The sequence below is a fragment of the Pseudomonas koreensis genome (assembly GCF_036668835.1).
Taxonomy (GTDB): Bacteria; Pseudomonadota; Gammaproteobacteria; order Pseudomonadales; family Pseudomonadaceae; genus Aquipseudomonas; species Aquipseudomonas koreensis_I.
On the sequence record NZ_JAZEVW010000006.1, the window covers coordinates 173,015 to 230,685 of the forward strand.

Here is a 57,671-nt window from a genome sequence, read left to right on the forward strand (position 1 = left end):
TGAGCGCTCCAGGCGACGTCACCATTCTGGTCGGTGAGCTCCAATGGTGTGCCTAAATGGTCACACTGATACCAAGCCAACGCATCAAAAGGCAGCGCTTTCGGAACGTGATTCCATAGCGGATCATCATCAAGACTGTCGCCGTCAGCGTATTGAGGCTGACTTAATACATCAATCGTGGAATGCCTGAGCGCTTGAGCCACCGGTACAAAGGTTCCAGGCTCATAGACGTAATGGACAGTCCGACCGGTGCCGCCATCCTCAGGGGCAGGACTGCTTTCCCAAGAAAGGTTGTCTCCGTCCCATCCGTACAAGGTCAGGCCACAGCCAAGCAAGCGCTGAATGCGCGCCTGCTCATTCTTATTCCAGTGAGAACCCGCCTCTGGACGATTCGTATAGTGAGCCGTTGAGTGCTTATACAGCCGGCGCCCTAACGCATCGTAGCCATACTTGACCGAGAGACGGTCATCCTCAAAGTGCACCAACCTGTCAAACAGGTCCCATTGCATACGACTGCGTTGGCCATTGTGCCAACGCAACGTTTGATTCCCACGATCGTCGTACTCGTAATGAGTTCCGACGTATTCCCGTAATAGGTTGTCTACCAACCGGCTACGTGATGGGGCCAGATCCAAAGGCCGGCGTACTTCTGCCACCTTCTCGTCCAGAACGTTACTCGCAGGATCGAAAGCGAAGCTTTCGACACCGAGGCGGCTCGCTGCGCCGATCAATCGCCCGACCGGATCATAACGGTACGTCAGCAGTCCGCGACGAGTATCGTTGAGCTCGGTCAACTGACCGACCGCATCGTATTTATACTCGCGCTTCAGCAAAGTGGCGTTGTCATCACTTCGCCCGAGCAACTGCTCTTGCAGCCGCCCTGCCGGGTCCCACTTTTGCGTCTGCCGGAGACGATTTCCTTGATGACGAGCCACCTCGCGATGCAGATCATCTCGTTCGTAGCCGACCAGCTCGTGATCATCCAGCTTCAATGCGAGTAAATGCCCACTGCCGTAGGTCAACCAACTCACCCGATGGCCATCAGGACGAGTCGTGGCGACACACTCATTGAGGGCATCGTACTCATGCCTCCAAATTGCAACGATCGGCTTTTCCAAATCCTGATAATGCTGATGCTCTCTGATCAGATTACCGGCCGAGTCATAGAACCACAGCAACCGGCTTTGATCGTTTCCGGCCAAAACCATGTTGCCATTACCGTCATAGGCAAAGGATTCACTTTGAGTCGTGTTACCCAAGCTCGCGTGGCGTTCGATCAACCGCCCCATTGGGTCAAAGGACATCGAAATGATGCGCTCACCAGTGATGGCTCTCGCTAAGCGCCCACTCTCAGAGTCGTATTGATAGCGGGTAGCAAGACCATCAAAACCTTTTTCTTCAATCAGCCTTCCGACGGGATCGTAGTGAAACTGGGTGCGCTGCTCGTTTTCGTTTTCGAGTGCGACCAGACGACCCAGCCGATCCCAACGGTATCGGATCGTTTGCTCGCAAGCATCTACCCGCTCGGCAACCAAGCCCGCCGCGTTATAGCTCCACGTGGTGCATCGATCTAAGCCGTCTACATGAGCGAGCAGTCGCCCTTCGGCATCACGTTTGAATCGTTCTTCGGTTTTATCTGGATGCGTTATTAAGGCGATATGTCCGCCTTTGTATTGGTACTCGGTATTTTGACCCGCGGCATCGGTAAAACAGATCATTTGACCGCGATCGTCGTATTCCCACTCGCTGGTCTTGCCTGAGCAATCGGTATATTTCAGAAGCTGGCCAGCAGCGTTGTACTCAAGCTCTTTTTCATTGCCGATTGCATCCTTGATAGCAATCAGCTGACCTGCTTTGTCGTACGCGTACTCCGTCTTGTTCCCAAGCGGATCGACGGACTCCACCAGATTGCCGGCATCATCGTAAGCACGCAGCCATTGACCGCCCTCTGCATCACTTACCTTGATCAATTGGTTGAGATCATCGTAAGCGTAGTGAGCGACACTACCGTCCGGACTGATGTGCTCGAGCAGATTACCGCGCGCGTCGTAGCTGTAACGATCGCTGGTGCCATCTGTATGGACGTGACGAATCACATTCTTCGCATCATCACGAAAGAACCACTCGGAGCGTTCGTCGGCATACCGAATCCGGTAGGTATATCCCTTGATGTCGTAGTAATGCCAAGTCTCGTTGCCATGGGCATCGGTGACATAAGTCAGACGGATGTTTTCGTCCCACTCAAGACGCGTATCGAAACTGCCGTCGTCAGCCCACTCGCGTACGGCTCTCGCATGCGACGTATGGCCATCCCATTCCAGATTCAAACCACGGCCGGTACGATCGGTGTAGCGCGTCAGGAGGTGATGCTGATATTGATAACTCCAGGCGGCACCGTTTTCATCCTGTGCCTGGATCAAGTCGCCATGGATGTCGTATTGGTAATGACACAATTGCCGTACAGGTGCACCGTCACGGATCTCCCAAAGACCGGTCAACCGTCCTTGATCGTCTATCAGCGTTCCGACGTGCAAGTGGACCTGCGTGATATCCCCTTGATAGGTGATCAGGTCAGATAGTACGAGGGCATCCCCGTGCCGATGCTCATAGTGCAGCATAAGCCCCGCACCACTGCGCATTTTGACGTCCGTCAGCCAATAGGTACGACCACGACGGACATAGGTTTCTTTGCGCTCAAAACCGAAACAAACGAGCAGTTGATCCTCACCGGAGCGAACCAGCGTAAGATTTTCAACGGCGTCATAGTGGAATAGGCCTACCTTCGGCAGAGGGAAATCAATGCTGCGACCGTCAGCGCCAAAAAAAACCAGACCATCGCCCTTGCAGTCGAATCGTGTGGTGAACTCAGTCACCCACCGAGCACCTAATTCACCCTTGTCAAAAGCATCAAACCGGGAGCTATAGGTGCGCACCCATTCAATCGGAAATGGGCCTGGAAGGTTGAAATCGGTATGGCTTAGGGACTCAGATCCCAACGCGAAGCTGATACTGTTGCAAGTACCCGCACATGCACCATTTTTCTGGCCATTGGCGTTGGCATTCGCAGGAGCCTGACGGCTGCTGGCTTCGAGTCGCCCCTCACCCGCCTTGTTCTGCGCCTTACTGGTGGCATTGGGTTTAACGCTAGCACTCTGTCCATGGCCTCGACGCTTACGCCAGGTTACTACTGCACCGCTGAGCATTTGCAGCAGCCAACCGATCGAGTGACGCGTCCCCGGATCACCCAACTTGCTTAATTGGGTTTTGATCTCCGGACCCATCGCTCTCAAGGTACCGGTGTGTGTCATCACCAGTTTTTTCGCTTGGTCGGGCAGAAGGTTCTTGGCGGCGCTGTTGGCAACGCCTTTGCCGACAGCTTTGTAAGCACTGAAGGCGGCGCCGAAGATATTGCTGATGGCTGCCTTGGGATCACTCAGCAATTGATTGCCGGCAGCAGTAATTTTCTGACCCGCTGCGCGCGCATCGCCTTTTGCGTCGAGCTTGCCGTTAACGACGGCTTCAAGCCCTTTAGCAATTTCGTTTACCGCACTTGCCCCCAGGTTCCCGGCATCGGCAAGAATGCCGGACAGCTTGCCCTGCGCCTGTTTTACAAAGTCATCGATCGTGCCGACGATTGTTGCGTTCAAGTGCCCGACCAGCACCTCAATCATTGAGTCGCCCAACAGCATCTTGGCGCTGTTACGCAGTTCCTGACGCACCAAAAACAGGGTAGGACGCAAACTCATGCGCGCCGCGGCCATTGTCGGAGGTGCAGGCAAAACGCCGATCAGGTTAATTCCCAGGCTCACCCAATCGAGCAATTCCCGCTGCTTGCTTTTGGAAAGCGTGACGATGTCACCAAGCGCGTCAACCAGCGCCATGATGTTGCCAACCACTGGCAGCGACCCGGCGACACCTTTGATTCGATCCAGCGTGACCACGTCGCCGCTGATGGATCGCAACCAGGCATCAAACCGAGCAGCACCACGACCTACGTCCTGTACATCCAGCGTATTGAGCGGAACGACCGCTACCTGCGGCTCGCGCTTTTTAACAACGGCGGCTTCAGTCATGAGAACACCTCCCCATTCAACAGGTCAGGTGTCTTAAGCGATGGTTTGGGCAAGGACGGAGCCGGAAGGCTAGGCAGCTTGCCCGCCTTGCTTGCTGCGCCAAGGATGCTCGATGCGCTCGGTGTCGCTGCACTTACAAGCTTCGGCAAGCCAGCCACACCGCCCTGCACGGCGCCTTTGACCTGTTGCGCTGTTTGCATCGCACCTTGTGCCGTTTGAACAGCGCTCATCCCTGTTTGAGCCATATCCTTGCCCTTTTCCAACACATCCCAACTTTTGCTCGGCAGCACTTGAGCAACCATTGCTTGCACCTGGCTTGGAGCTTCGTCCGCCCCCGGCGGATTCAATGGCCACTCCGGTTTGCCGATATAGCTGCCTTCGCTCCAGGTATCGGCCGGATCCTTGCCGAACAGCACGCGCGCCGGTCCCGGTGCAGCACCAGAAACGCTGGCAAAGCCCTTACCGTCAAGTTTGCCCTTGATGCTTTTGCCCAACGCATCGATGACTTCGTAATCACCTTCCTTGATGCCTTGGCGTCCGGCGTACTGGTTGAACAACTCAAGATTGCCCTTGCCAGGTTTCGGCGGTTCCGGGAATACCCCGGCGAGACTTTTCGCCCCGGTGTATGCGAAGTTCGCCGCGTGCGCGGTGTACGGACCGCTGGTGGCGTGGGTGATGCCGCCGGCGTTGTAGGTCGTCGCGCTGCCGCCGCCCTGAATCACCAGTTCGGTTTTCGCGGTGATGGTGATGCGGTCGGCATTGGCGGTGATATTGAGCTTGGCCAGCAGGTTGATGCTGTCCTTGAGCGCGCGCACGTCGATGTCGCCGGACGCTGCAACCAGGCGCCACCCCATGCTCTGCACGAACAGACGCATGCCGCGGCTGGCACTGGCCAGCAGGCGTTTGCCGATCGACAGACTGGTGTGCCCGGTACTGCTCAATGCCAGGTGTTCGCCGGTAGCGATGTGGCTGGAACGCGGCGTGGTCAAGGCGATGCCGGCCGGACTGGCGAGCACCAGATGCGGCTCGGTGAATTCGGGAAATTCGTTCGCCGTGAGGTTCGCCGGTCCTGAACCGAGCACGCCTTGATGTTGGGCATGCAGCGCCTTGGCCACATCGTCCTGATCGCCGGCCTCTTGTGCCTGGAGCTCTTTGGCCTGCACGGCGAAGCCATCCTGTTGGTCGCTGGCCGTGGCAAGACGTTCGGCAGTCTCCGGAAGATCCTTGTGATGCTTGGATTCGTTCGGACGAGGCTCAGTGGTGATCAGCAGACCAGCACCGGCACGCACAGCACCATGACGGTCGGTGCGCAGCTCAAAACCTTCACCGCGCGGCTGTCCACCGCTAGGGCGAGGATGGGTCAGATACCCGAGGTTGATCGCACTCGCACCGTGGTCACTGCGCAGCGCGATACTGATCTCGCTGGTGGTGTCGTCGATGCGCAATTCGTTGGCACGACTGCCCTTGTATTCCTTGCTCTTGACCGTAGCAAGCGTCTTGAAATCAGGCAGTTTGTAAGGCGGCAGATTGGCACCGTGGTATAAGCAACCGGTGATCAGCGGCTGGTCCGGATCACCTTCGAGAAAGGTGATCAACACTTCCATACCGACCCGCGGAATATTGATCGAGCCGAACGTTTCCGCTGCCCAACTGGACGCTACGCGCATCCAGCAACTGGTCATGTCGTCATGCTGACCTTCACGGTCCCAGAAAAACTGCACCTTCACTCGGCCGTACTGGTCGCAGTAGATCTCTTCGCCTTCCGGGCCGCACACCACAGCGCTTTGCGTGCCGAGCACTTTGGGTTTCGGATGATCAAGCGGCGGACGGTAAGGAACATCCCATGGGGTAGCCGTGAAGCGGTTGCGATAGCCTTGATGAAAGTCATCTTTGTTATCGGTGGTGTCGCTGGTCACCGACTCTTCCAGCACCTGCGGTTGTTTGCCTTCGTGGAAAATTTCGGTGAGCAGCCACAGGTCATTCCACGTCGGGTTGGCGTGGTCGGTCAGGGCGAGAAAATGACCACTGACCAGTATCGGTTGATTGCTGCTGCCATCGGCCAGACGATAGTCGCTGCGATGGCGCTCCAATGCGCGATTGGCCAAGTGCTTGCCACGATCGCGGTCGACAAAGCGGCCGGGATAATCGTAATCCTCAAGGTCAGGCTGAGCGGAACTCTTGGCGTCGCTTTCCAGTTCGATCTTCGGTTTGACGAAGTCGTAATCGCGGCGCGTGGTGCGACTGGTGCGAGTCGCTAACCTCAGGCCAAAACGCTTGACCACTGGTTTGTCGGCGACCAACCCGGAGTCTTGCTGATAGGCCACCGGCGCCAGCTTGGGGAAAACAGTTTGGTCGTCGCCGAAGGTCAGCTGATGACCGCTGGAGGTGTGCTGGAAGTGGTAGTGAATCCCCTCCTCTTCACACAGGCGCTGAATGAAGTGCAAGTCGGACTCATCGTACTGCACGCAATAAATGCGTTCGGGATAGATCGCACTGAGCTGGAAATGGTAATCGCTGGCCAGGATGCCGTGCTCTTCCAGCACCTTGCTGATGATCTGTTGCACCGTCTTCTGCTGGAAGATGCGCTGATTGACCCGATGCGCCAGATAGGCGAGTTGCGGACGCAGAGAGATCGTGTAGCGTGTCAGTCGCTTGCCCGCTTCGCCTTGCGCAATGCTGTAGACCAGCCCGTGGATGCCGGTGCCGGTCGGCGATAGCTGGAGAAACGCGAGTTTGTGCAGCACGCTCTCGAGGTTGATGGAGGCCTTTTCGCTGACCAGCTCCAGTTCAAATTCAAAGGGTGTGTTGAGTGCCTCACGACCGGTGAAGGACAGCACTTGGAAATCGCTGTCGATGCCATCGATGGTCAGATTGAAATGAGGCTGATTGGCCGGTGAGAACATCCCTTGTTCCTCGCGCAATGCTGCGTCGTGTATCAGTCAACAAAACTGATGCACGCCAGAATTCTTTAGGTCAAACACCCTGACCAGCGATGCTGATCGGGGTGAATACAACATCAGTCGTCGTTAAACGACTGGAGCACGCCAGTCATCGGAACCCGAAGTACCGGACACTTCGTGGGTCCAGGTGATTTTGCGGTAGGTGAACTGCACTTCTTCCAGGTGGGTGAAGTGCGCGTTGCCTGGATCCTGGCAGTTGTGCATTTTGTTGTTGATGGCGACGATGATCGCGTCTTCCAGTTTGGTGGTGTAGTAGTGCTCTTGGGTGCCTTGCGCCGAAGTGCGGTACCACTGGATAACGATTTCGCTCATGCGCTCGCCGGAAGTCAGTGCTGCTTGCAGCAGTGGCGAAGCCTTGTCGTAGACCTTGGTGATCACAACTGGCTTGTGAACGCGCTGACCGGTTGGCTGACCGGATTGCGGGTCACGCGGGATGATCACGTCGTGGGTGAAAGCCTGAACCATGACCTGGTCTTCGTGGCCTTCCTGGTAGGTGTTGCCTACGGAGTCAGCGGTGAATGCGCCTGCAGTGATCAGGCCTTGTTTTTCGCCGGTAACCGACATGTACGCTGGTGTTGCCATGGGGACGCTCTCCTTGCTCAAACGACACAACTGACAGGCACCATTGCCCGCCAGCGTGGCGATGAGCCATCAAGAAATGTGCCATGTATCAGGCCGCCCTTATGAATTAACGACTTGCGCGAATTTTTCCAACTTCTGGAACACAGCACTAAAGGTTTTGAAGAAAAAGTGCGCAACTTTTTGCGCAGTACTGTGCAAAAAGTTGCGCACTTGGCTACAGCCCTTATGAAACCAAGCCTGCAGGCCGATTACATGCCGTAATATTATGGCCAACTGCGCAACTTCTTGCGCACTTCGGATATTTTATCGAACTGTTCGCGAACAAAAGCAAACTTGTCAAACAAGGCTGAAAGCCGACGCGAATATACCAATGACGTGTACGAATACAGTTGCGTGGAGCGAGAGCGGACGGCACGCAAGTTTTTCAACCAAATCCGCGCCACTCAGCCTGGCGGACTGATACCGAGACCGCTCATCACCCGATTAATCTCACCAACCACCCGCCTCGTCGCCTCCTCGATCGTTCCCTCATTCCGGCATAAAAACCAACCCTGTTCAGCAACCGCTCGCTCAAACGCCAGAGTACAAGCGACATGTTCCTCCAGCCCTCGAAGCACAGTACTGCTCAAACCGCGCCGTCGTGCAGCCGCCCTCGCCCAGGAAATCTCTGCCGCTGTGACCACGCCGACATGCAGGTCTGGCACCTGGACGCCGCGATCGAGATTCAACTGCAAGATTTCGGCGAACGGGACTGTGCGGCGAAACGCGGCCTCGGACGGGTACCAGCGATCGATCAGGATGATGCTGTCGGTGGGTTGTTTCGTCAGCACGTGCCGGGAAATCCAGCGGCGGCTGTCAGCCAGACGCTGGCAAACTTGCAGCTCCAAATCCCGGTCAGGCTGGCGGGCGAGCCGGTTCACCAAGTGCATGGTCTCGCCCCGGAACGGATCGCTTTTCTTCTCGCACAGCCGGATGACTTTCTGGTTGTCGGCCCTCAGGACTTCGGTGATGGCCTCCAACAGCGAGGTTTTGCCGACGCCTTTGGGGCCATCCAGCGCGACAAACAGCGGACGATTCATTTTCACGGGCTTCAACGGGGATGAGTGAACACTCTAACGGATTTTCAGGTTGAACCTCTGTCGGGCAGGCGTACTCCGAAACCTGAATACAGGAGAAACCTATGACTCAGACAGCTTTGGTCGTGGGCGCCAGCGGTATCGTCGGCAGCGCCATCACGCAGTTACTCATCGACAACCAGTGGCAGGTCGCCGCGCTGTCGCGCCACCCCTCGCAAGCTCAAGGCGTGATCCCGGTCGCGGCTGATCTTCAAGATCCGGCTTCGCTGGAACGTGCACTCGCGGGGTTGAAACCCACTCACGTGTTCATCACCACATGGTCACGGCAAGCCACGGAAGCCGAGAACATTCGCGTCAATGCCGCCATGGTACGCAACGTCCTCGCCGCCATTCGACCCGCCAAGAGCGTTGAGCACGTAGCGCTGGTTACCGGCCTCAAACACTATCTCGGCCCCTTCGAAGCGTATGGAAAAGGCAGCCTGCCGCAAACACCGTTTCGCGAAGAGCAGGGTCGTCTGGACGTCGAGAATTTCTATTACGCCCAGGAAGACGAACTGTTCGCCGCCGCCGAAAAGGACGGTTTTACCTGGAGCGTTCACCGCCCGCATACCGTCACCGGAGTTGCCGTTGGCAACGCGATGAACATGGCAACCACCCTCGCCGTCTATGCCTCGATTTGCAAACACACTAATCGCCCCTTTGTATTTCCCGGCTCACGTGTGCAGTGGGACAGCCTCACCGACATGACGGACGCCCGGCAGTTGGCGAAACAACAACTATGGGCGGCTACCACGCCGGCGGCGGCCAACCAGGCATTCAATGTCACGAATGGCGATGTGTTTCGCTGGAAATGGATGTGGAGCCGAATTGCCGACTACTTCGACGTGCCTGCAGCCGACTATCCCGCTTCCCTCTCACCGCTTGAGAAGCAGATGGCCGACGACCAAACCGTGTGGACGCAAATAGTTGCCGAACACGGTTTGAAGGAATCTGACATTGGTCGACTGATATCGCCATGGCACACCGATGCAGACCTTGGTCGGCCCATCGAAGTGGTCACGGACATGTCGAAAAGCCGTGCAATGGGTTTCACTGCCTATCAGGCGAGCGATCAGGCATTTTTCGATGTGTTCGATAAACTGCGCGAGATGCGCTTGATCCCTTAGGTCGTTCCACAGCGGATATGAAACGGCACGGCGCCTGACTCCAGGCGCCATCCTGCTAACCGTCCACGCGAGCCCAGAACTCTTCCGCTGACGGGCTGATGGGTGCCGTCGGACGCGTCAGGTGGATTTCCAGAGGGATATCCCAGCTTTCGTCCAGCGCCCGAACCAGACGTCCGTCAGTCATCTCCTGTTCGGTCAGACTCTTGGGTAACCAGGCGACCCCCTTGCTCTCCAACGCCATCGACATGAGAACCGCAGCCAGATGGCTGCTGAAAAGCGGCTTGAGATGAAGATAATCTTCTTTGCCGTGGAGTCGATGAGCAACGATTCGGCCAAGGCCCGACTCGTGGGTGTAAGCCAGATAAGGCAGTGTTTCAGGAGAGGTGCCGAAATGGGCAGAGGGGCTCGCCAGTGGCACCAGCACATCCTCGCCGATCTTCTTTCCAATGAACTGATCCGGGGCGAGCAGCGGCGGTACATCCGGGTGGCGATGACACAGGAGAAATTGCACCTGGCCTTGAATCAGCATCTGCTCGCACACCGCCATGCTGTCTGAATGCAGACGTACCGCTTCTATCGGTGCGCCATTTTCGGCACTTCTCAACCAGCGCGGGAAGAAGGTGAAAGACAAGGAATGAGTGGCTGCAAATTGCAGTGTTTTTGCAGCCATGCCAGCCACTTCCTGTGCCTCGGAGCGCATCCGGTACAAACGCCTGGCCGCCTCTTGGGCGCTAGGCAAAATCTGCCTTCCAGCCTCGGTCAACGTCGCTCCCTGCGGGGTGCGGACGAACAGTTCGACGCCCATCCAAGTCTCCAGCGAACGGACTCTGCGACTGAAGGCAGGCTGCGTCACATGGCGCGCTTCAGCGGCACGAACAAAGCTGCCGTATTCCGCGAGCGCTGAAAAATCCTCAAGCCAAACGAGTTCCAAGGGCAATGCCTCCTGTGCATAGGGCGCGGCATTAATAGCATTGGGCGGGTGTCATCGCAAAGCATAACGTGGGGCCACAAACAACAAGAGGAACCCGTTATGCGTATCGTCGACATCCGTGAAAAAACCGTTTCCATTGCCTCCCCGATTGCCAACGCGTATATCGATTTTTCCAAAATGACCTGCTCGGTCGTCGCGGTTATCACGGATGTGATTCGCGATGGAAAACCGGTCATCGGCTACGGTTTCAACTCCAACGGTCGTTATGGTCAAGGCGCTCTGATGCGTGATCGTTTTCTGGCGCGCATCACCGAAGCTGATCCAGAAACGCTCATCGACCATGAGAACAACAACCTCGATCCGTTTGCCATCTGGAAAGCCCTGATGACCAACGAAAAGCCTGGCGGTCACGGCGAGCGCTCGGTCGCGGTGGGCACCATCGACATGGCGGTATGGGATGCCGTCGCCAAGATCGAAGGCAAACCGCTCTACCGTCTGCTGGCTGATCGTTACCGTAACGGCGTGGCGGATGACAAGGTCTGGGTCTACGCAGCAGGCGGCTATTACTACCCAGGCAAGGACCAGAGCAAACTCAAAGCGGAAATGCAGAGCTACCTGGATCGCGGCTACGACGTTGTCAAAATGAAAATCGGTGCGGTGCCACTGGACGAAGATATCCGTCGCATCGAAGCGGTACTTGAAGTCGTTGGCGACGGTCGTCGCCTGGCAGTCGATGCCAACGGCCGTTTCGATCTGCAGACCGGTATCGCTTACGCCGAAGCCATCAAGAAGTACAACCTGTTCTGGTACGAGGAAGTCGGCGACCCGCTCGACTACGCACTGCAGGCCGAGCTTGCCAATCACTACGAACTGCCTATGGCCACCGGGGAAAACCTGTTTTCCCACCAGGACGCTCGTAACTTGCTGCGTCACGGCGGCATGCGCCCCGATCGCGACTTCCTCCAGTTCGACTGCGCGCTGTCCTATGGGCTCGTGGAGTACATGCGCACCCTGAAAGTGATGGAAGAAATGGGCTGGTCGTCGCGCCGCGTGGTTCCGCACGGTGGCCACCAGATGTCCCTGAACATCGCCGCCGGCCTGCACCTGGGCGGCAACGAATCGTACCCCGACGTGTTCCAGCCTTTCGGCGGCTTCGCCGACGGCATCAAGGTGGAGAACGGTTATGTCGGTCTGCCGGATATTCCAGGGGTGGGCTTCGAAGCCAAATCCGCGTTGTACGCCGTCATGCGCGAGCTAGGCGAAGGCTGATCCCGATCGATCTGCGGTTTCTTTAAAAAAGGGCCGCAGACTCAGGCGTCTGCCGCAGACGCCAAACCACACGCCCATCACAACAATAAAATGAGGTGCTTCCGTGGAAATGTCCAAGTCCCGCTGGTACGGCCAGCTGTATGTGCAAGTGCTGATCGGCATCGTGATCGGTGCCGCGATCGGTTACTTCGTACCCGATATCGGCGCCAAGCTCCAACCCTTTGCCGATGGCTTCATCAAGCTGATCAAGATGCTGTTGGCGCCGATCATTTTCGGTACGGTCGTGGTCGGTATCGCAAAGATGGGCAGTATCAAAGAGGTCGGGCGGATTGGCGTGAAAGCGCTGATCTATTTCGAGATTCTTTCAACCATCGCCCTTGTCGTCGGCCTGATCGTGGTCAACATCGTCAAGCCTGGCGTCGGGATGAATATCAACGTCAGCGCGCTGGATGCAAATGCGGTCAGCAAGTACAGCCAGGCCGCCACTGAGCAAGGCGGCACCGTTGAGTTCTTTCTCAATATCATCCCTCACACCTTCCTCGGCGCGTTCTCTAATGGCGTCATGCTGCAGGTCATTCTGCTCTCGGTATTGATGGGTGTGGCTCTGGTCCAAATGGGCGAAACCAGCAAACCCTTGATCAATACCATCGATCTGTTCCTGCAGGGTCTGTTCAGGATCGTGGCGATGGTCATGCGCCTGGCGCCACTGGGTGCTGGTGCTGGCATGGCGTTCACGATTGGCAAATACGGAATTGGCACGCTGCTGTCGCTCGGTCAGTTGTTGGTCGCCCTCTACATCACAACCTTGATTTTTATCGTCGTGGTGCTGGGTACGGTGGCCAGATGGTCGGGTATGCCGCTGATGCAGTTTCTGCGCTACTTCAAGGATGAAATTCTCATCACGCTTGGCACCTGCTCAACCGAAGCCGTGTTGCCACGCATGATGGTGAAGCTGGAAAAACTTGGCTGTAAAAAATCGGTCGTCGGCATGGTGCTGCCGACGGGCTACACCTTCAACGCAGACGGCACCTGCATCTATCTCACGATGGCCGCCATCTTCATTGCCCAGGCGACCAATACGCCACTGACCTTTATGGATCAAATGATCTTGCTGGGCGTGTTCCTGCTGACCTCAAAGGGCTCGGCCGGGGTGGCTGGCGCAGGCTTTGTAACGCTGGCCGCAACGCTCACAACCATTCACTCCATACCTCTGGTGGGCCTGGTCTTGCTGCTGGGCATCGACCGATTCCTCAACGAAGCGCGGGCCGTGACCAACCTGATCGGCAACGGCATCGGCACCATCGCTATTGCCAAGTGGGACAACTCGTTTGATGTCGAGGCGTGCGAGCGTGAAATCGCCGCCATGAAACACGAGAAAGCGGCCAGGAAGGCATTGCTGGCGCAGAAATAATCTGCAAAGGGATCCGGTCATCTCGCCTTCAACGGCTATGACCGGTAGCGCCTTCCAGGTCTCGTTCAACTCGAATGAGACCTCGCACATCACTGGTGAGCATTCGATGGAGCCAAAAATGATTGAGCGATCACATCATCAACTACGCAAGGCGTTTGGTGATTTACTCAGAGGAAATGACTGCAAGTTTGCTGCTTCAGTATTCGACCCTATCTCGGTTCGTATGGCTTGCGATCTTGGCTTTGAGGTGGCCATTCAAGGTGGGTCCGTTGCCTCGCTTCAGGTATTGGGGGCACCGGACATCGCGCTGCTCACGCTGGATGAGTATGTCGAGCAGGTTTCCCGAGTCGGCCGGGCCAGCCAGATCCCGATCATCGCGGATGCCGACCATGGATACGGAAACGCGCTGAACGTCATGCGCACCGTGACCGAGCTGCAGAAAGCCGGCGTTGCTGCGCTGACGCTGGAGGACACTCACCTGCCGGCGAGGTACGACGAGCAATCGCCTGTGCTTATCGAGCTGGAAGAAGCCGCGAGCAAGATTTACGCCGCTCGGTTTGCCCGATCAGATGATGCCCTCAGCATCATCGCCCGAACCCATGTGGCCGTTACCACGCTGGAAGATTCCATTGCACGCACCACGGCGTATGAAAAGGCTGGGGCCGACGCGATTTGCCTCGTTGGGGTCAAAGACTTCGATCATCTGGACGCACTCACCGCACATCTGAGTGTGCCGATCATGTTGATCAACTATGCAAATCCGGCGCTGAGCGATGTTGAGCGACTGAATGCTGGCAATGTGCGGATTGTGGTCAATGGGCATGCCCCGTATCTGGCCGCCATCGAAGCGACGTACGCAGCGTTGCGTGAACAAAGCGGCGCAGAGGGAAACGAGCGTTCGCTTCCTGAGCTGCTTGCCAGATACACACTCTCGGACCATTACCGGGAGTGGGCGAAAACCTATTTGAAGTCAGGTCGCGATTCGAATGGAGTTTGAAGCCGGTGAACTAAAGCGTCATGGGGCGAGGCTGGAGGCATTGTTGTCGCAGACGGACCGCCCCTCACCCTAGCCCTCTCCCCCAGGAGAGGGAACCGATTCGGGGAGGATTAGAGGGTTGCGCCGACCTGAGTGTGGCTCGTTGAATCCAGAATCGCTGAGCTCACAAAAGCCATAATCACTATGGTCTTGCAGGTCGATGTACCCCTAAAGACACCTCGGTCGGCCCCCTCTCCCTCTGGGAGAGGGCTGGGGTGAGGGCAGCCACTCGCACCATTGCCAATAAGGTTGATACAGCAAGTAGAACCCCAGCCAGCACGAGGGGTCTGCTGTTGTATGCCCTCTCTGGAATACATCGAATGTCCGCGCAACATAGCCTGGTAATACTCGCTCGGGGCGGTTACGCCGCTCGTGGCGTGCTTTATTTGATCATCGGTATCTTCGCACTGCTGGCGGCACAGGACTCGACCAAACCCAAGGACAGCCACAAAAGCCTGGAGGCGCTGCTCAGCCAACCCTTCGGCTATTTCCTGGTTGGGCTTGTAGTGGCCGGCCTGCTCGCCTTTGCAGCTTGGCGCGTCCTGCAAGCGACGCGTGATGTCGATCATCATGGCAAGGACCTCAAGGGCCTGGTCATTCGCGCGGGTCTGTTGGCCGGCGGTATGGTCAACGGCGCTTTAGCGATCTTTGCGTTGGGTTTGCTCGTAAGCGGCATTAGAAGCTCGGGCAATTCCGGTGGGCAGACCAAAGACTGGCTGGCGCATTTGTTGTCCTGGGATCACTCGAATCTTTTGGTGTACCTGATCGCACTTGTTCCGCTGGGCGTAGGTATTGCGCACATCATCAAGGGCTGGAAGGCGACGTTCGAGAAATACTTTGAGGCTGACGAGGATGTCATGCGGTATGTCCGCCCAGTCTCCAGGTTCGGCCTGATCGCCCGTGGGGTGGTTTTTATCGAGATTGCGGTGCTGCTGGCTGTCAGCGGTTCCACTTATCAAGCGATGGATCCACCGGGTATGAAAGAGGCTCTGGACGCGCTGCAGAATCTTCCAGCGGGCTGGTTGATCTTGATCGTGATGGCGTTGGGGCTGATCGCTTTCTCGGTTTACAGCTTTTCTGAAGCTTTCTGGCGAAAGATCAATATGGATGTGCCCGGGGTACCGAGATCGTAGCGCTAACACTACGTCTGCTATCAACGCCCTACTTTCACCCCGCCGATTGATGACCAGATTGACGGTACCCGCGATAAAGCAGGCACCGCTTCCTGGCAAAGAAAAAGGCTTAAACGCCCACTTACCAGTTGTAACTCACTTTGGCGGTAATCTCGCGACCCGGATTGTAGAAGTTCGCTGTGCCGGAACCGACCACGTGCTGCTCATCCAGCAAGTTGCTGACATTCACCGCCAGGTCAGTACCCTTGGCGATCTTGTAGTTGAAGGCGGCGTCGAACAGCGTGGTGCCGTCGCTTTTGCCGGAGTTGGCGGCATCGAAGTAATAAGCGCCGACATAGCGCGCACCCAAGCCGACGCTGACATCCGTGCCGGGCAGGTCGTAATAACTCCAGAGCGAAGCGGAGTGCTTGGGTGCCGTGGCGAACTCGTTGCCCTTCAGCGAGCTGCCGTCGTACAACGAACCGCGCAGTACTTCCGACTCCATATAGGAATAACCACCGATCAGGCTGAGGTTCTGCGTCACCTGCGCCTTGGCCTCCAGGTCGAGACCGCGTGCCCGCGACTCGCCCACCGTTTGTTGTTCAATGATGCCGCTCGGCAGCACCACGGCGATGGTGACGTTTTCCTGGGTCAGGTCATAAACGGCGGCGGAAAACAGTGCGTCCATCCCCATCGGCGCATACTTCACACCCACTTCGTACTGCCGGCCCGTCTGCGGTGTTACCCCAACTTGCGGCGGCGAGACGGATTCCACCATGCTCACATAAGTGGACACTTCGTCGTTGACGATATAAGTCAAGGCACCGCGGTAAGAGGTTTCGGAGAAGGTGTCTTTCTCAGTCGATTGCAAGCCTTTGCTGGTCAGGTCCATCGAATCGTTGCGCACACCCCCGGTGACGATGAAACGCTCGTAGAACGACAGGTTCTGCTGAAGGAATACGGCTTTGGTGGTCGCGTCTCGCTTGTTCACGGCATACGGCGCGATTGAACGTGAAACGCCAGTAAACACGGGATTGGCAATATCAATCGGGGTCGTCAGGTCGTAGACCGAGCTTTCCTTGGTGGTCGAATCCAGATACTCCACGCCCACCAGGCTGCTGCTGTCGATGTTCTCGAAGCGGGCATCGTATTGCAGCATCAGATTGCCGTTGAACTGATCGGCCTCAGTGTCTGTGCCAAACAGATAGCGGTCGACGGTCGTACCGACACGTGCGGCGCTGTCGCTTAAGTAAACGTAGCCAAAATCATCGGTCAACTTGCTGTAACGCAGGTTGCTGCGCAGTACGAAGCCATTATCGAAGTCATGGGTAATGTTACCGCTGAGGCTGGTGCGCTCGACATCGTGGAAGTTGTAGCTCGGCTCGCCGTAAAATTTGCTGCGGTCGTACTCCTTGTCCAGCGGATAACCGCCACTGTTGGGCGAACTTTCGGTTTTCAGGTAGTCCAGAATCATCGTCGCCGACGTGTAATCCGTCGGAGCCCAGGTCAGGCCACCCATAAACAACTGGTTGTCGTCCTGTGAGTGATCATACTCGCGGTCGCTGTTCTGGCCTTTGGCAGTAAAGCGGCCGGCCAGGGTTTTCTCGTCGTTCAACGCATCCCCCACATCGATGCCGGTCTCGACATGGTCAAACGAGCCGTAGGTCACATAGCCCTGACCAAACTTCTCGAAGCGCGGCTGTTTGGTCACGAAGTTCACCGAACCGCCGGGGTCTGCGGGGCCAAACAGCGTGGAGTTGGCACCGCGCAGAATCTCGATGCGCTCATAGGCGAATGGATCTTCGCGCACGCCGCGCATCGAACTCAGGGTCAAGCCGTCACGGTAGGTGGTGGCCTGGAAGCCGCGAATCTGGAAATAGTCGTTGCGGTCATCCGTACCATAGAAGTCACTGACCACACCCGGCGTGTATTGCAGCGCCTCTTCGGTGGTGCTGACACTGCGTTGCTGCATTTCCTTGTTGGTCACCACCGACACCGACGCCGGTGTATTGAGAATGCTGGTGGCCACCTTGCCGCCCACCCAGAGTTCCTTGGCGACCACCGAGTTGGTGTCGTCGTCGGCACTGACCCGGACCTTGGCGTTGATGATGAGAGGCGCAAGGCGGTAGTCCTCGACGTCTGTTGCGTCGAGCTCCAGCGGGCCGGCGGGCTTTGCCTGAGGGACCAATTGGTAAGCATTCGGCCCTTGCTGTTCGGTTTGCAATCCGCTGCCCTGCAGCAACGAGGCCAGCGCTGCCGACGTATCGAGCGTGCCATTCACGCCAGCCGTGGTGCGGTTCGCGACACTCGACGCATCGAATGAAAGACTGATGCCCGCCTCGCGCGCAAAGCGATCAAGCGCCGGCGCCAGTGGGCCCGCAGCGATGTTCCACGGTTTGACTTGATTGCTCTGGTCAGCGCTCGACGTTTGCGCCAGCGATGGCAATGCGTAGCTGCTGACGATCAAACCCAAAATCGCCGCGTGCAAGGCGCGATTCAATGGATGGCGCTGTGAAACCGGGGACGAACTCATTTTCTCGCTCCAAGAAAGGACATCGACAGACTGGCCTGTATTCCGGCCTTCCAAAGAGGTCGAACGAGAATGAGAAACCACCTCATTATTTTTCACGCAGTATGAAATTCTGCTGAATTCAGCTGGCAGCGGTCAGGGTCACCCAATAACGGGTTCGATAATCGACGTGCAAATGCAGTGATTGCGCGATCAACGCCAGGACCTGATCGTTGTCGGCAAGCTGGAAGGTGCCGGAAACGCGACGATCCGCGACCTCTTCGGCGCAGCGCAACACCCCGGGGCGATAACGCGACAACTCCGCGATGAAATCACCGAGGCGCATGTTGCGCGCACTGATCACCCCGTCACCCCAGCTCCAGGGATCAAGGCCCTTGTCGCTGAACGTTCGCAAGCCACTGGATGTGAACAGCAACTGATCGCCCGCCTGCACGCTGCGGCTTGCCGGCGTTTGACGGGCGCCGGGGAACAGCGTGACGGACCCTTCCTGCGCCGCGACCAGCGTGCCATCGTCACGCTCGCGCACCAGAAAACGCGAACTGTGGGCTTGCATGAGGCCGTCGCGTGATTGCACCCAGAAAGGCCGCACCTGATGCGAATGCGCGTCCGCGCCGACATTTACAATGATTTCACCCCGTCGCAGGATGATCAGGCGTCGCTGGGCGTCGAACTCGCTGTCGACGGCGCTATCGCTATTGAGCTGGACAAGGCTGCCATCATCGAGCTGGAAGCGGCGTCGCTCGCCGGTGCTGCTGCGTTGCTGCGCAAACATGGCGGGGACCGGCGTGTAGTCCCGGCCGAGCCAGGCTGCCGTGCCAACAGTCGCCAAAATGCCCAGTAACTTCAGGCTTTCGCGCCGGCGCATTCCCTGACGGCTGCCATCCAGGGTTTGTCGGGCCAGTTGCGCGGGCACGCCTGCGAAGTCATCGCCAAGGGTTTCCACACGCTGCCACGCCAACCCATGCTCCGGGCGCTGCTGCAGCCAGTGCTCAAAACTGCGCTGTGTCTGTTCATCGGCTTGATTGAAGCGAACGCGCACCAGCCATTGGATCGCCTGCTCGACAATGGCCGGATCGAGCGCCTGCGGCTCAGGCCTCGACATAACGCAAGCGATAGCAATGTTGCAGGGCCGTGGCCAGGTCGCGCTCCACCGTCGCGCGGGAAACACCGAGCTTTTCGGCTATTTGCGCGCAGGTCAGGCCGTCGAGCCGGGCAAACAAGAACGCCTGGCGAACCCGTGGTTTAAGCGTACCGAGCATGCGGTCTATACGCTCGAGCGCATCCAGAATCACCAGCCGGCTCTCTTCCGAGGGCACCTCGTGGGGAGGCAGCAACATCACGCTTTCGAGGTAGGCACGCTCGAGTTCGCGACGACGATACTGATCAATCATCAGTCCGCGAGCGATACTGCTCAGATAAGCGCGCGGTTCGCGCAACGGGCTGGATTGACGGGATTTGAGCAGACGCACGAACGTGTCCTGCGCCAGATCGGCAGCGTTATCGCGACATCCAGTGCGCCGGATCAGCCAGCCCTGTAACCACGAATGGTGGGTGCGATAGAGCAGCCCTAGATCAGCAGTGCCTAGTGTTTCGTCGCTGCGCATCGGAATCCCGGCGAATACATGATTGATAATGAATCGCATTCTACTCACGGGATGGGGCCTTAGGCAAATACCCCTTCCCGCCTAAAACCTCCTTGAGCGCTGACGGCGCTCGTCGTGCCGATTGACGCGCCGTCAGCAGAATAAATCTCAGACGATGCTATCGATCACCCCGCCGTCGACGCGCAGGGCTGCGCCCGTGGTGGCGGACGCCTGTTCGGAGCTGACATAGATGATCATGTTGGCGACTTCCTCAACGCTGGCGGCACGCTGGATGATCGAGGAACTGCGGTGGGCGTTGACGAAGTCAGCGGCCACCTGCTCCAGGCTCTCGCCGCTGCTTTCGACGGTGGCGCTGAGCATTTGCGCCACGCCTTCAGACAGGGTCGGCCCGGGCAGCACGGCATTCACCGTCACCCCGGTGCCCGCCAGACGCTTGGCGAGGCCGCGCGACACGGCGAGTTGCGCGGTTTTACTGAAGCCGTAATGGATCATGTCAGCCGGAATATTCACCGCCGACTCCGACGAGATAAACACGATCCGCCCCCACTTACGCTCCACCATGCCCTGCGCATAGGCGCGTGACAGGCGCACGCCGGACATGACGTTGACGTCGAAAAAGCGTTGCCACTCGCTGTCCGGTATCTCGAAGAAATCCTGCGGATTGAACACGCCCAGATTGTTGATGACGACGTCGAAGGCACTGTGCTCCGCGATCAGTTTGTCGACCCCAGCCTCGCTACCCAGATCACCGGCAAAACCGATGGCCTTGCCGACCAGTCCGCCCAGCCGTTGCAAAGCGCCGTCGACGCTGTCCTGGCTGCGACCGTTGATCACCACCTGCGCCCCCGCTTGCAAAAAGCCCTTGGCCGTCGCAAAACCGATACCGCTGGTGGAACCCGAAACCAAAACCTTACGTCCGGTGAAATCAATGTTCATGATGACCTCGCAATGGGGTGAATGGCTGGATATTGCAGTGTTTGTAGCGCCTCGATAGTCCGGTTGGATTAGAGATGACTTTTGGGGTTTGTCGAATTATCGTCGGTGCGTCGCTCCTGAAGATTAATAGCTGATGGACACAGGGATTAAGCGCACAACTGGTGTGTCGAAAATGCCGAGCGTCTTAGCGACGCATTTGATTTCGATTATTGGGGTTGGATGTCGAAAAATAAATCAGACCCCATCTCGCTAAAGTCAGGATGCGCCGCCCTTGACCAGGCTGGAGACTTTGACACGAACGGACAGCCCCTCACCCTAGCCCCCTCCCCCAGGAGAGGGAACCGATTCGGGGATATTCGAGAGTTACAGCGGCCTGAACGTAACGCTTTGAACCCAGAATCGCTGAAACTCACAAAAGCCATAATCGCTGAGGTCTTCCAGGTCGATGTATCACGAAAGACACCTCGGTCGGCCCCCTCTCCCAGGAGAGGGGGCCGATTCGGGGCTATTCGAGAGTGACGGCGACCTGAACGTAACGCTTCGAATCCAGAATCGCCGAAACTCATCAAAGCCATAATCGCTGAGGTCTTCCAGGTCGATGTATCACGAAAGACACCTCGGTCGGCCCCCTCTCCCTCCGGGAGAGGGCTGGGGTGAGGGTCGCGCTTGCTCACGTCCCCCAAGTCATCCCCCAGCCAACCCCAGCACTTACATCACTCCGGAAACTGCAAATTATCCAAAGCCCGATTCACCGCCAGTTCCCCGAGCATAATCAACTGCGAAATCCCCAACAACGCCCGACGCTGCGACGCCGGCAACAGACTGGCGACGTTCTGGGCAGTCGGTCGCGCCCGACGCAGTCGATCAAAATCCTCTGCTCATTCACGGTTTGGGGGGGCGGGGAAAATTCAGACGCCTTGAAGGTCGATGATTCAGCTCTTGTAGAGTAACGCCTCAACTACAACGCCAAACGCTGAGGAATGTTCACGGCGATTAGGGTAGTAGAGATGGTAACCGGCAAAGGGTTGGCACCAATCTTCCAACACCCGCACAAGGCTACCGTCGGCAAGCTCCTTCGCCACCATGTCCTCTGGCAGGAAAGCCAAGCCACATCCCGCCACGGCCGCACGCAGAATAGGCACGCTGCTGTTGAATGTCCATTGGCCTTCGACGCGGGCCTTGAGTTCGTGGCCATCCTTTTCGAAATCCCATTGCATCAGGCTGCCGTGAGTCGGCAGGCGCAGGTTGATGCAGTTATGCGCCGCCAGATCTCCCGGTTCCATCGGGTAAGGCCGATGCTGGAAATACTGCGGTGAGCCGACAACGGCGATGCGTAATGATGGCCCGATCGGCACGGCGATCATGTCCTTGGCCACCTGATCACCTAGTCGAACACCAGCGTCATAGCGCTGCGCGACGATGTCGGCGAGGGCGTAATCGACGGTGATTTCGACCTTGATGTCCGGGTAGTCGGGCAGCACCTTCAGCAGCTTCGGCCAGAGAATATTGTTCGCCGCATGCTCGGACGCCTGAATCCGCACATTGCCGGCAGGGGTGTCGCGAAACTCGCTGACTGCAGCCAGTTCCAGTTCAATTTCTTCAAAGCGCGGCGCCATCGCTTGATACAGGCGTTGGCCCGCCTCCGTTGGTGAAACACTGCGCGTAGTCCGCGTTAGCAAGCGCACGCCCAGCCGGGTTTCCAGTGCCCGCAGAGTGTGGCTCAGCGCTGACTGCGAAACGCCCAGTTGCGCGGCAGCACGGGTAAAACTGCCTTCGCGGGTGATGACCACGAACGCTTGCAGGTCGTTGAGATTGGGGCGGGACATTGATGAGAACCTCTCATGAGGAGCGCGTGATTATTCCATGAAAGCAGGTCGCGCACGGATGCGCGACCCTTGGCGCGCTGATCACAAGGTGCGTGCGTAAAAATCCGTCAGTTTGCCGATCGCCGCATCGACATAACGCGGCACCCAGTAGGTTTCAATGTGGGTGGCGCCATCGAGGATGAACACTTCCTTGTCGGTGGTGCCGGTGGCTTTGGGGAACGCATCCTGAGTCATGTACAGGCTGTCGGCCTTGCTGCCGGCGATCATTAGCAACGGTTGATTGATCAACTCGATATGGTCGGTGGCGTCGAAACGCATCAGGTCAATAAGGCTGCTGGTGGTGTATTTGAAGGTCGAGTTCGGGTGCGCGTGGGTTTTCCAGTAGTACTCATAACCTTGGCGGTACAGTTCGAAAGGCAGTTTGGCAATCTGCTCATCGGTGAGGTTGGCATCCCCCGAATACAGCACCGCGCCCCCCGCTGCTTCTTGCGCGCGGGCTGCTGATGCCTGTTGCAGACGTTGCTGGATGCTATCCATTTGCGAGTCGTTGTAGCCGTTGCGGCGTACTCGACCCGAGTTGAACATGCTCACCGTCGCCAGGGATTTGAAACGTTTGTCAGTTTGAACCGCCGCCAACGAATAACCACCGCCACCGCAAATGCCGAGCAGGCCCAGACGCTTGTCATCCACGCCAGCGAACTGGCTGATGAAATCGGCCATGCCGTGAATGTCTTCGATGCGATACGCCGGTTTATCGATGCTGCGCGGCTGACCACCGCTGGCGCCCTGATAGGCCGCATCGGCCGTGATGGTGATGTAGCCCTGTTCGGCGAGGCGCTGGGCATACAGACCGGCGACTTGCTCTTTCACACCGCCGTTGGGATGCGCGACGACCACGGTCGGGTAGGTCTTTTTCGCGTCATAGTTGGCCGGGGTGTAGACGTTGGCAGCAATGTTTAGGCCGTTGAGCTTGTAGCTCACCGGATGGATGTTGACCTTGCCCGGTTCGTTTTTGCTGATGGCGCCGTCGTAAACGAGGGTGAACGGGTTCTTCTTGTAGTCGGCGGCCAAGGCTTCGCCTGCCGAGAGGCCGACCAATGCCGACATGAACGTGGCTTTGAGGGTGTTCTTCACGTGAAGCTCCTGAGCAAAAAAAGGGCGGCAGTTGCAAAAGTATTTGGGTCAGTCCAGCTGTTTTTCTTTGAGGAATTGCGCGACCAGGTCAGCGATCTGCACGTTGTTCAAATCCGACATAGGGAAATGTGTATTGCCGTGAATGCCGATCTCCGGCAGGTGTATCAGTCGCACATCACCGCCATGGCGATTGACCGCGTCACGCCAGAGCCGGGCCATTTTCAGGCGTGCGCGCCAACTGTCCTGAGCGGGCAGATCGACTGCCTGTTCCGGGATGTTGTCGCCGTACAGGATCAGAATCGGAATGCGCGTCAGAGCCATGAATCGCTCCATCGGCACCGCTGCGCCTTGCACCGTGTCGAACGCGCTGGGGATCGGCGCCGGCACTTCACCGTCAGCAAACACGAAGCTGCTGCCCGGTTCGAACGCCACGATGGCTTTGACCTTGTCGTTCTTGATCGCCGTCAACCAGCCCGGCCCGCCACCCTGAGAATGCGTAAACAGGATGCCGGGGCCGATTTTATCGAACAGCGCCGACACACCATCGGAGACCACGCCCATGTCAAACGGCCCGGTGTTCGGCGTCATTGCCCTGAAAAACTGCTCGCGGGTCTGGGCGTCCTGTGCCACTTGCACGCCGTTGAAGTAGCGAGGCCAAAGGCCGATGCGGAACTGGTTGAACCACAGTTGTTCGTCCGGCACAGGCTTGATGGTGGTCTCGACCATGCTGCGCCCGGCATCACCACGCCGAGGCTGATCGATCAGATAGACGCCGTAGTGGCGGCGCAGAAAGATGTTCTGAAAACCCTCGCGACCATCGGCGGTGGTTTCCCAGGTCTTGGAAAACTGACCCGCGCCGTGCCACATGACGATGGGCAGTTTTCGCGCGTCCACCGGGATTTGATAGAAGGCGTAGGCGTGGTCACCGTGGTAGGTCTGGCCGTTGGGCGTCATCGGTTGGCGCGGGTTGAAGGTGCCCGGTGCCGTGGTCATCGTTCCACCGGCGGCGAAGCTGCCTTGTTTCTGGATCAGCAGCGGGCCTTCGGAATGGTTCGCGCAGGCCGCCAACAGGCTCAACAGCGTGACGCTAAGCAAATGCTTTGCAGATTTCATGTTATTTCCCCGAAACCGCGAGGGCTTGGGTCAGCGCAACATTGGCCCGCTCGGCAGTCTGCGTATCATGTTTTTTCAGCAGCTCAGTGACTTCGCGCAACTGTGCCGCGCTGAGACCGACGCGCAGGCTCGCCGCCATGTGCGAGCGCAATTGCGGCTCGACCCCCGGCGTTGCTGCCAGCGCCCCGACAGTCGCCAGTTCGCGACTTTGCCAGTCGAGGTTGTCACGCTCGAAGATGTCGCCGAACAGGTGCGTTTGCAGGAACTGGTTGATCACTGGGGCGAACTCGAAAACCGGGCCTTTGACCGGAGCGCCGGAGATCTTGGTTTGATTAGCCGTACCCGCTGCCAATAGCTCATCCCCGACCGGAATCGCCCGGCTCGGCTCACGCCCAGGCGCATCCGCAATGCCGCGCTGTTTGCGCGCCTGCACCACCGTCATCAATTCATTCAAGGCGTTGAGGCTGCGCGGAAAGCCGACGTAGGCGTAGAGCTGCACGAGAACTTCGCGGGTTTCGCTAATGGTCAGGCCGGCATCAAGCCCTTGGTTGAGCGCCGTGTTGAGGTTGGGCATGTCGCTGGTCGCCATGAACGCCGCGATCAGTGGAATGGCTTGTTGCTGGCTCGACAAGCTGGCTGCGCTGGCGGGTGTGCTGGTCATGGTGGGCGAAGCCTCGGCTGCTTGAGTGGTGACGCTGAACATCGCCCCGACGCTCAGGCAGAGCGCCATGAGTGTGGGGAGAGCAATGCTGTTGCGGGTGTCAGTGATCATCGTGAAGGGCTCCATCCATTGCGGGCGCTGCGGTGTCGCTGGATCGTAAGGAGGAAGGTTGTGGCGATTAACCCCGAAATTGCGCATGGACTCCTGAGCAGAACTCATGAGTCGACGTTGCAATAACCGCTGGAATCCCGGTGCGGGCCTGTTGTTACGGGGACTTGAAGTTGCGTGGCGGTTTGCCGCGAACGTGCCGGTCGAGCAGCTTCGACACATTCGGTAACTTCATTTACCGGCGTATTGCCCATCCGAGACCTGTTCCGCCCAGGTGACGGTCTTACCATCCTCAGCCTCAGCGATGGCGATATGGGTCATGCCGTTGCCTGCCGTAGCGCCGTGCCAGTGACGGGTGTGCGGCGGGATCCAGACAACATCACCCGGACGGATCTCCTGACGCTGCCCGCCCTCTTGCTGCACGTAGCCGACGCCAGCGGTGACGATCAGCGTCTGTCCCAGCGGGTGGGTATGCCACGCCGTGCGTGCGCCGGGTTCGAAGGTCACCGTGCCGCCGCCAATACGCGCGGGCGCATCTCCTTTGAACAGGCCATCAACGCGCACCGTGCCGGTAAAGTTTTGCGCCGCGCCCTTGACCGAGGGCTGCGAGCCGTTTGGCGTAATGCGGATTTCGCTGGCGGCCTGGGACTCTGCCGCCATCAGTGACAAAGCAACGAGTGGCGCAATCAATCGGTTCATCGGATTGGTTCTCCAGTCAGACAGGGAAAGCGACGCCGCACATGGCGCCGCGTTGGACAGACTCAGAGTCCGGTCATTTTCAGTGCCGACTCCGGCAGACGTTCGCCGTGCACCTGAATCTGCGCCATCTGTTCGTTGATCACGCGCAGATCGTCGCCAGTCAATTGCAACTCGACCGCGCCCAGGTTTTCTTCAAGGCGATGCTGTTTGGTCGTGCCCGGGATCGGCACAATCCACGGTTTCTGTGCGAGCAACCAGGCCAGTGCCACTTGCGCCGGCGTGGCGTGTTTGCGTTGCGCGACGGCTTTCACCACATCGACCAACGCCAGATTGGCCCTGCGCGCCTCAGGGGAAAAGCGCGGGACGAAATTACGAAAATCGCTCGCGTCGAACTGCGTGTTCTCGTCGATCTGACCGGTGAGGAAACCGGCGCCCAGCGGGCTGAACGGTACGAAGCCGATCCCCAGTTCTTCCAGCACCGTCAGCAGTTCCAGCTCCGGGCCGCGCCAGAACAGCGAATATTCGCTCTGGACCGCCGTGACCGCCTGCACCGCGTGCGCCCGGCGAATGGTTTGTACACCCGCCTCAGACAGGCCGAAATGTTTGACCTTGCCCTCGGCTATCAGCTCCTTGACGGTGCCAGCAACGTCTTCGATCGGCACCTGGGGATCAACGCGGTGCTGATAAAACAGGTCGATGCAATCGGTACGCAGACGCTTCAACGACGCTTCGGCCACGGCGCGTATATGCTCCGGGCGGCTGTTGGTGCCGCCGCCACGTGCGCCGGTGATCAGGTCGATATCGAAGCCGAACTTGGTGGCGATGACGACCTGCTCGCGGATGGGTTGCAAGGCCTCGCCCAGCAACTCTTCATTGGCGAACGGGCCATACGCTTCAGCGGTGTCGAACAAGGTGACGCCTTGCTCGTGGGCCGAACGAATCAGCTTGATCATGCTGGCTTGGTCGGCTGCCGGCCCGTAAGCCGAAGTCATGCTCATGCAGCCAAGACCCAAGGCGGACACTTCCAGGCCATTGCCCAACGTGCGGATTTTCATGATGTCACTCCGTACAGAATTCGATTAATGCGTGAGAGGGTGATCGTTCAGCCAGCCGTTCACGCGTTCCATGGTCTTGCGCTCCTGCTCACCCTCCATCACAAATCCTTCCAGCACTTTGGCCTTCGGCGCGTGCTTGACCAGCACACTGCGGCTGTTGCCCAAGCCATAACCGCCGTGGGTGTTGATGGGGATGAGGGTCTTGCCGGTCAGGTCGTGGGCGCTGAGGAATGCGCGCACGATCGGCGGCGCGGTTTCACCCCAGATCGGAAAACCCAGATAGATCGTGTCGTAGTCGCTGAGGGCATGAACCTTGTTCTGCAGCTCGGGCTCGAAGCCGCTGTCACGCTCTTGGCGCGCCTGCTCCACGGTTTGCAGATAGTCCTGGGGGTAAGCGTGGGCCGGGCGAATCTCGAACAGATCGGCACCCAGTCCACGCTGGATCAGCCCGGCAACCACGCGGGTATTGCCCGAGCGCGAAAAATACGCGACCAGAATTCGCGAGCCAGAACGCGGTGTTTCACCGGCACTCTGCGTGTCGGCGAGCGACAGCAGTGGCGCGCTAGCCAACGCGGCGATCACCGTGCGCCGCAGCGGATCGTGATCGTTGCTCATCGGCCGACGCGCGCCTTGAGGGCCTCGGGATAGCGCTCGCCTTCGATGTGGATTTGCGCCAGCGCGGTATTGATTGCCTTGAGCTCGGCCACGTCGAGGATGATGTCCGCGCCGCCGAGGTTTTCTTCCAGGCGATGCAGTTTGGTCGTCCCCGGAATCGGCACGATCCACGGTGCCTGCGCGAGCAGCCAAGCCAGCGCGATCTGTGCCGGTGTGGCTTGTTTCTGCGCAGCGATCTGACGAATCAACACCACCAGACCCTGATTTGCCTGCAGCGCCGACTGGCTGAAACGCGGGACGATGCTGCGGAAGTCGTCACTGCCATAAGTGGCCTCGGCCGACACCGTGCCGGTGAGAAAACCTTTGCCTAGTGGGCTGAACGGCACGAAGCCGATGCCCAGTTCCCAAAGCGTCGGCAGGATTTCCTGTTCAGGCTCGCGCCACCACAGCGAGTATTCGCTTTGCAGCGCCGTGACCGGTTGCACCGCATGGGCACGGCGAATGGTTTGCGCACCGGCTTCCGACAGGCCGAAATGCTTGACCTTGCCTTCGCCGATCAGATCTTTCACCGCACCGGCGACGTCTTCGATTGGCACGTCCGGATCGACGCGGTGCTGGTAGAGCAAATCAATGTAATCTGTTTTCAGTCGACGCAACGAACCCTCGACCGCCTCGCGAATGTGCTCCGGGCGGCTGTTCAGAACCTGCTGTTTATTGTCGTCGCCGAAGGTGAAGCCGAACTTGGTGGCGATGACCACTTGATCGCGAACCGGCGCCAGTGCTTCGCCGACCACTTGCTCGTTCAGGTAAGGGCCGTAGACCTCTGCGGTGTCGAAGAACGTCACGCCTCGGTCAACGGCTGAACGGATCAGTGCGATGGCTTGTTGGGTATCCGTGGCCGGGCCGTAACCATGGCTGAGGCCCATGCAGCCGAGGCCGAGGGCGGATACTTCGAGTGAACTGTTGCCGAGTGTGCGTTTGTGCATGTTGATCTCCCATTGGGCGTAGGGAGAACAGTAAGCGCGCTAACGACTGAGGACTAGACGGGTAAATCGGCAAGGCTTCATGAGGTTTGCTCATCAGTCCCGGAAAAGGAGAAATCGTTAAATGAAGACTTCAACCCTGGTGCTTGCCGCGTTTTATTCGATGGGCATCAGCGCAGCGTTTGCCGATGGCTCGCAAACACCAAAGGACATGCATGGGCCAGCGGGCATAGTCGTCGGTGAGCGCTTGGGCGCGGCCAAGTCCAAGCTAGTCAAACAAGGCTGGAAACCAACGCGCATGCATGCCACCGACGGCTACGAATACAGCGGAGTGGAAAAGGAACTGGCTACACGCAAATTCTACGAACTGGATACCTGCTCGTTCGATAGCTCACGTTGCATCTTGTACTACTCAAAGAAAGGCACGTGCCTGCGCGTCGATACCATTGGCGAACAATTGAACGACGTGACCGTGACGCGCTGGACCCGCGAATGTCCTGAAGCGCCTCAATAACCCGATAAATTCGACGCAGAAGAGTAACCGCCCCACTCCCACAGGTCCCCGCCCCGAACACAACATCCGCGACCAACACCAAACCCTGTGGGAGCCAGCCTGCTGGCGATAGCGGCCGATCAGGCAACAGAGACAGCACTAGTGCCACCGCTGCCCGCCCTACTCCGCATCAATCCGGCAACTGCAAATTATCCAAAGCGATTCACCGCCAGCTCCCCGAGCATGATCAACTGCGAAATCCCCAACAACGCCCGCCGCTGCGACGCCGGCAACAAGCTGGCGACGTTCTGCGTGATGGTCTGGGCCGAAGCGAGTGTTTCACTGGCATCGATCAACAGCTCCTCGTTTTTGTTATCCGCAGTCACGGCATACATCCCACGGTGTTTACGCGGCGGCGGCGTGGAACCGGGCTGACAGAGGTAATGGTCGAGCGCACGGTCGGCGGCTTCGTGGAGTTTTTTGGAGTGGGTGGATTCGTAGGGGGATGTGGGGTTGGATTCGGGTGGGTTGGGGGTTGGTTTGATCATGAGTGAATCTCCAAGTCATCGAAAAAGAGCCATCATCTTTCGCTACCAAACGAAGGGGTGGTGGCCATACGAAGGTTGGTAGACCGGTGACTTGGAGAACCGGCGCGCCCGAAGACGCCCTGCGCAGGGCCACCATAAACAGAGCCCGAAAAAGGGCTGAATCGGTGACGCTATGCGCCAAGTCTAAACCGGGCTACCAAACCCGATCGCTGATTCGTCAGCGACCGAACCACAATAGAACCCGCCCCAAAAGCGCACAAGCCGGCGGATTCTGGCGTAGCTGTAGGCAAAGGCGCAAGAGTACGTAGCCTGATAGAGTGTTTAGAAATGTCTTTTTAAACTTTGTGTTTATCGAGACCTCATTGCGTTATGTCGCCTCGGACGGATTCGCCTAGAATCCCGTTTGTAACGCTGCGTTTTAAGTGTGATAGCGATGCCGATTTCGGCCAAAGCTTTCACTATGCGTTAACCCGCACTACTACGCATCGCCCACGAAATACCATATTGCTTTCAGTTCACGAATCAATTTGACTATCTGATATTCACAGCTCAGAACATTAAGCTCTGAGATTGTGTAAAATCGAACTTCTCCGTCATCAGCAGTGCAAGCCAACCCACTTCTCACACGCACTACTAACTTCGACTCATCGAATTCAATTCGGACATCTCGAATTGGAGAATCCTCTCTCCGATTATATTTCTGTAAAGCTCGATACAGCTTGTAAAAATCGAAATTTAGCGGTAATGAATTTTTCGGCAGTTTAGAGGAAAAATACCAACTCGGGCAAAAGTCGAGGCTAAATATTTTCTCCCCACAAACAATACGCGCCGGCATATTATGATGCACGCTCCGATTACCGTCTTTATCGATAGTAACCGAGAACCGCCAAGCCTTCCCATAGTGAAGATCTAAGTCTTTGAAGTCACGCTCCGCCTCACCAATTTTTCGACGCTTCGCCCTAAAATGGCTTTCAAAAACTAAACAATCATAATACGCATATCGGAGCTCCCAAGAAGTCCATCCGCACCCAACACATAAATCAACAAGCGCTTGTATACGAAATACACCGTCTCGCACAACCTTAGCATGGCATGATGAGCAAGCAGGCGAATTTGAGGCTGTCGACTCATTACTTATCAATTTGAAAAAAATTACGAGGCGCTCTAACGTTATGGAAAGTGCACGGGCCCAAGTATCTACCGCAAGATCCACAGAAACACTTCGAACTCTGTCAAACTTAAAAAACCGAAGGAGATTCATTGGGATCAAATACGTATTATAATAACGACCTGTCTCTTTATGAAAACGATGCATCACCAAATAGTCCGCCCCTCTGTACTGCGGATTACTCATTGTCACCTTACGCGCAACAGTGCTTTTTACCTCTATGTAGTTACCTTTGTAAATAGCATCGTGGCCCATACTGTTTACAGTTCCCTCCTCACCAGGCAGCAGCAGCTCAGTAAGCGCTTCTCCCACTGCCCCCATAACACCTTTAATATCAAATCCTTGACCAATAAGTTCCGGCTCACGGCCCAATGCGAATATTGACTTTGCAACCTCCTTCCAAGCAACCGGAAGTTTCATTAGCCTTAGCCGTTCGTCACCCTGAATAATCTTATCGAATCGCACCTCATTTTTTACACAGATCCTTACATGTTCATCCCAAGGCTGCACCCTTTTATTTTTAGCAAGAAATGCAAATGGCAAGCCTAATTTACTATTACCTACTATACTACTCATCCATCATCCTTAGCACCTAATCACGTTCAAAATATTGATAAACACCACGAGCCTGCATGAGAGGAAACCGGACTCCAATGTTTGGACTTTTGGGGTCACTCTCCAGCATCAAAGATGTAAAAAACGAACGACACCAGCATCATTCGGTGCTCATCACCGGCCGGCCAGCAGGGCTATACCCAACGAATTTCCTAGGATAGGACTTTTGGTGGTGTTACCAAGCTGATCTGTTAAAAAATAGATCCTTCCCTTCTTTTCGATCTTTAGCATGAGCTTTTGGCCGCCCCCCGTACGCCATGGCCGGCAAAGAGCTTCGGGGAGCGGACGGCTGCCAACATCAATACGGGACCTGTCCCCGATTTTTTTCTGTCCCCGATTTTTTCAACGTTTCGGGGAAGAAGGCAAGCCGTCCGAGACGATCATTGATGCGGGGCTCTGAATCACCGAACTTCCGTGATGCCCGGCTTACACCGGGCTTATGAAGCAATCATGCTTCGGCTGGTTTAGCGCGATATTTATTGACGTTATCTACTAATAGTTGAATAGAAGCAATATCCGTCTTAATTTCTTCTAACCCCGCTACTGGCATATCTTTACTCATAGCCTGAAGGTGCGCCTCCGTCATCCTATGACCCTTTTTCCACAATGTTGCAATATCATCAGCGTCTTGCTTTCGCAGCCCCGTAATCTTATGCAAATTTCCGACACCTACCATGTCACTAAACCTGGTGACTACTCCATTTAATACAACATCCTCTACGACCTTCTCTACCGTTGCACGTATGTCGCTATAAAGAATACGTACATCCCGCACTAAATCTTCACCAGGATAAACCGGCCATGGCTCCATCTTTTTCACTCGAGCTTCAAGCTGGCGAATCCGTTCTTTATATCCAGTCTTATCCCACGGCAACCCCTGCTTGACGACTCCAGCAGCATCCCCCACCCATTCTAGATGGTGAACAAGGTGAGGAATCTCTTTCGCCTCCCCTAACGAGTCGATTAATTCGCTCAGAAACGATATATCGTGTGTCAAGACAATCACCTGCCTAAAAGCAGCCTCCTCAACTAACCGTCGAGCTACTTGACGCCGCCTCACATGATCAAGAGACGATACGGGATCATCAAATATAATCCCACCCCGATGATCCGAAAGTTTAAGCTCCGCTAAAAATGCTCCAAGCGAAACCGCTCGCTGCTCGCCTTCACTCAAAACTTGCTCTATTTTTTTTGCAGCAGGCAAATCGAGCAACAACGTAAATTTTACCGTACCACGATCAACTCGTTCCTTAAGCTTAGTTTTTATATGCCCGATACCCAGCTTGACAAACTCCTCATCAAGTGCCTTTCTTAGGGATTCGGTGATTATTTTTCCAGCTATATCTTTAGATTTCGCTGAAATAGCTCTGGGATTTAATTGCCCCTTACACCCATCAAGCTTGGAACGATAGACAATACGATCATGCAGGGCTAGGACAGCTTCAATTATCAGAGAAAGAGCTGCACATGACTTCAGCTCAGCTAGCTCGTCTGATAATTTTTTGAGCTTTTCGGGATTCGACGCTTTTTTATAGACTCTGGCTCTCCAAAGTTTAATAGCTGCAACCTTTCGCAGCTCACTAACCGGACTGGCGTCCAACTCAGGGACGTCGTCTAAGTTCACAGAGCGGGCTGCTTTCAACATCCATGCTTTGTAGCTATTGATTTGATCTTGGTAGCCCCTAAGTCGGTCGACTAACCCTTCCGCCTCTCCCTCTAGCTCTGCTGCCAAGGCTTGGCTAAATCCGAAATCTAGACTTGAGCGATCTATCTGGTCCAGAACACTATCAAGCGCTGCTTTTTTCTCCGAAGCGAGCTTGGTTACATTTTCTTTTATAAAATCATCGAACCGTTGCATTCTACCTGCGGCTGGCTCTAACGATTGTTGGCAGAGCACGCAGACAGCCTCTTTCGCACAATTGGGGAACTCATGCCCTGGATAAGCAACATTTGTAGAGTACTTCTGAGCAGCAAGAAACAATTCTTTCCAAATAGCTTCACCAGAGCCCGGTAAAAGGTCATCTTCGACTCTTAGTGCTCGCGCAGCAGCATCCACGCCTTCTGTAGCATCGCACGACTCTTTAACCAAACGCCTAAGCTTGTCCAGGGCCTTGTCCGTCGTGTACTTCTCTTTCGTCAGAACTGTCTCTGCAAGATTTTTCAAGTGAGCAGCAGAAGTTTTCAAACTTTGGTATTTCAATATTGGATCGGGTTCTGCTATCGCTACTTCCAAATTGCTGAGTCTGTCTCGCTCTTCCTGTGTAAGCGTGCCCAGACGGACAATATCCGCCCTACTTGTCTTTTCTCCAAAGTTTTCGAGCAACCTGCCGACCGCAGTGCCTTTATTAAACCCGGCAAGAATATCGAGCGAGACGTCAATCCCCTTTAGCTCGTCATTCATTAAGGCTAAAACCTCTGGCACAACCTTACCTGCCAGAGCCTCAACCACGTCTAATCCCCGCGGAAGGTACGCTGCATCGCCCTCCAATAGGTATGCGCTCGCGCATGAGGTATCGAATACACTGACATAAGAAAGCTGTGGAGGGGGCACCGACCCACTTGTCCAATAAAACGTCTGAGTTACCCCATTCAATGACGCAGTGAACGTCGCTTTGGGTTTACCGGCGCCCACCGCCGCTTTGGTGACATCCCCGAGTATCTCACCGCCCCTGTCTCGAGCACGACACGCATGTTTCAAAACTCGCGCATAACCAGATTTCCCGGCGCCATTACCGCCGTAAATCACGGTCACGCCTTTCTCCTCAAAAGAGAGAACTTGACCCGGCATAATTCTATTGACGTTTTCCAAATCACTCATCGACTTGAGCGTGACGCTTAATGCCGCCTCACCACCGGCGGGTATGTGATCAGCGCTGAGCGGTTTTGCTTGGAGGCCGTCCACGACTTCAACGTCGTTTTCATGCTTCAGTAACGCGTAAAAATCACGAAAATCCTGAGGACCCAATTGCTCATTGAGTAGAAGCCTTCTGGCTGCATCTCGAAGCCAAAGAGATAGGTCCTTTTCCGACCAAAGCAGCACGTCATTCAATATCGACATAATTCCTCCTTGAACAGTTTGATGCCCTTGGCCAACAGATGGCCAATCGACATTACCAACCGTTCCGAGGATGCATCTCCTGAGGAGAAATAGCTAGCCGAACGCGTTCACCGTCCGCCTGTTCCCAAAAGGGGGTATGGCAGTTCAGACTGAGTCGTCCCACATTTATAGTCACGCTTGAAGACTGCTTCTGGCCGAAGCAGACGTTGACGACTCGGTTCAGTCAGAGAGTAATCAAAGCTACTCTCCATTTTTCCGGAGCATTTCGTTGAAATGCGCTTGAATTGACCATCATCCAAACGGCAAAAATAATTACTTCGATTCCACCAATCACGGCCTAGTAAGGCTCGGCAACACCACCCCCTCCCCCAACCTCTCCACCCCCAACCGCACCCTCTCCCCCCCTTGCTCAATCACCACCCCATCCCCCTCAACCGCCACCAACCTCACTCCAAACCCAACCCGCTCCCCCGCCATAAAGCTCCTGGGCGACCCATCATTCAAACTCAATATCGCCACCGCCCCGCGACTCCCCGCCATCACGCCGCTCACCTTGATATCCACCGGCGCGGTCTGGTTGGAGAACCACTGCAACGCCGGGCTATCACTCCTGGCCGCCAACAATTGTGGCGCCGCTGCCGGTGTGTGCGATTCGGCGCTGGTCAGCAGCAGCGATGACCATGTCGCGACGCCGACCAGTGCGGCGAGCAGCGCGAGGGCCTGGGCCATTTGCGGTGGGGAAAAGCGTGTGGTGAGTTTCATGGGGTGAATCTCCTTTTTGTCCCTGTTGCCAGCCTACGCGGCAATTCTCTCCGTTTTATTTCACACGCCTTACATGTTGGCCGTGCATCTTGGCTGTTCGGACATGGCGGGACGCGAAGGAGCGTGCGATCGATGGACGCGGGCAAGCAACGGGGTTTTACGCTGATCGAGTTGATGGTGGTGCTGGTGATCATCGGCATTGCCAGCGCGGCGATCAGTTTGAGTATCAAGCCTGATCCGGCGCAGTTGCTGCGCAAGGATGCCGAGCGCGTGGCGCAGTTGCTGCAGGTGGCGCAGGCGGAGGCGCGTGCGGATGGGCGGCCGATTGTCTGGGTGAGTGATGCGAAGGGGTTTCGGTTTAGTCGGCGTAATGACAGTGGTCGCGGGTTTGAGCATTTCAAGGATGACGCGCAGTTGCGCCCGCGTGCCTGGCAGAGTCCGAAGGTCGAGGTGCGTGTGGAGCCGAAGCAGCGGGTTGTGCTGAATGCTGAGTGGATCAATCCGCCGTTGCAGGTGACGCTGTCCGATGGCTTGAATCGGTTGAGCGTGCTGCGTGATGGCTCGGGTCGGATCAGTCTGCAATGAGGGCTCAACAGGGGTTTACGCTGATCGAGGTGATGGTCGCGATTTTGTTGATGGCGGTGGTCAGTCTGATTGCCTGGCGTGGGCTGGACAGTGTGACGCGGGCGGATCGGCATTTGCAGGCCAGCAGTGAGCAGAGCGACGGGTTGTTGCGGGTGTTGAATCAGTTGCAGCGCGATGTGGATATGCGTGCGGGGGTTGAGTTGGCTGAGCCGCGCAAGGTTGGTGTGGATGATGAGCCGCCGACCGCGCCGCCTGCGATTACCGTGCGCAGTAGCGATAACAAGGGGTTTCGGCTGGATGTGATTCGCACGGCGGCGGATCAGCCAGGGGCGTTGCAGCGGGTGCGCTGGTGGTTGAAGGGCGACACGTTGTATCGGGCGGTGGCTGAGGCGCGCAGTCGGTATCCGTTGCCGGCGCCTGGGGCTGGGGTGGCGGTGTTGGCGGATGTGCGGGATTTGCAGGTGCGGGTTTGGGAGGTGGATAAGGGCTGGCGGCAGTTGAGTGGGAATCGGCGGGAGGATCCGCTGGGGCTGGAGATTCGGTTGAGCCGGGGGACGCCGCAGGGGGTGGAGGTTTATCGGCAGGTGATTGGGCCGTTGCAGTAGCTGATCACTGCACAACCTGTGGGAGCGAGCCTGCTCGCGAATGGGCTTGCACAGTTGGTAACGAGGTGACTGGTCGGCCGCTTTCGCGAGCAGGCTCGCTCCCACAATTGGATGGGGTTGAGTCAGTTTGGGATTGGTTGGCTGTGCGGGCGCTATCGCTGGCAAGCCAGCTCCCACAGGGATTGGGTTTGGGCAGTGGGGTTGGCTGGTGGATCGCTTTCGCGAGCAGGCTCACTCCTACAATTGGATCGGGTGGAGTCAGTTTGGGATTGGTTGGGTTTGAGGGCGTTATCGCTGGCGAGCCAGCTCCCACAGGGATTGTGGTTTGGGCAGTGGGAGTGGGGTTGGCTGGTGGATCGCTATCGCGAGCAGGCTCACTCCTACAATTGGATTGGGTTGGGTCAGTTTGGGATTGGTTGGCTGGGCGGGCGCTATCGCTGGCGAGCCAGCTCCCACAGGGATTGGGGTTGGGCAGTGGGTGATGGGTTGGCTGCTGGATAGCTTTCGCGAGCAGGCTCGCTCCCACAGGGATTGGAGTGTGGATTGGGTTAGCTGAGGACGACGACGCCGCCGGGGAGTTCGGTGCATTTGATGCCGTAGGCGTCGCGGATCAACAGGGCGACGCCGGCGAGTTGGTCGAGGTTGAAGCGGGCCTGGACGCGGCGTTGGCCGAGGTCGCGGTTGAGCAGCAGGAGCATGCCGGGGCGGTAGCGGTTGATTTCGTCGATCATCTGGCTGAGGGTGGCGCCGTTGAAGACCAGGACTTGTTGACGCCAGTTCATCACGGCGGCGGTGTCGACGGTTTGGACGCTGCCGACTTGGCGGGCGTCGTAGGTCACTTGCTGGCCGGGTTCGAGGCGCAGGCTGCGGCCGTCTACGTCGACTTCGACCGCGCCGTCGAGGCAGGTGACGCAGACTTGCTGATCGGTGTTGCGCAGGTTGAAGCGTGCCTGACTGGCGCGTAACCACCCGCCTCCGGCCTGCATCGCCAGCGGCAAACGTGCGGTTTGTACTTCGACTTCGCCGCTGACCAGTTCGAAACCCTGCACGCCTTCGGCAACAGTGCGCTGGTTGATGCGGGTCTGGGTGTTGAGTTCCAGGCTGACGCCTTGCACCGGTTCGACGCGGCGTTGCTGGCCGACTTCGGTGATGTAGTCGGCGCCGAGCCCTTCGAAGCCGCCGGGGATGGTGCCGCGCACCAGCAGGAAAGCGGCGGACGCGGCGATGGCGCCGCCGAGGAAGGCGCGTCGACCGAACCCGCGCGGTGCCTGCACGCCTTGCGCGGCGGGTTGCAGGTTGTGCCACAACACTTTGGCCTGCTCGAACGCCTGCGCATGTTCGGCGCTCTGTGCGCACCATTCGCGCAGGGCGCGGGCGTCGGCGACAGTGGCGCGGCCGGAGGTCAGCAGGATCAGCCAGTCGTGGGCTTCGCTGTGCAGGTTGTCGGCCACCGAGGGTTCGGCAGGGGTCAGTCGAAAGATGTTCAAACGCGCAGATTCTCAACGAATTGATCGGGCTCTATTCAGAAGACGGTTTTCCGGCCCCGCGACCGAACCGCTGAAACACTTTTCTTTCCAGTTTCGCCGCGCAGTAGCCCAACGCGGCTTTGATTTCCTTCTCGACCATGCGCGTGGAGATGCCGAAACGCTGGGAGATTTCCAGGTGCGGCGCCTCTTCCAGGCGTGCGGCGATGAAGATCCGTCGGCGTCGCGCGGGCAGTTCATACAGGGCGCTGAGCAGTGACTGGATTTCCTTTTGCCCGCCGACCACCCGCGACGGATCGAGCGATTCGTCGCCGATCTGCAGCATCTCTTCGACTTCCTCGCCGGTGAGCAGGCGCGCGTCGGCCTGACGCCGGTCGGCGGCGATGTTCAGGGCCATGCGATAGAGGTAGGCATTGGGCCGCAGGACGTTCGGCGGCGTCTCCATGCGGTCGACGCGCAGCCAGGTTTCGTGCAGCACGTCGTTGGCCAGGTCCTCCGAGCCGAGACGGCGGCGCAGACGTCCACGAAAGTCCTCGTAGGACGTCAGAAACAGTTGCGCCAGCGACCCTTGTCCGGTGTCTTTCATCCCCCGGAAACTCCTTCCCATGTGGTGCATTCCATGCGTTTCCCTGACGACTCCGGTAACAACAGCAACGTGACCGGCTGACGCAAGGCACTGGGCGTCGGCCGGTCGATCCTGAATTGGCGAAAGCTTTCCACCAGCGCGTTATCGCGCCGTACATCGCCGGTCGACGTGACCAACCGGTTGTGTTGCACCACGCCGTCGCGCCCGACCCAGACCTGCAACAGCGCGCGGTAACTGCCCGGCCGGGTCAGCGGCGAGCGACACAGATTGCGTTCCACCGCAGCTTGCACCGCCGTGGCGTAACTGCGGCTGACGGCGATGCTTTCCGCCGACTGTTTTTGCGGCGGCGCCGGCACGTCTTCGACCTGCGCCACTTGCAGGGTGAACGCGTCGGCGCGGGCATACCGTGCCATCAAACCACTGCCGCCGAGCAGCCGACGCAAGGCATCGGCGGCGGTGTATTCACCGTCCACCGCCAACGAGCGGCGGCCGCGACTCAACTGACTGTCGACCAGCACCGCGACGCCGGTGGCGTGGCTGTAATGGTCCAGCGCATGCGCGAGATCCTGTGCAGGAATGTGCAGCGTCATGCGCATGTCCGCCGGCGTCGGCTGCGCGCCGACCGGGCTCGCCGCGCAGCCAAGCAACCACCCCAGACAGATCCGGCGCACAAGAATCGTTGAACGCTGAAAACCGCCTCGGGAAGTGCCTCGCTGCACGGCTGACGAATCCTTGAAAATCGTCATCCTGAGGGCTGTTTATGAATCTGGTGTGACGGCCGGTGCAAAAAAACCATCACGGGATTTACGCAAGGCTTGCACTAGACTCAAGGCATCGCGCGGCCGCATCGGCCGGCCAGGAGGCGAGCATGAAAACATCGTGGCGAATCATCCTCGGCGGGCTGTTGCTGACCGCCGTGTCGAGCGCTTATGCCGACGAACCGTTGGGTTGCGTGGAGGTGACGGTCGGCGGCTATAAAGCGCCGAATTACGATTGCCTGAGCCAGCAAATGGGCAACAACCCCGAAGGCGCCGCGGCGGCGCAGAAGAATCTGGAAGCGCTGAATGTGCCGGCGCATAAACGAGCGCCGAACCAGGTCGGACTGGCGACACCAGCCGCAACCAGCACGCGGATGGGCAACACATTCGGCACGTCGGTGAAACCGCAACGCCCACCACAGTAATCGCTGACGTCCAAGAGCCGAACGCAGAGCGCCCGTGGCGGCATTCCCACGCGGGAGCGAGGAACGATCAGCGGTGCCCTAGTCGCTGGGGGTTTGGCGGAAGCTGACGGCGAGGCGGTTCCAGCTGTTGATCGTGGTCACCGCCATGGTCAGGTCGACCAGCTCTCCTTCGCTGAACTGCTCGCGCGCCTGCTGATAAACGTCATCGGGCACACGGCTGTCCGCCAACAGCGTCACCGCCTCCGCCCAGGCCAGCGCAGCTCGCTCGCGCGGGTTGAAGAAGTTGCTGTCGCGCCACACCGCAACCGCATACAAGCGCCGATCACTCTCCCCGGCCCGCCGCGCGTCCACCGAATGCATATCGGTGCAGAATGCGCAGCCGTTGAGCTGCGAGGCGCGGATCCGGATCAATTGCAGCAGCGGCGGCTCGATACTCAGGTTGGCGTTCAGCGCCTCCATGGCAATCATCGCTTTCATCGCCTTGGGCGAAGCGTTGTAGTAATCCAGACGCGGGGACATGGGCAGGTCTCGGTGGACGGAATGATGAGTGCACCGTAAGCGTTGGCGGGCGCGGGTTACAGCGCCAATATTTCGATTTATCGCTACACCACTTATCACGACGATCAGGTGAAACGCTATCGCGAGCAGGCTCACTCCTACAGGGGATTTAGGCCAATTTGGAGTTTTTCGGGTAGGCAACTATTGCCAGTCCGCCAATAGCAGTAATCTGGCCGACACTTCACTCACCGCCCCCGGAGCCCCGTCGGTATGGAACTTCATGTCGTGATCAACGGCCGCAAGGACCTGGCCGGTCAGTTGTATCAGCAACTGCGCGGGGCGATCGAATCCGGGCGGCTGGCGGCGGGCACGCAATTGCCGCCGAGCCGCTTGCTCGCCGAGCAACTGGGCATCTCGCGCAAGACCATTTCCGACACCTACGCGCAGCTGACCTACGAAAACTTCCTCACCGGAGTGATCGGCAAAGGCACCTACGTCAACGCCCGGCCGGCGCAGATCCAGCGCAAGCAGAGCCACAGTGAACTGGCCAGCGCCGAGGTGATCGAGAGCTGGTGCAATCTGCCGGTATTCCTGCGCCATCCGACGCTGGAAGGTTCGCTGCGCTACGACTTCATCGGCGGTGCCACCAGCAAGGGCCAGTTCCCCCACGATGACTGGCGCCGCTGCGTGTCTCACGCGATGCGCCAGATGGCCCAGTCCAAAGGCTTCTACAGCCTGCCTGAAGGTCTGCCGGCGCTGCGCAACGCGATTGCCCGACACATCGCGTTTTCGCGTGGGGTCAATTGTCAGGACGAAGACATCGTCGTGTGCAACGGCGCGCAACAGGCGCTGGACCTGATCAGCCGCGTGCTCACTCGCCCCGGCAGCATCGTAGCGATGGAAGATCCGGGTTATCCGCCGGCACGCCTGCTGTTTGGCACTCATGGCGCCGAGGTGGTCGGCGTTCCGGTCGACGCCGAAGGCATGCAGGTCGAGCACATTCCCGATGGCACGCGCCTGATTTATGTCACGCCATCGCACCAGTTCCCGCTGGGCATGCCGATGAGCCACGCGCGCCGCGAAGCCCTGCTGGCCCGCGCCCATGAGCTGGGCGCAATCATCATCGAAGACGACTACGACAGCGAATTCCGCTACGAAGGCCGGCCGACCGATTCGCTGTTCAGCCTCGACCAGCGCGGCATCGTCGCCTACGTCGGCACCTTTTCGAAAACCCTGCTGCCGGAGCTGCGCCTGGGTTATGCGATTCTGCCACCAGCCATTCTGGAAGCGGTGATCCGCGCCAAGCAGCTGACCGACCTGCACGCCTCGACCCTGCCGCAATGGGCGCTGGCCAAGTTCATCGCCGAGGGTTGCCTGCTCAAGCACATTCGCCGCTGTCACACCATTTACGCCCAACGCCGCGAGCGCATTCTGGCGCGCATGGCCGATGATCTGTCGCCATGGCTGGAAGCGGTGCCGCCGAGTGCCGGGTTCCACATGACGGTGTGGTGCAAGGTGCCGATCGACTTGCCGCTGGTGATCGAGCTGGCGAAAAAGGTCGAGGTTGGGCTGTATGCGATCAACGGTTTCTACTATCAGCAGCCGGCAAAAAACGGCCTGTATTTCGGCTTCGGCGCGATCGAAACCCTGGACATCGACACCGCGATGGATCGCCTGCGCGACATCCTCGAACAGCTCGCCTGAGCCATTGGCCTAAGGATTTAACCGCCGATTGGTTATTGGTCTTCGAGGGTTGCAGGCCTATTCTGCACAGGCGTTATCCCTCAATGAGCAGGATTCGTCCGGCCTGATTCAGGAGTGTGAGCAATGTCCAACGAAGTGATCAACACCGTGCAGGTGCAGGCTGTCGCCGGCCGTTCGGAGGAGCTGGGCAAGCAGTTGCAGAAAATCGTCGACACTCTGCGCGAAACCCCGGGCTGCGATTCCTATCTGGTCGACCGCTGCCCCGAAGACAGCCACCGCTGGACGGTCAGCGCGCGCTGGCAGTCGGAAGCGGCGATGCAGGCGCATTTCAACCGGCCCGAGGCGCAGGGGTTTATCGACCTGATCGATAGCCGGCTGGCCAATAGTGTGGATTTCAATAGTTTCCCCATCGTCTGATCCGGCCCCTTCGCGAGCAAGCTCGCTCCCACAAGGTTATCTGTTGTTCACAAGACAGCTGAGCAACCTCGAACCCTGTGGGAACGAGCTTGCTCGCGAAGGCGTCAGCCAGGTCAACATTGGTAGTGCCTGACCCACCGCTATCGCGAGCAGGCTCACTCCTACATGGGTATTTGCCAAGCCACAATCCCGCTCCATATCCGAATCCCTGTGGGAGCGAGCTTGCTCGCGAAGGCGTCAGCCTGGTCAACATTGGTAGTGCCTGACCCACCGCTATCGCGAGCAGGCTCACTCCTACATGGGTATTTGCCAAGCCACAAATCCCGCTCCATATCCGAATCCCTGTGGGAGCGAGCTTGCTCGCGAAGGCGTCAGCCTGGTCAACATTGGTAGCGCCTGACCCACCGCTATCGCGAGCAGGCTCACTCCTACATGGGTATTTGCCAAGCCACAAATCCCGCTCCATATCCGAATCCCTGTGGGAGCGAGCTTGCTCGCGAAGGCGTCATGCGCCGCGCCGCAAATCCCTCTGACACCACCAATTGGTCACCCCTTCTTCTCGAACATTGGCCGTTTGAATGCGCCACCCTGCGGACTACTGTGATCAGCAACACCCACCCTCACAGGTAACCCGCCATGAAAGCCCTGCCCCTGCTCGCCGCCGCCCTCGCCTTCAGCCTTTCGACCGCTGCCCTGGCCCACGACCCCTCGGAAAAAGTCACCGTGCTGCAAGAGCAACTGCTGAAAAACGCTCCCGGCAAAAAAGCCATGATGATCGAAGTAGACTACCAGCCCGGCCAGTCGTCCATCGCCCACAAACACGACGGCACGGCGATGGCATATGTGCTGGAGGGTGAAGTGATTTCGCAGGTCAAAGGCGAACAACCGATCACTTACAAGAAGGGTCAGTTCTGGTACGAACCGGCCGGCTCCGAGCATCTGGTGTCGAAAAACGCCAGCCAGAGCAAGCCTGCCAAGTTGCTGGTGTTCATGGTCCTGGCCCCGGATGAACCGGTGCTGATCCCGCTGAAAAACTGATGGCTGCGCAACCAGCCATAAATAAACCGGCGCCAATCGTGTATTGGCGCTTTTTAATTTCTGCAAGTCATTACCCGCCATCGGTTACAGCAAATAAAACTAGCGAGGCGCATTTGCCTCAGGCAATTGTCAGGTTGGCGGGTTTAGTCTGAATGTTCCGTCGTCACTGACGACACTCAGAACCTACCGACTGCTGTTGTCTCATGGGAGTAACACCATGAACCGTGCGTTAGTCAGTGCCCTTGTGTTATCGCTTTTAGCCGTGTCCGCCTGCTCGGTCCCCACCGCGCCGCAAGCGGTTTCATCCCTCGACACGCTTTTGCCCCACCCGACCGGCCGCAGCAGTGCCACCCAGGTTAAAAGCGGCCCCGGCGTGTCCCTTGGCGTGATCTACAGCCCAAGTACTCAGACCAACCGCCAATACCTGCGCGACTATCAAGCCAACGCCGGCACCGGTTTCGGCCAGAGCCTGCTGGTGCAATCGATCCATGATGCCTACGTCGCCAGCTCGAAACCGGACATGGCGGTGGAATGGGTCAACACCTCCCTGCAACGCCAGTTCGGCACGGTAACGGTCTATCCGGACATGCACAGCTTGCGCGCGGCCAAGCCGGACGTGGTGGCGATCGTCGACACCCACAGCCAGTTGATCACCTCGCGCAGCTCCGACATCAAGGCCCATGTCAGTGCCGATTTTTATGATGCGCAACTGCACTACATCGGCACGGCAAAAGGCGCCGAGGCCAGAGAGCTGACGCCGGTGTGGGCGGATTTCAAACGTTCGGAGGAGATCGTTGCCGATATCAATCAGCAGCAGGACGTGCAGGTTCGGGCGTTGCAAGCGTTTGATCGGTCACTGAGCAATCTAGTGGCGCGGCCGGCGGGTAATGTGTCGATGCTCGAAGGTAAACATGGTCAGAAGTTGTATTGAATCTAAAGGCCCCTTCGCGAGCAGGCTCGCTCCCACAGAGTCCAAGGTTGTTCACACTTTTTGTTAACAACAAATAACCTTGTGGGAGCGAGCCTGCTCGCGAAGGGGCCAGACCAGACAATACAAATCCTTCAGACATAAAAAAGCCCCGGCATCTCACGACACCGGGGCTTTTTCATTCAACCGCTACTTACGCCAGTTCCAGCTCGGCATTTGCAGCAGCCACAGGCACGATCGTCTGCCCGCTCAACGCCAGATCCAGCAGCTCACGGTTGGCGACGGCATACATGGCGTAGTCCGTGCCGCTCGCGGCGCGGATTTCCACCAGCATGGCGCGCCAGCGCGAGATCATGCTTTCGTGCTGTTCCATCCACAGCGCCAGGCGTGTTTCCACATCCTGGGTGCCGTCGCCCTGTTGCAGGACGGAGATGGTGATCGCGCGTTGCTGCCAGTCGACGTCATCACGGAACGCTTCACGGGCCAGCGCTTGCCAGTTGTTTTCAACCGGCAGTGCGCTGATCTGTTGCAGGTACCAGGTCACGTCCAGCGCCGAACCGACGGCGAAGTAGGCCTTGGCCACTTCGGCCGGGTTCTGCCCGGTGACGTCCGAGGCTTCGATGATCGGCAGCAGCGTGTATAGGTGCGAAGTGCCCGCTACCATACGCGCCAGCAATTCCGGCACACCGGCAGCCACGTAAGCCTGATAACGCGCCTGCCAGTTTTCGCGGATTTCGCCGCTCAGCAGTTCGTCGAGTTTCAGACCCAGCTCTTTCAGGTGCGGACCGAAATGCGCGACGTCACGGGCAGCGTTCTGCTCGTTGCGACGGGCACGCAGGAACCAGCGCGTGGCACGGCGACCCAGACGCATCAGCTCGTCCATCAGCTCCAGTTGCACGTCAGCGGAGACCTGATAGTCGAGCGCTTCGATCTGACGGAACCAGTGCGGGAGGTGGAAGATGTCACGCACAATCACGTAAGCGCCAGCCACGTTCGCCGGGCTCATGCCGGTCGACTCTTTGAGTCGTTGAACGAAGGTGATGCCCATGTGGTTGACCAGATCGTTGGCGATCTGGGTGCTGACGATCTCACGCTTCAGACGGTGACGACGCATGGCTTCGGAGAACTTGCTGACCAGGGTCGGCGGGAACGCCGTTTCCATGTCGCGGGTCAGGTAATCGTCATCCGGTACCTGCGAGCCCAGCAGCTGCTCCTTCAGATCGATCTTGCTGTAGGAAATCAGCACCGACAGCTCAGGACGGGTCAGGCCGTGGCCTTCAGCAATGCGCTCGGCCAGTTGCTCTTCAGCCGGCAGGAACTCGATGGCACGGTCCAGCTTGCCACGGCCTTCCAGATCGCTCATCAGACGCTTGTACTCAGCGATGCGCGCATACGCACGACGCGCCGCCAGGGACAGCGCCTGAGTCTGCTTGTAGTTGTTGCCCAGCACCAGATTGCCCACTTCGTCGGTCATGCTCGCCAGCAACTGGTTGCGTTGCTTGTCGGTCATGTCACCGGCCTGAACCACTTCGTTCAGCAGGATCTTGATGTTCACTTCGTGGTCGGAGCAGTCCACGCCACCGGCGTTGTCGATGAAGTCGGTGTTGGAGCCGCCGCCGTTGAGACCGAATTCGACACGACCCAGTTGGGTCATGCCGAGGTTACCGCCCTCGCCCACGACTTTGCAGCGCAGCTCGTTGCCGTTGACGCGCAGTGCATCGTTGGCCTTGTCGCCGACATCTGCGTGGCTTTCAGTGCTGGCCTTGACGTACGTGCCGATACCGCCGTTCCACAACAGATCCACCGGAGCCTTGAGCAAGGCATTGAGCAGTTCGGTCGGGGTCAGCTTGTCGGCCTTGATGTCGAAGCGTTCTTTCATCTGCGGGCTGATCGCGATGCTCTTCGCGCTGCGCGAGAAGATACCGCCACCTTCAGACATGATGCTGGTGTCGTAATCGGTCCAGGCCGAGCGCGGCAGGTCGAACAGACGCTGACGCTCGACGAAGCTGGTCGCCGGGTTCGGATTTGGATCGATGAAGATGTGCATGTGGTTAAAGGCCGCGACCAGTTGCAGCTTGTCGGACATCAACAGGCCGTTACCGAACACGTCACCGGCCATGTCGCCGACGCCCACAACAGTGATGCTGTCTTCCTGAACATTGATGCCGCGCTCGCGGAAGTGGCGTTGTACGCCAACCCACGCGCCTTTGGCAGTGATGCCCATTTTCTTGTGGTCGTAACCGGCCGAACCACCGGACGCAAACGCGTCGCCCAGCCAGAAGCCGTAGTCGATGGCGATGCCGTTGGCGATGTCGGAGAAGGTTGCAGTGCCTTTGTCCGCTGCCACTACCAGGTACGGGTCATCGTCGTCATGACGCACGACGTTGGCCGGCGGTACCAGCGCGCCGTCTTTCAGGTTGTCGGTAATGTCCAGCAAACCCGAGATGAAGATGCGGTAGCAGGCGATGCCCTCGGCCGCGATCTCGTCACGGCTGCCGCCCAGTGGCAGACGACGCGGCAGGAAGCCGCCCTTCGCGCCCACCGGTACGATGACCGAGTTCTTCACTTGCTGGGCTTTTACCAGACCAAGAACTTCGGTACGGAAGTCTTCTTCACGGTCGGACCAGCGCAGGCCGCCACGGGCGACGTTACCGAAGCGCAGGTGCACGCCTTCAACGCGTGGCGAGTAAACGAAGATTTCGAACTTCGGCACTGGCTTCGGCAATTCAGGGATCGCGTGCGGGTTGAACTTGAAGCTGAAGTACGACTTGTTCTGGCCGTTGGCGTCAGTCTGATAGAAGTTGGTGCGCAGCGTGGCTTTGATCAGGTCGAGGTAACGACGCAGGATGCGGTCTTCATTGAGCACCTGGACGTCGTCCAGTGCGGTCAGAATCGCTTGTTCCAGACGCAGTTGCTTGTCTTCCAGATCATCGTCGCTGAGCTTGCGCGCCAGATAGAAGCGGGTTTTGAACAACCGGGTCAGTTCGCGAGCGATGTCGGTGTGGTTGTTCAGGGTGCTGGCGATGTAGCCCAGATCGAAGCCCAGACGAATCTGCTTCAGGTACCGCGCATAGGCACGCAGCAGCGCAACGTCGCGCCATGGCAGGCCGGCGGTCAACACCAGACGGTTGAACGCATCGTTTTCCGCGTCGCCGCTGACGATGTGGACGAAGGCGTCCTGCAGGGTGTCGTTGAGTTGCTGGATGTCGAGGTCCAGGCCTTCAGCGGCGGTGAACGCGAAATCGTGAATCCAGAACTCGCGACCATTGGTGTGACGCAGACGGTACGGGAATTCACCCAGCACACGCAGGCCGAGGTTTTCCAGGATCGGCAGTACGTCGGACAGTGCCAGCGGCGTGTCGGCGTGATACAGCTTGCAATGCAGCTCGCGCTGGCCGGAAACCTGGCCCAGCGGCTGATAGAAGCTCATCACCAGCGGATTTTTCTCGTTGAGGCTCAGCAGGTGCTGCATGTCGACCACGGCCGAATGCGCTGCGAAACGCTCGCGGTAGCCGGCCGGGAAGCCTTTCGGGAAGTCTGCCAGCACGTTGGTGCCGTGGGCTTCGCCGAAGCTTTCGACGGTCAGTGCGGCGTAGTCGTCCTGCCAGCTGCGGCAGGCCTGAACCACTTCTTTTTCCAGCAGCACCGGGTCGATGTCGAGACGGTTTTTCGGGTCGACTCGCAGAATCAACTGCACGCGCGCCAGTACCGACTCGGAGAAGAACGTCCAGAACTCGCAGTCGGAAGCCTTCAGGCGCTCCATCAGCACTTGCTGGATCTTCTGGCGAACTTCGGTGGAATAGATGTCGCGCGGCACGTAGGCCAGGCAGTAGCAGAAACGACCGTACGGGTCTTTGCGCAGGAACACGCGGATCTTGTTGCGTTCCTGGATCTGCACGATCGACATCACCGTGGTGAACAGTTCGTCGACCGGGGTCTGGAACAGGTCATCACGCGGCAGCACTTCGAGCACCTGCGCCAGTTCCTTGCCCAGGTGAGCCTTGGACTGGAAGCCGGAGCGACGCTCGATCTCTTCGACCTTGCGACGAATGAACGGGATGACCCGCACGCTCTCGCCATACACCGAGGAGGTGTACAGGCCCATGAAGCGGTGTTCCTTGATGACTTTGCCGTCGGCGTCGATCTCGCGGATCGACACGTAGTCAGGGTAAGCCGGACGGTGCACGCGGCTCGGGTGCGCGGCCTTGGCGAACGACAGCGGAGTCGGTTCGCGCAGGTAGGCAACGGCGTAGTCTTCGATGCGCAGGTCTTCGTAGGTCAGGCCGGTGCGCAGCAGTTTGGTCAGGCCGAGGAAGGAGTTCTGGTCATACTCGATGTGGCCGCCGTCGGCCTGATCGGTGACCACGAATTCTTCGTAGCCGAGGAAGGTGAAGTGGTTGCCCACCAGCCATTCCAGGAAGCTTTTGATTTCGTTCTTTTCATCGGCGTCGATGGCGAATGCGCTGACGTCGAGCTTGCCGAGGATTTCCTGGACCTTGGCTTTCATCGGCTCGAAATCGGCGACCGCGACGCGGACCTCACCCAGAACCTGTTCCAGCTCTTTGCTCAGCACACTGAGTTCCGCCGCGTTGGCGCAGCGGTCGATTTCCAGGTACATCAGCGATTCGTGCAACACGTCTTCGCCGGTGCTGCCTTTTGGCAGGATTTCCAGCAGCTCGCCCTTGCTGCCACGGCGCACACTGAGCACGGTGGTTTGCAGGGTGTGGATGCTGTAGCCGCGGCGGTTCAGTTCGGTGCGCACCGAGTCGACCAGAAATGGCAGGTCGTGGTGCAGGACTTCGACCGCGGTGTGGGTCGACTGCCAGCCGTGGCGTTCGTAATCAGGGTTGTAGACGCGCACTTGCGGTTGCGCGTGATCGAAGCGCTCAAGCAGGCGCCACGCGGAAAGAGTACAGCCAGCGAGGTCGGAGAGGCGACGTTGAGTCAGCTCGTCCAGAGAAATGATGCCGAAGAATTGTTCAGCGAACAGCGCCACTTGTGGCAGTGCCTGTTCACTGATGTGCTGCGCCAGTGCCGCTTGCAGTTGGTGCTGGAAGTCGGCTTTGCTGGCTGCGGTGAAGAACGCCATCTGTGGTACTCCGCTTAAGCTTGTTATTGATGGAAAGCGTCGCGTGCAACACCCCTTTCGGGGCCTGTGTCGCCCTGTTCCTGATTCTCGGGCAGAGGAAACAGGGTGACAGGTGGGTGAAGCTGGACGAGACCCTCAGGTCACATTCACCTTCCATTGAATGGGCAGCTGCAAAAGCGACTGTCCTGACTGCCGACAATGCCTTTACGGGTGCCCATCCGATGCGCAGCTTAAAGGGTGCGACAATGTGTCTGCTTGCGGTGCTGCGACATATTCGGTCATCGGCACGTAAATGCTGGGTTCAGCCTGCTTCAACACTAGCAGGCGTGAGGTAAAAACGCAGGTTCGAAAGCCCGGATTTGCAGGTCTTCCGTGCCAGTCTGCCCTTTTGGACCTTACATATCCGGAAACGAAAACCCCTAAGGCCTTTTTACGGACCGTGATCGCCGCATCCGGTTCAGCGCAGGCGGTTGACGCGGATCGGTTTGCAGGCGCACTGACTATTCGAAAACAGCATTATCGCGAGCACTCACCACACCATCCAGTATTGCCGAACTTATCAATACTCATTTAAACAAATCACATAAAACAATCAGTTAAAAACGCTTCATCTTTTCTTACAAACCGCATCGAAATGCCCCACACGATTATCAGAATACTTTAGGACATTGCGACCTGTTCGAATTTGCATGGAGCGCTAACAATATGAAACACCTGACGCCCGACGGATCGGGCTTCAAAAGCGCAAGGACCTTGCAAATGCCTCAACTTGAATTACCAGGAATAATCACTTACGGCGATGGCTCGTGGGAAATCATCAATCTGAACCCAAACAAGATTCGCGGTGACATCCGCAAGAACTACCCGCTGGGTAATCCAATGCATGGATTCACCCTCGCCATTCAGAATGACTTTCATGCACGCAAACAAAATCTCGAAACCCATCTGCAGTCTGAATTAAACCAGATCGACAATACACACCCACCCCTTGCAAACGTGACACCCGATGCATGGCTGTCGCGCACCTTGAACATAGTCAATGAATTATTATTCAAGAAAAATAACGAACTTCAAGAGCAACTGAAGATTGTTAAAAATGCGAAGCTATATGCAAAACTGGAGGCCACTTACAACGCAATGATCCTCAACGATCAAATCGCAAGCCTTCAGAACAGACAAACGAAGTTGTATGCGGAAGTGGAACGTCGCCAGGCTGAGGCTATTGCCGTGCAACAAGCTGCTGATGCAGCAAGACGCGCCGAGGAAGTGCGCAAGCATGCGGCAGAACAAGCTCGGCAGGCAGCGCTGGCAGAAGCCAGACGTCTGGAGGACGAAAAAAAGCGGATCGAGTCCGAAGCAGAAGCCGAACGCCTTGAAGACTACAAACGCGCGGTAGCTTTCGTGGCCGATGCGAACAAATACATTCTTGAACAATATGGTGCCAACCTGCACCAGGTAGTACTGGATCTTCAGAAGGATATTTCGGGGAAGAAGATCAGAGGCTACGACGAAGCGATGCAGACTTTTGAAAGAGTCCGCACGAATCCCAATGCGAGGCTAAGCCCGCAGGATACGCGAGCGATCGCGGACGCGCTGAGTGCCTTGGACAAAGCGACTTACACGGACAACGTAAATCGGCTCGCCAAAGGTTTTGGCGTGACCGGGAAAATCGTGCAGGCGCATTCTGTTATAGAAAAGACCGTAACTGGCTTCCGGGACGGCAACTGGAAACCCCTGATGCTGGAACTTGAGAGTATCGCCGCAGGGATCGCGGTTGGTGTGATGGTGGCTGCCGCTGTCGCGCTTCTTCCTGCAGCCGCAGCCACCAGCGCACCGGTCATCGTGGCGGCTGGGTTATTGATCGCAGTGGCAGCATTCATGCTGGATGCAAATAACGTAGAACAAATCAACAACATGATTCTCGAGCAAATCAATACTGCATCGCTGGAATAACCATTGCTCTTTTGCAGGGCTTGAGTCGGTAACAGCGACTCAAGCCCGATTGAACCACTTGAAACCGTGATATATCCGAGCTTTCTTTCATGAATAAAAACAAATTCCGACAGACTCCTCTATTGCTAGCATTCGGACTATTTTGCGCCCCCATTTTCTTCATAAACTTTTTTTTGCCCGCATATCCGCAAAGCAGCTTTGACTTTATTATCGATGACCTGCTGGACAATCAACTATTTGGCCGCATCGGATTCTGGTCCTCTTTTTTCCCTTTCAGCTCGAAGGCAACGGCAAACTACGTGGCTATATTCGGCCCCTGCCTGGCTTTGTTCTCGACCTACCAAGCCTTCACTATAGAATTTGACCCCGCACAATTTGATGAGATAACTCTTAAACGCTACCTTGTCATTCTTGTAGGGGGCGTTTTTCTTTTTATTGTTTATGCATGGAGCTTTTATGTAAATTCCAGCGATCTGGCAACAGCCGAGGGAAAATATGGGCGTATTTTTGGCATCAACATTGTTTCCTTCTCGGTTTATTACTCAGCGAATTCCATTTGTTTGTACTTCCTGGTCCCGTTCATGCTGCATCGCTGCTTTTTCTATATTCCCTGTCGCCTTATCAAAAAATGGTGGTGCACAAAACAAAAATCCCGCAACCATCGCAGCAAAATCTTCATCGGGCTGGCAAAATCAGCTTTTTGGCGCATCCGTCGCGCCCGGCTAACCAGGAATCCTCCCATGCAAATGACCACCGCCCTGCTCATCGTCAACCCGTGCGATGACGAAGAAGACAACATGGCCATGCTTTGCTGCCACAGCGACAAGGGCGAAATGTTCCTGATGAGCCGCTATCCGGATGAGGATGAGCTGGAGATCACGCTGGATGGCGAGCCTTCTACTCTCGACGGGGTCAAGGTCACCTTGAGTTCGAACCTGTTGAAGATCGAGATTGCGGCAGCAGATGCCGATGCGTTGAACGGGGATGATGTGCTGGAGATCAGTTTCAACCCGGATATGGTGGATATGGATGAGGTTGTCGAGACCCTGAAGAACATCCTTGATGGGACGGGTACCTTCATTAGCGAGATTTAATGGCGTCCGGACTGGCCCCATCGCGAGCAGGCTCGCTCCCACATTTGAACAGCGCGCACACCGTCAATGTGGGAGCGAGCCTGCTCGCGAAGAGGCCCTAAAGAACACCGCACCTCTCCCGTCAACAAAAAACCAACAAATCCCCCAATCATTTCCCGCACTTTGCGCAAAATGCCGTTAGTCGCCACCCCCCACGATGGATTAAAGTAACGCCCCCAGCCACGGCGTTAGCGAACGCCTGTGGCCACCCCTTTGCAGGAACCGTCACCGATGGAACATCGTGAAGCGCTGCTGGCGCTGCGAACCTTTCTTTCAACGCAGATTCTCGGCCAGGAAAAGCTCATCGAGCGTTTGCTCATCGCCCTGCTCGCCGACGGCCACATGCTGGTCGAGGGCGCGCCGGGGCTGGCCAAGACCAAAGCGATCAAAGAACTCGCCGAGGGCATCGAAGCCCAGTTCCATCGCATCCAGTTCACCCCTGATTTGCTTCCGGCCGACATCACCGGCACCGAGATCTATCGCCCGGAAACCGGCAGCTTCGTGTTCCAGCAAGGGCCGATCTTCCACAACCTGGTGCTGGCGGACGAAATCAACCGGGCCCCGGCCAAGGTGCAATCGGCCTTGCTCGAAGCGATGGCCGAGCGTCAGGTCAGCGTCGGGCGTAGTACCTACGAACTGTCGCCGCTGTTTCTGGTGATGGCCACGCAGAACCCGATCGAGCAGGAAGGCACCTATCCGTTGCCGGAAGCGCAGCTCGACCGCTTCCTCATGCACGTCAAGATTGGTTTCCCGGACGCCGCCGTCGAGCGGCGCATTCTGCAGCAGGCCCGGGGCGAAGCGCTGAACGGCGAAACCAAACCCGAGCGCCGCGTCAGTCAGCAGGCGATCTTCGCCGCGCGCAAGGAAATCCTCGGTCTGTACATGGCCGACGCCGTGGAGGAATACCTGGTGCAACTGGTCATGGCCACGCGCAACCCGGCCAAGTTCGACCCGGAGATGGCCGAGTGGATTGCCTACGGCGCCAGCCCGCGCGGTTCGATTGCGCTGGACCGCTGCGCCCGCGCCCATGCCTGGCTGGCCGGTCGTGACTTCGTCAGCCCGGAAGACATTCAGGCGGTGCTGTTCGACGTATTGCGCCATCGCATCATTCTGTCGTTTGAAGCCGAAGCCGCGGGCATCGATCAGGACCGCGTGGTGCAGCGGATTCTCGACGTCGTCGCCGTCGCTTGAGCCCCATGAACGCCGCCCTGCCCGCCGAGCCCGGTATCCGCATCAACCTCACCGAGTTGATCGAGATGCGTCACCGCGTGCGCGAGGTGCAGCTGTTTTCCACGCCGAGTCAGCGCAGCCCGCTGATCGGCCTGCATCACTCGAAATTTCGCGGGCGTGGCGTCGACTTCGATCAGGTGCGGGTCTATCAGGCCGGCGACGATGTGCGCACCATCGACTGGCGCGTGACGGCGCGCACCCAGGAGCCGCACACCAAGCTGTTCCACGAAGAACGCGAGCGGCCGATTTTCATCATGGTCGAGCAAAGCACACGGCTGTTTTTCGGCTCCGGGCTGATGTTCAAGTCCGTGCTGGCGGCACAAGTGGCCGCGCTGATTGGCTGGGCCGCACTGGGCCACAACGACCGCGTCGGCGGATTGGTGTTCGGCGATAACGAGCACTACGAAATCAAGCCGCGGCGCAGCAAGCAGAGCCTGCTGCAACTGCTCAACCGCCTGGTCAAGGTCAACCAGTCGCTGCACAGCGAGCGCGAGCCGGACCGCGACGCCTTGGGCGTGGCCCTGCGCCGTGCCCGCGAGGTACTGCGCCCGGGCAGTCTGGTGATCGTGATCTGCGATGAGCGTGCGTTGTCCGACAGTGCCGAGCAACAACTGAGCCTGCTGTCGCGGCATTGCGACCTGTTGCTGCTGCCGCTGTCCGACCCACTCGACCACGCCCTGCCCGCCGCCGGGCTTTTGCGCTTCGCCCAGAAAGGCGCGCAACTGGAACTCGACACGTTGAATTTCGATCTGCGCCAAACCTATCGCGCCCAGGCCGAAGCGCGCATTGCTCGCTGGGAATTGCTCGCGCAAAAACTGCGGGTGCTGTTGATGCCACTGAGCACGCAGAGCGAAATGGTCGAGCAGATGCGCGAATTCCTCAACCCGCAGCGGCCGGGGACCGGTCGATGAACGGCCTCGAGCAACTGCAACCGCTGATCTCTCCGCCGCCAATCGGCTTCTGGCCACCGGCGCCGGGCTGGTGGCTGTTACTGCTGCTGTTGCCGCTGCTCGGTTTCGCCGTGTGGAAGCTGCGCCGTTTCATTCCGGTCAGGAAACGCCCGGTGGTGCGCGCCGAACAGCCGCTCGACCCGGTGCGCATCGCCGCCCTCGCGGAACTCGCGCAAATGCCCAAGCCCTATGACGGCGCGCCCGCCGGCGCCTGGCTGCAGCAACTCAACGGCCTGCTCAAACGCCTGTGCCGCAACCATTATCCCTACAGCCAGAGCCACACGCTCAACGGGCGTAAATGGCTGGCGTTTCTCGACAATCGCTGCCCGGCGGCGGGCCTGACGCGCTGGATGGTGCTGGTCGAAGGCGCCTACAAGCCGGAGTGCAAACTCGACGACAAAGCCATCGCCGGCCTGACCCAGGCGGTCGAAACGTGGATTCGCAAACATGTTTGAGTTCGCCTGGCCGTGGATGTTCATGCTGTTGCCGCTGCCGTGGCTGATGCGTCTGGTGCTGCCGGTCGCCGACAGTGGCGAGCCGGCGCTCAAAGTCAGCTTTCTCGCTGACCTCGAAGGGCTTGCCCGCCGTCGCGCCCGGGCCAATTTGCCGGCGTGGCGTCAGCAGGCGCCGTTCATGCTGTTGTGGTTGCTGCTGCTGGTTGCCGCCGCGCGCCCGCAATGGCTCGGCGAACCGCTGCCGATTGCTGCCAGCGGTCGCGACTTGTTGGTGGCGGTGGACGTGTCCGGCTCGATGGACTTTCCCGATATGCAGTGGCGGGACGAAGAAGTCAGCCGTCTGTCGCTGGTCCAGCACTTGCTCGGCGACTTCCTCGAAAGCCGCGAGGGTGACCGGGTCGGCCTGATTCTGTTCGGCAGCCAGGCTTACCTGCAAGCACCGCTGACCTTTGACCGGCGCACCGTGCGCGTTTGGCTCGACGAAGCGCGGATCGGCATCGCCGGCAAGAACACCGCGATTGGCGATGCCATCGGCCTGGCGTTGAAACGCCTGCGTCTGCGCCCGGCACAAAGCCGCGTTTTGATTCTGGTGACCGACGGCGCCAACAACGGCGGCGAAATCGATCCGCTGACGGCCGCCCGACTCGCTGCCAGCGAAGGCGTGAAAATCTACCCGATCGGTATCGGCGCCAACCCTGAAGACAGCGGCTCCACCGGCCTGCTCGGCGTCAACCCGAGTCTGGACCTCGACGAGCCGGCGCTCAAAGCCATCGCCGAAGTCACCGGTGGGCAATACTTCCGCGCCCATGATGGCCTCGAGTTGCAAGCAATCAAGGACACCCTCGACCAGCTCGAGCCGGTGACCCAGCAACCGACTCAGGCGCGCCCGGCCCAGGCTTTGTATCACTGGCCGCTGGCCTTGGCGCTGTGGTTGAGCCTGTTACTGGTCGCCCGCGAACTGTGGCCGGACAACCCGCTGCAACGCCTGCTCAACAAGGAACTCAATCTGCAAAGTCCGTTGCCTGACTGGCGCGAGCGCCTCAAGCGCTTGCGCTTGCGGAGGCGTCGATGATCGCGCTCTGGCCGCACTGGTTCCGCCCGTGGTGGCTGCTGTTGTTGCCGCTGCTGGGCTGGATGATCTGGCAACTCTGGCACCGGCAGAAACGCGCCGGGCGCTGGCAGATGATTTTGCCACCAGCGTTTCATGCCACGCTGCTCAGTGGCGGCAATGGTCGCGACAGCAAACTGCCGTGGGTGGCCCTCGGCGTGGCGTGGTTGCTGACGATTCTGGCGCTGCTCGGGCCGAGCTGGGAGCGCGTCGAACAGACCAGCCAGAAACCCGCCGATCCGTTGGTGGTGGTGCTGGAACTGACCGCGGAAATGCTCGCCACCGACTCGCCACCGACGCGCCTGGAACAGGCCCGGCGCAAGCTCTTCGACTTGTTGCAGGCGCGCAGCGATGCGCAGACCGCCATCGTCGTCTACGCCGGCAGCGCCCACACGCTGGTGCCGCTGTCGGATGACCTGGCGACCAGTCGCAACCTGCTCGATGCGCTGAAACCGTCGCTGATGCCGCAAAGTGGCCATCGCGCCGATCTGGCTGTCAGCAAAGCCTTGGCGTTGCTGGAACAGGGTGCGCTCGGCCAAGGGCGAATCTTGCTGATCGGCTCGTCGCTCGATGAGCAAGAACGCGACGGCATTCGTCGTGCCTTGCGTGGGCAATCGGCGCAACTGTTGATGCTCGGCATCGGCACCGCCGAAGGTGCGCCGATCGCTCAGGAGGACGGCAGTTTCCTCAAGGACGAACAAGGCGCGATTCGCGTCCCGCAACTCGACGGTCCGGGCCTGGCGGCGTTCCTCGACAGCGTCGGTGGCGAATACCACGCCGCACGGCTGGACGAAGGCGACCTCGGCGCACTCGGCCTGCTCAGCGGTCCGCGCAGTCTGCGCGATGATGGCCAGACCGTGCGCCTCGACACCTGGGCCGATCAAGGCTATTGGCTGCTGCTGCCGCTGTTGTTGCTCGCCGCGTGTGCCGGGCGTCGCGGCTGGCTGTTCTGTCTGCCGTTACTGCTGTGCCTGCCACAACCGAGCTACGCTTTTGACTTTGAAGATTTGTGGCTGCGCCCGGATCAACAAGGCCTGCACTTGCTCAAACAAAAGCATCCGGCCGAAGCCGCGCAACATTTTGAAGATCACCAATGGCAAGGGGTAGCGTTGTACGAGGCGGGCGACTACAGTGGCGCCGCCCAGCGTTTTGCCGAAGGCAGCGATGCCCGCGCCCACTACAATCGTGGCAATGCCCTGGC

General features: G+C 58.1%; 45 protein-coding genes and 2 pseudogenes (2 of these 47 running past the window's edge). 20 read left to right on the plus strand and 27 right to left on the minus strand.

Translation table 11 applies throughout. The features are described 5' to 3' along the window. The 4 genes from V6F91_RS18880 to V6F91_RS18895 all read right to left on the minus strand — a co-directional run. A protein-coding gene (locus tag V6F91_RS18880; protein WP_332767035.1) for an RHS repeat-associated core domain-containing protein crosses the window boundary here: on the minus strand, nucleotides 1–4,073 show its 5' portion. The gene continues 613 nt to the left of window position 1, outside the view; the window shows 4,073 of its 4,686 coding nt (coding positions 1–4,073); the start codon lies at nucleotides 4,071–4,073; its stop codon lies beyond the left edge, outside the window. Then, nucleotides 4,070–6,976, minus strand: coding sequence for a type VI secretion system tip protein VgrG (locus V6F91_RS18885; protein ID WP_332767037.1), 2,907 nt, complete (start codon nucleotides 6,974–6,976; stop codon nucleotides 4,070–4,072). The genes V6F91_RS18880 and V6F91_RS18885 overlap by 4 nt, the downstream gene beginning before the upstream one ends. Nucleotides 6,977–7,099: 123 nt before the next feature. Beyond that, complete coding sequence (locus tag V6F91_RS18890; RefSeq protein WP_007949952.1) at nucleotides 7,100–7,615, minus strand: Hcp family type VI secretion system effector; 516 nt, start codon at nucleotides 7,613–7,615, stop codon at nucleotides 7,100–7,102. Between the two features lie 443 nt (nucleotides 7,616–8,058). Further along, nucleotides 8,059–8,694, minus strand: a complete 636-nt coding sequence (locus tag V6F91_RS18895) for a dTMP kinase (protein ID WP_332767039.1) — start codon at nucleotides 8,692–8,694, stop codon at nucleotides 8,059–8,061. 101 nt (nucleotides 8,695–8,795) lie between these two features. On the opposite strand from V6F91_RS18895, the gene V6F91_RS18900 reads away from it, so the two are divergent. Beyond that, complete coding sequence (locus tag V6F91_RS18900) at nucleotides 8,796–9,857, plus strand: SDR family oxidoreductase (RefSeq protein WP_332767041.1); 1,062 nt, start codon at nucleotides 8,796–8,798, stop codon at nucleotides 9,855–9,857. Nucleotides 9,858–9,912: 55 nt separating this feature from the next. Here the strand turns inward: V6F91_RS18900 and V6F91_RS18905 are convergent, their stop codons facing one another. Then, nucleotides 9,913–10,788, minus strand: coding sequence for a LysR family transcriptional regulator (locus V6F91_RS18905; RefSeq protein WP_332767043.1), 876 nt, complete (start codon nucleotides 10,786–10,788; stop codon nucleotides 9,913–9,915). Nucleotides 10,789–10,887: 99 nt separating this feature from the next. On the opposite strand from V6F91_RS18905, the gene V6F91_RS18910 reads away from it, so the two are divergent. The 4 genes from V6F91_RS18910 to V6F91_RS18925 all read left to right on the plus strand — a co-directional run bounded on the left by V6F91_RS18910 (nucleotide 10,888) and on the right by V6F91_RS18925 (nucleotide 15,637). Next, nucleotides 10,888–12,057, plus strand: a complete 1,170-nt coding sequence (locus V6F91_RS18910; RefSeq protein WP_332767045.1) for a mandelate racemase/muconate lactonizing enzyme family protein — start codon at nucleotides 10,888–10,890, stop codon at nucleotides 12,055–12,057. A 103-nt stretch (nucleotides 12,058–12,160) separates the two neighbouring features. Then, nucleotides 12,161–13,468, plus strand: coding sequence for a C4-dicarboxylate transporter DctA (gene dctA, locus V6F91_RS18915; RefSeq protein WP_332767047.1), 1,308 nt, complete (start codon nucleotides 12,161–12,163; stop codon nucleotides 13,466–13,468). Between the two features lie 118 nt (nucleotides 13,469–13,586). Next, nucleotides 13,587–14,465 carry an isocitrate lyase/PEP mutase family protein gene (locus V6F91_RS18920; protein ID WP_332767049.1) on the plus strand — a complete coding sequence of 293 codons (879 nt, stop codon included), beginning with the start codon at nucleotides 13,587–13,589 and terminating at the stop codon, nucleotides 14,463–14,465. A 359-nt stretch (nucleotides 14,466–14,824) separates the two neighbouring features. Further along, nucleotides 14,825–15,637, plus strand: a complete 813-nt coding sequence (locus tag V6F91_RS18925; RefSeq protein ID WP_332767051.1) for a DUF1206 domain-containing protein — start codon at nucleotides 14,825–14,827, stop codon at nucleotides 15,635–15,637. Nucleotides 15,638–15,758: 121 nt separating this feature from the next. On the opposite strand, the gene V6F91_RS18930 is transcribed toward V6F91_RS18925, so the two are convergent. The 13 genes and pseudogenes from V6F91_RS18930 to V6F91_RS18985 form a co-directional block, all read right to left on the minus strand. Then, nucleotides 15,759–18,149: a TonB-dependent siderophore receptor gene (locus V6F91_RS18930; RefSeq protein ID WP_332767053.1), complete on the minus strand. Its 2,391-nt coding sequence runs from the start codon at nucleotides 18,147–18,149 to the stop codon at nucleotides 15,759–15,761. A 118-nt stretch (nucleotides 18,150–18,267) separates the two neighbouring features. Beyond that, nucleotides 18,268–19,248, minus strand: a complete 981-nt coding sequence (locus tag V6F91_RS18935; RefSeq protein WP_332767055.1) for a FecR domain-containing protein — start codon at nucleotides 19,246–19,248, stop codon at nucleotides 18,268–18,270. Further along, nucleotides 19,235–19,750 (minus strand): sigma-70 family RNA polymerase sigma factor, encoded by a 516-nt coding sequence (locus tag V6F91_RS18940; protein WP_332767240.1) that lies wholly within the window; start codon nucleotides 19,748–19,750, stop codon nucleotides 19,235–19,237. The genes V6F91_RS18935 and V6F91_RS18940 overlap by 14 nt, the downstream gene beginning before the upstream one ends. A gap of 147 nt (nucleotides 19,751–19,897) precedes the next feature. After that, the gene (locus tag V6F91_RS18945; RefSeq protein ID WP_332767057.1) at nucleotides 19,898–20,686 is read right to left on the minus strand and encodes an SDR family NAD(P)-dependent oxidoreductase; all 789 of its coding nucleotides are present in this window, start codon (nucleotides 20,684–20,686) and stop codon (nucleotides 19,898–19,900) included. A 713-nt stretch (nucleotides 20,687–21,399) separates the two neighbouring features. Beyond that, nucleotides 21,400–21,546: pseudogene (locus V6F91_RS27535) on the minus strand (DUF6124 family protein); the annotation flags it as partial. A gap of 72 nt (nucleotides 21,547–21,618) precedes the next feature. After that, the gene (locus V6F91_RS18950) at nucleotides 21,619–22,512 is read right to left on the minus strand and encodes a LysR family transcriptional regulator (protein WP_332767059.1); all 894 of its coding nucleotides are present in this window, start codon (nucleotides 22,510–22,512) and stop codon (nucleotides 21,619–21,621) included. Between the two features lie 81 nt (nucleotides 22,513–22,593). Further along, entirely contained in the window at nucleotides 22,594–23,646 is a 1,053-nt protein-coding gene (locus V6F91_RS18955; protein WP_332767061.1) for an alpha/beta hydrolase, read from the minus strand. Between the two features lie 48 nt (nucleotides 23,647–23,694). Continuing rightward, a complete protein-coding gene (locus V6F91_RS18960; protein ID WP_332767242.1) occupies nucleotides 23,695–24,639 on the minus strand; it encodes an alpha/beta fold hydrolase in 945 nt (314 codons plus the stop codon). Between the two features lie 121 nt (nucleotides 24,640–24,760). Continuing rightward, entirely contained in the window at nucleotides 24,761–25,531 is a 771-nt protein-coding gene (locus V6F91_RS18965) for a carboxymuconolactone decarboxylase family protein (RefSeq protein ID WP_332767063.1), read from the minus strand. A 228-nt stretch (nucleotides 25,532–25,759) separates the two neighbouring features. Next, nucleotides 25,760–26,227: a (R)-mandelonitrile lyase gene (locus V6F91_RS18970; protein ID WP_332767065.1), complete on the minus strand. Its 468-nt coding sequence runs from the start codon at nucleotides 26,225–26,227 to the stop codon at nucleotides 25,760–25,762. A 62-nt stretch (nucleotides 26,228–26,289) separates the two neighbouring features. Then, nucleotides 26,290–27,282, minus strand: a complete 993-nt coding sequence (locus tag V6F91_RS18975; RefSeq protein ID WP_332767067.1) for an aldo/keto reductase — start codon at nucleotides 27,280–27,282, stop codon at nucleotides 26,290–26,292. A gap of 24 nt (nucleotides 27,283–27,306) precedes the next feature. Further along, nucleotides 27,307–27,897 carry a flavodoxin gene (locus tag V6F91_RS18980; protein WP_332767069.1) on the minus strand — a complete coding sequence of 197 codons (591 nt, stop codon included), beginning with the start codon at nucleotides 27,895–27,897 and terminating at the stop codon, nucleotides 27,307–27,309. Next, nucleotides 27,894–28,883: an aldo/keto reductase gene (locus V6F91_RS18985; protein WP_332767071.1), complete on the minus strand. Its 990-nt coding sequence runs from the start codon at nucleotides 28,881–28,883 to the stop codon at nucleotides 27,894–27,896. The genes V6F91_RS18980 and V6F91_RS18985 overlap by 4 nt, the downstream gene beginning before the upstream one ends. A gap of 121 nt (nucleotides 28,884–29,004) precedes the next feature. Between V6F91_RS18985 and V6F91_RS18990 the strand changes: the two genes are divergently transcribed. After that, on the plus strand, nucleotides 29,005–29,394 hold the full coding sequence (locus V6F91_RS18990) for a hypothetical protein (RefSeq protein ID WP_332767073.1): 390 nt from the start codon (nucleotides 29,005–29,007) through the stop codon (nucleotides 29,392–29,394). A gap of 169 nt (nucleotides 29,395–29,563) precedes the next feature. Here V6F91_RS18990 and V6F91_RS18995 read toward each other — a convergent pair. The 4 genes and pseudogenes from V6F91_RS18995 to V6F91_RS19010 all read right to left on the minus strand — a co-directional run bounded on the left by V6F91_RS18995 (nucleotide 29,564) and on the right by V6F91_RS19010 (nucleotide 35,524). Continuing rightward, nucleotides 29,564–29,921, minus strand: a pseudogene (locus V6F91_RS18995) (DUF6124 family protein). Nucleotides 29,922–30,399: 478 nt separating this feature from the next. Next, nucleotides 30,400–31,665, minus strand: a complete 1,266-nt coding sequence (locus V6F91_RS19000; protein WP_332767075.1) for a hypothetical protein — start codon at nucleotides 31,663–31,665, stop codon at nucleotides 30,400–30,402. 487 nt (nucleotides 31,666–32,152) lie between these two features. Continuing rightward, entirely contained in the window at nucleotides 32,153–34,762 is a 2,610-nt protein-coding gene (locus V6F91_RS19005; protein WP_332767077.1) for an AAA family ATPase, read from the minus strand. Between the two features lie 330 nt (nucleotides 34,763–35,092). Continuing rightward, the gene (locus tag V6F91_RS19010) at nucleotides 35,093–35,524 is read right to left on the minus strand and encodes a type II secretion system protein N (protein ID WP_332767079.1); all 432 of its coding nucleotides are present in this window, start codon (nucleotides 35,522–35,524) and stop codon (nucleotides 35,093–35,095) included. 132 nt (nucleotides 35,525–35,656) lie between these two features. Here V6F91_RS19010 and gspH point away from each other — a divergent pair, with 132 nt between their 5' ends. After that, complete coding sequence (gene gspH, locus V6F91_RS19015; RefSeq protein ID WP_332767081.1) at nucleotides 35,657–36,109, plus strand: type II secretion system minor pseudopilin GspH; 453 nt, start codon at nucleotides 35,657–35,659, stop codon at nucleotides 36,107–36,109. After that, the gene (locus tag V6F91_RS19020) at nucleotides 36,106–36,714 is read left to right on the plus strand and encodes a prepilin-type N-terminal cleavage/methylation domain-containing protein (protein WP_332767083.1); all 609 of its coding nucleotides are present in this window, start codon (nucleotides 36,106–36,108) and stop codon (nucleotides 36,712–36,714) included. Before gspH ends, V6F91_RS19020 begins: the two co-directional genes overlap by 4 nt. Before the next feature lie 548 nt (nucleotides 36,715–37,262). Here V6F91_RS19020 and V6F91_RS19025 read toward each other — a convergent pair. The 3 genes from V6F91_RS19025 to V6F91_RS19035 are packed head-to-tail and all read right to left on the minus strand — an operon-like array spanning nucleotide 37,263 to nucleotide 39,503. Beyond that, a complete protein-coding gene (locus V6F91_RS19025) occupies nucleotides 37,263–38,201 on the minus strand; it encodes a FecR family protein (RefSeq protein ID WP_332767085.1) in 939 nt (312 codons plus the stop codon). Nucleotides 38,202–38,232: 31 nt separating this feature from the next. After that, the gene (locus V6F91_RS19030; protein WP_332767087.1) at nucleotides 38,233–38,784 is read right to left on the minus strand and encodes an RNA polymerase sigma factor; all 552 of its coding nucleotides are present in this window, start codon (nucleotides 38,782–38,784) and stop codon (nucleotides 38,233–38,235) included. Beyond that, nucleotides 38,781–39,503: a secretin and TonB N-terminal domain-containing protein gene (locus V6F91_RS19035; RefSeq protein ID WP_332767089.1), complete on the minus strand. Its 723-nt coding sequence runs from the start codon at nucleotides 39,501–39,503 to the stop codon at nucleotides 38,781–38,783. The genes V6F91_RS19030 and V6F91_RS19035 overlap by 4 nt, the downstream gene beginning before the upstream one ends. A gap of 149 nt (nucleotides 39,504–39,652) precedes the next feature. Here V6F91_RS19035 and V6F91_RS19040 point away from each other — a divergent pair, with 149 nt between their 5' ends. Further along, nucleotides 39,653–39,967, plus strand: coding sequence for a hypothetical protein (locus V6F91_RS19040; protein ID WP_332767091.1), 315 nt, complete (start codon nucleotides 39,653–39,655; stop codon nucleotides 39,965–39,967). 78 nt (nucleotides 39,968–40,045) lie between these two features. On the opposite strand, the gene V6F91_RS19045 is transcribed toward V6F91_RS19040, so the two are convergent. Further along, entirely contained in the window at nucleotides 40,046–40,486 is a 441-nt protein-coding gene (locus V6F91_RS19045; RefSeq protein ID WP_332767093.1) for a carboxymuconolactone decarboxylase family protein, read from the minus strand. 249 nt (nucleotides 40,487–40,735) lie between these two features. On the opposite strand from V6F91_RS19045, the gene V6F91_RS19050 reads away from it, so the two are divergent. The 4 genes from V6F91_RS19050 (at nucleotide 40,736) to V6F91_RS19065 (ending at nucleotide 44,555) form a co-directional block, all read left to right on the plus strand. Next, nucleotides 40,736–42,169: a PLP-dependent aminotransferase family protein gene (locus V6F91_RS19050; protein WP_332767095.1), complete on the plus strand. Its 1,434-nt coding sequence runs from the start codon at nucleotides 40,736–40,738 to the stop codon at nucleotides 42,167–42,169. Between the two features lie 123 nt (nucleotides 42,170–42,292). Continuing rightward, complete coding sequence (locus tag V6F91_RS19055) at nucleotides 42,293–42,586, plus strand: putative quinol monooxygenase (RefSeq protein WP_332767097.1); 294 nt, start codon at nucleotides 42,293–42,295, stop codon at nucleotides 42,584–42,586. Between the two features lie 636 nt (nucleotides 42,587–43,222). Continuing rightward, nucleotides 43,223–43,624 carry a cupin domain-containing protein gene (locus V6F91_RS19060; protein WP_332767099.1) on the plus strand — a complete coding sequence of 134 codons (402 nt, stop codon included), beginning with the start codon at nucleotides 43,223–43,225 and terminating at the stop codon, nucleotides 43,622–43,624. A gap of 217 nt (nucleotides 43,625–43,841) precedes the next feature. Beyond that, nucleotides 43,842–44,555, plus strand: a complete 714-nt coding sequence (locus V6F91_RS19065) for an ATPase (protein ID WP_332767101.1) — start codon at nucleotides 43,842–43,844, stop codon at nucleotides 44,553–44,555. 190 nt (nucleotides 44,556–44,745) lie between these two features. Here V6F91_RS19065 and V6F91_RS19070 read toward each other — a convergent pair whose 3' ends face one another. After that, complete coding sequence (locus V6F91_RS19070) at nucleotides 44,746–49,641, minus strand: NAD-glutamate dehydrogenase (RefSeq protein WP_332767103.1); 4,896 nt, start codon at nucleotides 49,639–49,641, stop codon at nucleotides 44,746–44,748. A 705-nt stretch (nucleotides 49,642–50,346) separates the two neighbouring features. Between V6F91_RS19070 and V6F91_RS19075 the strand changes: the two genes are divergently transcribed. The 7 genes from V6F91_RS19075 to V6F91_RS19105 all read left to right on the plus strand — a co-directional run. After that, nucleotides 50,347–51,594: a colicin-like pore-forming protein gene (locus V6F91_RS19075; protein WP_332767105.1), complete on the plus strand. Its 1,248-nt coding sequence runs from the start codon at nucleotides 50,347–50,349 to the stop codon at nucleotides 51,592–51,594. A 740-nt stretch (nucleotides 51,595–52,334) separates the two neighbouring features. Next, nucleotides 52,335–52,688, plus strand: a complete 354-nt coding sequence (locus tag V6F91_RS19080; protein ID WP_332767244.1) for a hypothetical protein — start codon at nucleotides 52,335–52,337, stop codon at nucleotides 52,686–52,688. A 270-nt stretch (nucleotides 52,689–52,958) separates the two neighbouring features. Continuing rightward, on the plus strand, nucleotides 52,959–53,918 hold the full coding sequence (locus tag V6F91_RS19085; protein ID WP_007913915.1) for an AAA family ATPase: 960 nt from the start codon (nucleotides 52,959–52,961) through the stop codon (nucleotides 53,916–53,918). 5 nt (nucleotides 53,919–53,923) lie between these two features. Next, complete coding sequence (locus V6F91_RS19090) at nucleotides 53,924–54,868, plus strand: DUF58 domain-containing protein (RefSeq protein ID WP_090282951.1); 945 nt, start codon at nucleotides 53,924–53,926, stop codon at nucleotides 54,866–54,868. Further along, a complete protein-coding gene (locus V6F91_RS19095; protein ID WP_208937727.1) occupies nucleotides 54,865–55,362 on the plus strand; it encodes a DUF4381 domain-containing protein in 498 nt (165 codons plus the stop codon). The genes V6F91_RS19090 and V6F91_RS19095 overlap by 4 nt, the downstream gene beginning before the upstream one ends. Next, a complete protein-coding gene (locus V6F91_RS19100; RefSeq protein ID WP_332767116.1) occupies nucleotides 55,355–56,434 on the plus strand; it encodes a VWA domain-containing protein in 1,080 nt (359 codons plus the stop codon). The genes V6F91_RS19095 and V6F91_RS19100 overlap by 8 nt, the downstream gene beginning before the upstream one ends. Further along, nucleotides 56,431–57,671 carry the 5' portion of a tetratricopeptide repeat protein gene (locus V6F91_RS19105; protein ID WP_332767118.1) on the plus strand. Its footprint extends 499 nt past the window's final position, so the window shows 1,241 of its 1,740 coding nt (coding positions 1–1,241); it begins with the start codon at nucleotides 56,431–56,433; its stop codon lies off the right edge, out of view. Before V6F91_RS19100 ends, V6F91_RS19105 begins: the two co-directional genes overlap by 4 nt.

Coding starts and splice junctions, on each gene's coding strand:
- V6F91_RS18885 (WP_332767037.1), bottom strand. CDS start 6,976: ATGTTCTCACCGGCCAATCAGCCTCATTTCAATCTGACCATCGATGGC.
- V6F91_RS18890 (WP_007949952.1), bottom strand. CDS start 7,615: ATGGCAACACCAGCGTACATGTCGGTTACCGGCGAAAAACAAGGCCTG.
- V6F91_RS18895 (WP_332767039.1), bottom strand. CDS start 8,694: ATGAATCGTCCGCTGTTTGTCGCGCTGGATGGCCCCAAAGGCGTCGGC.
- V6F91_RS18900 (WP_332767041.1), top strand. CDS start 8,796: ATGACTCAGACAGCTTTGGTCGTGGGCGCCAGCGGTATCGTCGGCAGC.
- V6F91_RS18910 (WP_332767045.1), top strand. CDS start 10,888: ATGCGTATCGTCGACATCCGTGAAAAAACCGTTTCCATTGCCTCCCCG.
- V6F91_RS18920 (WP_332767049.1), top strand. CDS start 13,587: ATGATTGAGCGATCACATCATCAACTACGCAAGGCGTTTGGTGATTTA.
- V6F91_RS18925 (WP_332767051.1), top strand. CDS start 14,825: ATGTCCGCGCAACATAGCCTGGTAATACTCGCTCGGGGCGGTTACGCC.
- V6F91_RS18930 (WP_332767053.1), bottom strand. CDS start 18,149: ATGAGTTCGTCCCCGGTTTCACAGCGCCATCCATTGAATCGCGCCTTG.
- V6F91_RS18935 (WP_332767055.1), bottom strand. CDS start 19,248: ATGTCGAGGCCTGAGCCGCAGGCGCTCGATCCGGCCATTGTCGAGCAG.
- V6F91_RS18940 (WP_332767240.1), bottom strand. CDS start 19,750: ATGCGCAGCGACGAAACACTAGGCACTGCTGATCTAGGGCTGCTCTAT.
- V6F91_RS18945 (WP_332767057.1), bottom strand. CDS start 20,686: ATGAACATTGATTTCACCGGACGTAAGGTTTTGGTTTCGGGTTCCACC.
- V6F91_RS18950 (WP_332767059.1), bottom strand. CDS start 22,512: ATGTCCCGCCCCAATCTCAACGACCTGCAAGCGTTCGTGGTCATCACC.
- V6F91_RS18960 (WP_332767242.1), bottom strand. CDS start 24,639: ATGACCACGGCACCGGGCACCTTCAACCCGCGCCAACCGATGACGCCC.
- V6F91_RS18965 (WP_332767063.1), bottom strand. CDS start 25,531: ATGATCACTGACACCCGCAACAGCATTGCTCTCCCCACACTCATGGCG.
- V6F91_RS18970 (WP_332767065.1), bottom strand. CDS start 26,227: ATGAACCGATTGATTGCGCCACTCGTTGCTTTGTCACTGATGGCGGCA.
- V6F91_RS18975 (WP_332767067.1), bottom strand. CDS start 27,282: ATGAAAATCCGCACGTTGGGCAATGGCCTGGAAGTGTCCGCCTTGGGT.
- V6F91_RS18980 (WP_332767069.1), bottom strand. CDS start 27,897: ATGAGCAACGATCACGATCCGCTGCGGCGCACGGTGATCGCCGCGTTG.
- V6F91_RS18985 (WP_332767071.1), bottom strand. CDS start 28,883: ATGCACAAACGCACACTCGGCAACAGTTCACTCGAAGTATCCGCCCTC.
- V6F91_RS18990 (WP_332767073.1), top strand. CDS start 29,005: ATGAAGACTTCAACCCTGGTGCTTGCCGCGTTTTATTCGATGGGCATC.
- V6F91_RS19000 (WP_332767075.1), bottom strand. CDS start 31,665: ATGAGTAGTATAGTAGGTAATAGTAAATTAGGCTTGCCATTTGCATTT.
- V6F91_RS19005 (WP_332767077.1), bottom strand. CDS start 34,762: ATGTCGATATTGAATGACGTGCTGCTTTGGTCGGAAAAGGACCTATCT.
- V6F91_RS19010 (WP_332767079.1), bottom strand. CDS start 35,524: ATGAAACTCACCACACGCTTTTCCCCACCGCAAATGGCCCAGGCCCTC.
- gspH (WP_332767081.1), top strand. CDS start 35,657: ATGGACGCGGGCAAGCAACGGGGTTTTACGCTGATCGAGTTGATGGTG.
- V6F91_RS19020 (WP_332767083.1), top strand. CDS start 36,106: ATGAGGGCTCAACAGGGGTTTACGCTGATCGAGGTGATGGTCGCGATT.
- V6F91_RS19030 (WP_332767087.1), bottom strand. CDS start 38,784: ATGAAAGACACCGGACAAGGGTCGCTGGCGCAACTGTTTCTGACGTCC.
- V6F91_RS19040 (WP_332767091.1), top strand. CDS start 39,653: ATGAAAACATCGTGGCGAATCATCCTCGGCGGGCTGTTGCTGACCGCC.
- V6F91_RS19045 (WP_332767093.1), bottom strand. CDS start 40,486: ATGTCCCCGCGTCTGGATTACTACAACGCTTCGCCCAAGGCGATGAAA.
- V6F91_RS19050 (WP_332767095.1), top strand. CDS start 40,736: ATGGAACTTCATGTCGTGATCAACGGCCGCAAGGACCTGGCCGGTCAG.
- V6F91_RS19055 (WP_332767097.1), top strand. CDS start 42,293: ATGTCCAACGAAGTGATCAACACCGTGCAGGTGCAGGCTGTCGCCGGC.
- V6F91_RS19060 (WP_332767099.1), top strand. CDS start 43,223: ATGAAAGCCCTGCCCCTGCTCGCCGCCGCCCTCGCCTTCAGCCTTTCG.
- V6F91_RS19065 (WP_332767101.1), top strand. CDS start 43,842: ATGAACCGTGCGTTAGTCAGTGCCCTTGTGTTATCGCTTTTAGCCGTG.
- V6F91_RS19070 (WP_332767103.1), bottom strand. CDS start 49,641: ATGGCGTTCTTCACCGCAGCCAGCAAAGCCGACTTCCAGCACCAACTG.
- V6F91_RS19075 (WP_332767105.1), top strand. CDS start 50,347: ATGAAACACCTGACGCCCGACGGATCGGGCTTCAAAAGCGCAAGGACC.
- V6F91_RS19080 (WP_332767244.1), top strand. CDS start 52,335: ATGCAAATGACCACCGCCCTGCTCATCGTCAACCCGTGCGATGACGAA.
- V6F91_RS19085 (WP_007913915.1), top strand. CDS start 52,959: ATGGAACATCGTGAAGCGCTGCTGGCGCTGCGAACCTTTCTTTCAACG.
- V6F91_RS19090 (WP_090282951.1), top strand. CDS start 53,924: ATGAACGCCGCCCTGCCCGCCGAGCCCGGTATCCGCATCAACCTCACC.
- V6F91_RS19095 (WP_208937727.1), top strand. CDS start 54,865: ATGAACGGCCTCGAGCAACTGCAACCGCTGATCTCTCCGCCGCCAATC.
- V6F91_RS19100 (WP_332767116.1), top strand. CDS start 55,355: ATGTTTGAGTTCGCCTGGCCGTGGATGTTCATGCTGTTGCCGCTGCCG.